We start from the raw sequence: 56,024 nt of genomic DNA, 5'->3' as shown, positions 1-56,024 counted from the left end.
CGCGGAGCCGGATGCCGCCTCCGGCGTACGCCACGGCGCGGGACGGTCGGATGCCTCGGCGCGCCCCGCCTCGGTGATCGAGTACGTCTTGCGGCCGCCCTCCTCCTGCACCTCGACCATGCCTTCGTCGGTCAGCAGCTGCAGGGTCGGATAGACCGAGCCGGGGCTCGGCTTCCAGGATCCGCCGCTGCGCTCCTCGATCTGCTGGATGATCTGGTAGCCGTGCATCGGGCTCTCGGCGAGGAGGGCGAGGATCGCCACGCGGACGTCGCCGCGGCCCATCCGCCCGCCGCTCTTGTGGGCGAACGTCGCGCCCACGCCTTGCTCGAAGTTCTGCTTCAGCTGCCCGAGGGCGTCGAACAGGTCGTTCATCCCCGCGCCGCCGAAGCCGCCGAATCCGCCTCTGCCGTCCCCGGATCCACCGGCTCCGAATCCGCCGAATCCCTGTCCACCGTACGAACCGCTCATGAGAACCTCCATCGATCGTGAACGATACTCAACGATATATCGCCGATATGTCGCCGACGCCGTGAGTTTCCCGAGAGTGCGACCTCGCGTCGCCCGTTCAGCGCCCGTGCGCCTCGAGGGTGCGCAGCCACAGCTCGCCGATCGTCGGGTACGCGGGGACGGCGTGCCACAGGCGCGCCAGCGGCACCTCGCCGACGATCGCGATCGTCGCGGCGTGGAGGAGCTCGGCCACGTCGGGACCGACGAGGGTCATCCCGACGACGACCTGGCGGCCCTCGTCGACGACCGTGCGGGAGGTCCCGGTGTAGCCCTCGGCGTGCGTCGCGGCGCCCGCGACGGCGCCGAGATCGACGTCGAGGACGCGCACGTCGATGCCTTCCGCGCGCGCCTGCGCCGCCGTCCGCCCGACGGCGGCGACCTGCGGCTCGGTGAAGACGACCTGCGGCACGGCCGTGTGGTCGGCGGTCGCGACATGCCGCCCCCACGGACCGTTCTGCACTCCGGAGCCGTCGGCGCGGGCGACGATCACATCGCCCGCGGCGCGTGCCTGGTATTTGCCCTGATGGGTGAGCAGGGCCCGGTGGTTGACGTCGCCGACCGCGTAGAGCCAGTCGGTGCCGCCGACGCGCATCGTGTCGTCCACGCGCACCCACTCGCCGGGAGCGAGCCCGACGGTCTCGAGGCCGAGGTCCGCGGTGCGGGGCACCCGGCCCGTCGCGACGAGGATCTCGTCCGCGACGACCTCGGATCCGTCGCCGAGGGCGAGCGTCACGCCGGCGTCGCCGCGGCGGACCGCGGTGACGTCGGTGCGCAGCCGCACCTCGACGCCCGCCTCCCGGAGACCGGCGGTGACGGCGTCGCCGGCGAGCGGGTCGAGCCCCCCGAGCAGGCCGGACCGCGCGATCACGGTGACGCGCGTGCCGAGCGAGGCGAACGCGGTCGCCATCTCGCACGCGACGACCCCGCCGCCGAGGATCGCCAACGACGCCGGCACATCGCGGACGCCCGTCGCCTCGCGGCTCGTCCACGGCGCGGCATCCGCGAGGCCGGGGATGTCGGGGAGGAGCGCGGCCGAACCCGTGCAGAGGGCGACCGCGTGACGGGCGCGCAGCACCCGTTCCGCCCCATCAGCGGCCTCGACCCGCACCGTCCGCTCGCCGTCGAGGCGGGCATGCCCGCGTACCAGGTCGATCCCCGCCTGACGGAGCCAGTCCACCTGGGAGTCGTCGCTCCACTCGTGCACCATCGCGTCGCGCGCCCGCAGAGTCGCCGCGACGTCGACGCCGCCGGTCACCGCGGCGGCGGCCCCGGGGACGGCGCGGGCGGCGCGCAGCGCGGCGACCGGACGCAGCAGCGTCTTCGAGGGCATGCACGCCCAGTACGAGCACTCCCCGCCGACCAGTTCGCTCTCGACGATCACCGCGGTCAGTCCGCCCTGCACGGCCCGGTCGGCGACGTTCTCGCCCACGGGGCCCGCACCGATCACGATGAGGTCGTACTCCGAGGCATCCGTGGGGGTATCCGGCGTGACATCCATGGGTGAACCTTTACCCGACTGTGACGTCGTATGCCAGCCCCCGAGACGATGTCGGAGGCATGTGGTTTGCTGGGAGACCCTTGATCTGGAGGATCCATGGCGATCGAATTCCGCTCCGTCACGAAGCGATTCGCCGACGGCACCGTCGCCGTGGACGACTTCAGCCTCGTGCTGCCCGCGCACCGGACCACGGTCTTCGTGGGGTCGTCCGGGTGCGGCAAGACGACTCTCCTCCGGATGATCAACCGGCTCATCGAGCCGACGAGCGGCGAGATCCTGATCGACGATGCGCCGATCCGCGACCGCGATCCGGTCCAGCTGCGCCGGGGCATCGGCTACGTGCTGCAGAACGCGGGGCTCCTCCCCCATTTCTCGGTGCTCGACAACGTCGCGACCGTGCCGGTGCTGCAGGGCACCCCGAAGCGGCAGGCGCGCGAGCGCGCGCTGGAGCTGCTCGACATCGTCGGGCTCGACCGCGCGCTGGCCGACCGCTACCCGCGTCAGCTGTCCGGCGGGCAGCAGCAGCGCGTCGGCGTCGCCCGCGGTCTCGCCGCCGACCCCAACATCCTGCTCATGGACGAGCCCTTCGGCGCGGTCGACCCGATCGTGCGCAGCGAGCTGCAGACCGAGACCCGCCGACTGCAGCGCGACCTCGAGAAGACGGTCGTGTTCGTCACCCACGACATCGACGAGGCGTTCCTGCTCGGCGACCAGGTCGTCATCCTCGAGAAGGGCGCGCACATCGCCCAGGTCGGCACGCCCGACGAGATCATCGAGAACCCGGCGAGCGAGTTCGTCGCCGAGTTCGTGGGGGTCGAGCGCGGCGCCCGCGCCCTCCGCCGCAAGCGCACCGAGCGGGGAGTCGTGCTCGTGGACGCGGCCGGGCGCACGCAGGGCGTGCTCGTCGAGGACGCGGCGGAGACGACCGCCCGGGATCTGTCGGGAGAGAGCCGGACGTGAACTGGGTCGTCGACAACCTCGACCTCATCGGCGAGCTCACGGTCGCGCATCTGCGCCAGAGCATCATCCCGATCGTGCTCGGATTCCTCATCGCGATCCCCGTCGGCTGGCTCGCGTGGCGGTACACGTCCTTGCGCGGACCCGTGCTGACGACGATCGGGCTGCTCTACACCGTGCCCTCCCTGGGCCTGTTCGCCCTTCTCGCCGCGCTCGGGGTCCCGTACCTGTCGGAGACGAACCTGATCGTGGCGCTGACCATCTACGGGGTCGCGATCATGACGCGCTCGGTCACCGACGGGCTCGACTCCGTCGACGCGGCGACCCGCAGCGCCGCGATCGCCGTCGGCTACGGACCGTGGCGCCGCTTCTGGACCGTCGACCTCCCCCTGTCGGGCCCCGTGCTGCTCGCCGGGCTCCGCGTCACGGCGACCTCGACGATCTCGCTCGCCACGGTCGGCATCCTGATCGGCGTGCAGAACCTCGGCTACCTGTTCACCAACGGCTTCCAGCGGCGCATCGTGCCCGAGATCCTCGCGGGCGTCGTCGCCGTCGTCGTCATCGCGCTCGTGATCTACCTCCTCCTGGTCGTCGCGGGGCGCGTCCTGATGCCGTGGATGCCGCGCCGCTCCCTGACCCGCCGCGAACGCGCCGCCGCGCGCGCCCGGCTCGCGGAGGGCGCCGCATGAACGTCTTCGCGGAGGCCCTCGCCTGGATCTTCTCCCCCGACCGGCTGGCCGGGTCGCTGCCGCTGTCGGCCGCGATCGGCCAGCACCTCGCCTTCACGTTCGGGTCGGTGGCGATCGCCGCGATCATCGCGATCCCGGTGGGGTGGCTCATCGGGCACACGGGGCGCGGCCGCGAGATCGCGGTCGCGCTGTCGGGCGCGGCACGCGCGCTGCCGTCGCTGGGGCTCGTCGTGCTCCTCGTCCTCGTCCTCGGAGTGACCCTCAAGACCGAGGCGGCCGTCGTGTCGTTCGTGCTCCTGGCGATCCCCTCGATCCTCGCGGGCGCCTATGCCGGGTTCGAGGCGATCGATCGCACCGTGATCGACGCCGGTCGCGCCGTGGGGATGACGCCGTGGCAGATCCTCTGGAAGATCGAGGTGCCCCTCGGCCTGCCGCTGCTCATCGGCGGGCTGCGCTCGGCGACCCTGCAGGTGGTGGCGACGGTCACCATCGCCGCGTACGTCGGGCTCGGCGGTGTCGGATACTTCATCATCCAGGGCATCCAGATCCGCAGCTTCCCGCAGATCCTCGGATCGTCCCTCGTCGTGGTCGTCCTCGCCCTCCTGCTCGACGGCGTGTTCGCGCTCGTCCAGCGGCTCGTCGTCCCCCGGGGCGTCGCCGGGCGCGCCGCCCGTCGATCCGCCGTCCCGACCGCGCCCGCCGCGGCGTCCTGATCCCTCCCTCTTCCGCACCGCACAGCACCCTCAGAAAGGCACACCATGTCCCGCATCCGCACCCGCATCGCCGCCGCCCTCGGGGCCGCGACCGTCGCCGCCCTCGCCCTCGCCGGCTGCTCCTCCTCCGACCCGCTCACGGGCGGAGGCGGCGCATCGGAGACCCCGGCGTCGGGCACGATCGTCATCGGCTCGCAGGCCTACTACTCGAACGAGATCATCGCCGAGATCTACGCCCAGGCCCTCGAGGGCGCCGGCTTCACCGTGGACCGCCAGTTCACGATCGGCCAGCGCGACGCCTACATCCCGCAGCTGGAGAGCGGCGCGATCCAGCTGTTCCCCGAGTACACCGGCAACCTGCTGCAGTTCTTCGACAAGGACACGACGGCGACGACCTCGGACGACGTCTACGCCGCGCTCAAGAAGGCGCTGCCGGAGGGCCTCACGGTCCTCGACCAGTCCCCCGCGACCGACCAGGACTCGTACAACGTCACGGCGGCGTTCGCGAAGGAGCACAACCTGAAGAGCATCGCCGACCTGGCCGCCGTCCCGAACCTGACGCTGGGCGGTGCGCCCGAGCTCGAGGAGCGTCCCTACGGGCCGAAGGGCCTCAAGGACAAGTACGGCGTCGACGTGAGCTTCAAGGGCACCGCCGACACGACCGTCGACGAGCTCGTCGCGGGCGGCATCCAGATCGCGAACGTCTACAGCGCCGACCCGCGCATCCAGACGGACGACCTGGTGACCCTCACCGACCCGAAGGGGCTGTTCCTGGCATCCCACGTCGTCCCGGTCGTCAGCACGTCCGTCTCGGGTGAGATCGCCGACGTCATCAACAAGGTGAGCGCGGCCCTGACGCCGGAGGGTCTCGTCGCCCTCAACGTGCAGTCCACGGTCGACCAGAAGTCCTCGAAGGACATCGCCGCGCAGTGGCTGAAGGAGAACAACCTCAGCTGACGCACGGGAGAGGGCCCCGGCATCCTCGCGGACGCCGGGGCCCTTTCGCGTTCCCCCGGGCCCGTCGCCCCGCGCGCGGTCGCGCCCCCGCCCCCGCCCGGGGTTCCGCCCCGGGTTCCGCCCGGGTTCCCCGTCGGGTTCCGCGTCGGGTTCCGCCCCGGGTTCCGCGTCGGGTTCCGCCCCGGGTTCGGCCCCGCGACACCTGCCGAGTGTCCACCACACGCGGTCGCCACACCCCCGCGCGCCGCGCGTCGTGGACACTCGCCCCCCGGACTGGCCGCCCGCGCCCCCGTCCCGCGCCCCGCCCCGCGCGCGTGGTCGCCCTCTCGCCCCGGGTTCGGCCCCGCGACATCCGCCGAGTGTCCACCACACGCGGTCACCGCACCCCCGCGCGCCGCGCGTTGTGGACACTCGGCAGGTGGGGACGGGGGCGCGGGGCGAGGCGCGGGGGGCGGGGGGCTAGAAGGCGTGGAGGTCGGCGCGCAGGCCGGCGCCGGTGTACTCGCGGCGCAGGATGCCCCGACGACGGAGCACGGGCACGAGCTCGTCGAGCGTGCGGTGGACCGTCACGGGGTGCAGATCCCCCCACAGCAGGACGCCGTCGTTGCCCCACTCGCCGAGCTCCTCGACGAGGTCGGCGAACTCTTCCGCCGTCCCGACGAACCCGGAGCGATCCGAGATGCGACCGAGCCGAGCGAGGGCCGTCAGGTGGGCGCGCAGCGGCGTGGCCGAGACGTCGCGGTCGCCGGTGAGACGTCGCAGCGACCCCTGCGACACATGCTCGCCGAACAGCGCGGCCGGCAGCGGCGCATCCAGCTCGAGCGCGGTGAGGTCGGTCTCGAGATCGCTCGACTGACGCTGCGCGATCGTGCGGAGCACCTCGTCGGTCGGCGACGCGGATGCCGCCACGAGACGGTCCGCCTCCTCCGGCGACGAGACGATCACCGGCTGGATCGCGAACATGATGCGGATGTCCGACGGCGCGCGACCGCGATCGACGGCGGCTGCGTGGATGCGGGCCCGGTACTCGCGCACGCTCTTCTCGTTCAGCGGAGCGAGGGCGAGCTGGATGTCGGAGTTCGCCCCGGCGAACGCCAGGCCGCGGCCCGAACCCCCGGGCGAGGCGACGACGGGCGCGCCCCGCTCGAAGGGGATCGCATTGAGGGGACCGTCGAACGCGTAGTGCTCGCCCCGGTGACGCACCGCGTCCAGACGCGTGCCGTCGGCGTACACGCCGGATGCCGGATCCCGCACGAGCGCGCCGTCACCCCACGAGCCCCACAGCTCGCGCAGGGACCCGAGCCATTCCTCGGCCCGGTCGTAGGCGGCGTCGTGCCCGAGCGGCGGCGCGGCGGAGAAGTGCCGGGCGCTGCCCGTGTCGGTGACGACGTTGAGCCCCAGCCGGTCGCCGCTCAGGTGCTGCAGTGTCGCGAACTGCCGCGCCGCCGTGTACGGCAGGTACGCGGCGGGATTGACCGTCGGGATCACCCCGAGGTGACTCGTCGCCTGGAACAGGTACGGCGCCAACAGCAGGGGGTCGTGCTTGGGCCCGCCGAACGCGTGACGCACGCGGAGGTCGATCGTCTCGGACGAGCCGAGCGACGGGGCATCCTCGATCAGGACGAAGTCGAACCCCGCGCGCTCGAGTTCGCGGGCGGACTGCTGGTACAGGTCGGGACGCGTCCAGTCGTAGTCCCAGTCGAGATACGGATGCCCCCACCCGTGCGGGCCGAACCCGCGCGCGAGGAACCAGCCGAAGTGCTGCGGACGCGCCGAGCCCGCGCTCACGCGACCACCGCGACGTCGACGGATGCCGCCACCGCGAGTGCGCGAGCGAGGTCGTCGATAAGGTCGTCGGCGTCCTCGATGCCGATCGAGACGCGGAGGGTGCCGTCGAAGACGCCGACCGCCGCGCGCTCCTCGGCGCTGAGCGTCGCGTGCGAGGTCGACGCCGGATGCAGGACCAGGGAGCGCACGTCGCCGAGGTGCGTCATGTGGGTGAAGACGTCGAGCGCCTCGACGAGCCGCCGGGCGGCAGCGGCGCCGCCGCGGACCGTGAAGCTGAACACGGAGCCGTACCCGTCCGGCAGCTGCTGCGCCGCCAGCGCATGGTCACGGTGCGCGGGCAGGCCCGCGTAGTCGACGGCGGCGATCTCGGGACGGCCGTCCAGCCACTGCGCGACGGCGAGCGCGTTCGCGCTCTGCCGCTCGACCCGCAGGCTCAGCGTCTCGATGCCCTGTCCGATGAGGAAGGCGTTGAGCGGCGACGGCGTGGGCCCGAACCGAGGGGCGACGCTCTCGCGGGCGTACGCGATCCGCGCGTCGCCGCCCACCCGATCGGCGATGCTCGCCCCGACGCGACCGGGGGCCACGAGGTGCGGGAAGATTGCTCCGGAGCGCGCGGCGTCGAAGCGGCCGCTGTCGACGATCGCGCCCCCGAGGACGCTGCCGTGGCCGGCGAGGAACTTGCTCGCGGAATGGACGACGACGTCGGCGCCGTGCTCGAGGGGACGCACGAGGTAGGGCGTGGCGAACGTGTTGTCGACGATCAGCGGGATGCCGTGGCGGTGGGCGACCTCGGAGATCGCCGCGATGTCGATGAGGCGATTCGCGGCGTTGGAGATCGACTCGGCGAACAGCGCGCGGGTCTCCGGGCGGATCGCCGCCTCCCAGGCATCCGGATCGTCGATGTCGTCGACGAAGCTCGACGCGATCCCGAGTCGCGTCAGGTTGTCGCGGAACAGCCCGCGCGTGCCTTCGTAGATGTGCGTGGACGACACGATGTGCTGGCCGGCCTCGAGGAGGGCGAGGATCGCGACGGTCGTCGCCGCCTGGCCGCTCGCGAGGAGCAGCGCCTGGGATCCGCCCTCGAGCGCGGCGAGGGTATGCTCGACGCTCTCGACCGTGGGGTTGCCGATGCGCGTGTACGCGTAGCCCTGGCCCTCGCCGAAATGGGCGGCCGCGCTCTCGTACTCGTCGAACTCGAACCCCGCGGTCAGGTAGATGGGCGTCGCTCGCGCGGTGGGCGCCGCCCCCGGCGCGCGCTCGTGCACCTGCCGTGTCGTGAATCCGCGCCTGGCCATCGTCCGTCCCTCCCGCGAGCGCGCCGTCCCGCGCGTCACCGGACCCATCGTCGCGGTGGGCGCCCGATCGGCGCCAATCACGTGTCGCCGTGTGACGGGCGCGCTCAGCGGGCGCGGACGACGGGCACGCCGAGCCACTCGCCGAGGTCGTCGATCTCGGCATCCACCATCTCGCGCTCTTCGGGGTCGAGGTCGACCAGCTCGTGCACGGCGGTGACGACGAGGTTCTCCTTCTTCTTGTCGAGCTCGGCGTCGAGCAGGCCCACGAAGCGGTCGCCGACGAGGATCGGATGCGCGAAGTAGCCGTACCGGCGCTGCGCCTTCGGCTTGAACTGCTCGAGGACGAACGTGAAGTCGAACAGCTCGCTCAGGCGCGGACGGTCGAAGATCATCCCGTCGTAGGGGTTGAGGACGGCGACACGGCCGCCCGGATCGTCGTCCAGGGCGGCGAGCGCCGCGGGATCGACGCGCCAGGTCCACGCCGACCCTTCGACGCGCGCGGGCTCCCCCGCCGCACCGACGGGGGTCCAGGGCGATCGATGGCGGGCGATCCCCGCCGCCTGGAGGCGACGCTCGTCGAGGATCGCGCCGGCCTCGTCGTGGTCGAGCACGGGAACGCCGGCGTATGCGCGCTCTCCGAGCTCCCACACCCGCTGACGGCCCTGGCGCGCGACGATCGCCGCCTCGCCGGTGATCGCCAGCAGATCGAGCATCCGAGGCACCTGGTTCGACCCGTACCAGCCGCTCTCGTCGCCGTGGGCGACCTGGCTGGTGTCGGGGATCTGCGCGGCGAGCATCGGCCCCTCCGCGCGCAGGCGGGCCAGGACATCCCGCCGGAACGCGGCGTTGGCCTCCAGCCAGCCCGCCGCCCGGGCGCGGAAGACATAGCCGCGCATCCGGGCCAGCGTCGCCGGGAGCAGGGACGCCGCGCGGAAGTGCCCGTCGAACTCGAAGAGCTGCCGGTCGTCCTCGACCGCCTTCGTCAGCTGACCCGGCTCGTACCCCCACCCGATGCGGGCCCACGGGACGGCCTGTTCGGCGGGGGCGATGGTGGCGGTGGGGTCGATCTTGATCGCGCCGAGCTGCTCGGCGACCTCGACGACATCGCCCGGGCGATCCGCGTCGAGCAGCTGTGCGCGGACCGCGATCCGGCGCGCCTGTTCGCGGGTGAGCTCGTGCATGCCCGCGACCCTACCCATCCCCACCCCCAGCGCGGTCCCACCGGCGCAGCGCACGCTCCGCCAGGAAGGTCAGCCAGCGAGACGGCTCCCCCGGCGGGACGTCGTGCTCCACCCAGGTGTCGCCGCCGAAGCGCGCCTCCTGGCGCCAGCGTCCGTCCGCCCCGCGGCGCGCCCGCAGCCGCTCCACGGCCTCGCGCGCGCGGTCGTCGGGCGGTGTCCCGTCGACCTCGGCGGCCTCGGTCAGGTGATCGACCGCCTTGAGCAGGGTGAACGGGGCCCGATACGGCCACACGACCAGGTCGGCCCACGCTCCCACCCGCTCGCCGGTCGAGGCGCGGTAGCGCAGGCGGCGCTCGAGCAGGTATTCCTCGCCGCGGTGACGCGCCTCGCGCACGGAGGCGTCGCCGGTCATCCGTTCGTAGGCGAGCAGCCCGCGCACCGCGTTGATCGTCGAGTGGAACGACGACCGCACCGATCCCTCCACCCACTCGCAGTTCCACCCTCCGTCGGCCAGCGCGTGGTCGGGGAACCACGCGGCGAGGTCGGTGACGTCGGCGCCGAGCCAGGCACCGTTGGCGAGCGTCATCGCGTTGATGCAGACGTCGACCTCGCCGCCCCAGTACGGCAGGTCGTCGTACTCCCAGCGGGAGTGGGCACCGAGCAGGTCGGCGGTCCCGGCGAGGGCCCCCGCCTCGAGGCCGCCCTCGCGCAGCATCGTGAGAGTCCAGGTGGTCGCCGTGTACGGCTGCTCACCCGGAGCCGGGTGGTGTGTCATCCCCGCGGGGAAGAAGGCACCCCCGGCCCATTGGCCGTCGGCGTCCTGGTGCGACAGGAGTGCGGCGCCGTGGCCCTCGGTGGCGATCCGACCACGCGTGGCCCGCCACACACGCGCCGGCTCGCCCGCCAGATCCCGCTCGACCTGCCATCGCAGCATCGGGTCGGAATCGCGCAGCCACGCGAGGACGGCGTCGTCGGTCATCGCCCCGGGCCGGGCCCCACCGCCCCGACGCCGGCCGGATCGCGCACCGGCAGCAGGTCGCTGTCGACGGCGCGTCGGTCGTCGAACACGACGCAGTCTCCGCGGTAGTGCGCCTGGCCGGCCTCGGCGAACCAGCCGAGGATGCCCCCATCGAGCTGCCAGGCGTCGATGCCCTCGTCACGGAGGACGAGCGCCGCCTTCTCGCAGCGGATGCCGCCGGTGCAGTAGCTCACGACGGTCTTGCCGACCAGGGCGTCGCGGTGTCGCGCCGCGGCATCCGGGAATTGGGTGAACCTGTCGATGCCCCAGTCGACGGCGTTCTCGAATCCGCCCTCGTCGATCTCGAAGGCGTTGCGCGTGTCCAGGAGCACGACCTCGCGGCCCGCGTCGTCGTGTCCCTGGTCGAGCCAGCGCCGGAGCGTGGCGGGGTCGACCGCCGGTGCCCGGCCCCGGCCCGGAGCGATCGCGGGACGATCCATCCGGATGATCTCGGCTTTCAGCTTGACGAGCATCTTGCCGAACGGCTGCGTCGCCGACCAGGTCTCGCGGGTGCGCAGCGCGGCGAATCGGGGGTCGGCACGGAGGGCGTCGACGAAGCCGCGGACCGCGTGCCCGTCACCGGCGAGGAACAGGTTGATGCCCTCCTCGGCGAGGATGACCGTTCCGCGCAGCCCCGCGTCGAGAGCGCGCCCGCGCAGCACCGGACGCAGCTGCGCGGCATCCGGCAGGTGCGTGAACAGGTACGCCGAGACGTTCAGGACGGAGAGAGGTCGGGCGTCGGACACCGCCCCAGCCTAGGCCGCGGCGCCGACAGCGGGCATCCTCACATGTCCGCGGGCGTCCACTCCGAGACCTCGTCGAGCTCGGCGACCTCGTCGGCGGTGAGATCGACCCGGCCGCCGTCCAGGAGCGCCTCGACCTGGTCCAGACGCGAGGCGGACGCGATGGGTGCTGCCACGGTCGGCTTCGCCCGCAGCCAGGCGAGGGCGGTCGCGGCGACCGAGACGTCGTGGGCCTCGCCGATCCGCTCGAGCACCTGGATGATCTGCAGGCCCTGCGGGGTGGCGTACGAGGCCGCCGCCTCCGCCCGCGGGCTGTCGTGCCCCGCGACGTCCGTCGAGCGATACTTGCCCGTCAGGAACCCCTTCGCGAGCGCGAAGTACGGCACCAGCGAGAGACCGAACTCCTCGGCGACGGGGACGATGTCGTCCTCGGTCTCCCGGTGGACGAGGTTGTAGTGCGGCTGGATCGCCACCGGCTCGGCGACCCCGAGGTCACGGGCGATCCGCACCCACTCACGGATGCGGTCGGCGGAGTAGTTCGAGACGGCCGTGTAGCGCACGAGGCCGTCCGCGACGAGGCGGCCGAAGGCGGCGACGGTCTCTTCGAGGGGCGTCTCGGCATCGTCGAAGTGCGCGTAGTACAGATCGATTCGGTCGACGCCGAGCCGATGCAGGGATGCCTCGGCCGCGGCGCGCACGTTCGCGGCGGACAGCCCCCTGTACTGCGGGTGCTGGCTCACCTTGGTGGCGACGGTGACGCCCTCGGGCTTGCGGCTGGCCAACCACTCCCCGATGATCGTCTCGCTCTCGCCGCCGGTGTGCCCCGGCGCCCACGCGCTGTAGGAGTCGGCCGTGTCGATGAAGTCGCCGCCGCCGGCGCGGAACGCGTCGAGGACCGCGAAGGACGTGTCGCGGTCGGCCGTCCAGCCGAACACGTTGCCGCCGAGGGCCAGGGGGAAGACGTCGAGATCACTGCTGCCGATGCGGGTCATACTGCGATCCAACCACCCCACCCCGCCCCTTGTTCCGCGCGCCTCCCGCCGCCCGCGCCCGCCGCGCCCGCGAGAAACCACATCGCGCTCGAGAAACCACGCCCCTGAGTGTTTCTCGCGACGGTGGTGGTTTCTCGGCGGCGAGGGAGGGGCGCAGCGGCGTGGGGGACGCGTAGGGTGGCGGGGTGAGTATCGGGAACGGCCCCCGACGTGCGGGCCAGAGGGAGGTCGTCGGCGGATCCTTCGCCGACGAGAGGTGATCGCGCCCCGGCGCCGTGAGCCGCGTCATCGACGCGCCCGGCGCCGATCGTCGTCCCCGACTTTCCCCCGCGGATGCGCCGTGGCCCGATGCCGGGCCACGTCCTGACCCTCGGCCGCCGCGCGCGGCCGGCGACGGCGCAGCATCCGCCTCTCTCCTCATGAAAGGCCTGCCCATGCTTCCCCTCACCGAGGCGCAGATCCGTGCGTCCCTCATCAACGTCACCCAGTCCGAACGCCGCAACCTGACGCTCCCCGCCGACCCCGCCGACGTCACGTGGGAGGCGATCGACTTCTACGGCGTACGGGATCGCAAGCTCGCCCTCGTCGGCTACGTCGTCGCGGAGCTCGACGGCGTCGCGACCGGCCTCCTGCTGCGTCAGGCGGAGTCGCGGCCCCGCGGGCGCGCGCAGTGCTCCTGGTGCGCGGACATCCACCTCCCCAACGACGTGCTGCTGTTCACGGCGAAGCGCGTCGGCGATGCGGGGCGGCGGGGTGACACCGTCGGGACGCTGGTGTGCGACCGCTTCCAGTGCAACCTCAACGCGCGCAAGCGTCCGCCGGTGGCCTACGCCGGGTTCGATGCGGATGCGGCGCGGGATGCCCGTGTCGCGGCCATGCGCGAGAACGTCACCGCCTTCGTCCGCGCCGTCCGCGACGGCCGCTGACGCGCCCGTCCGCGCCTCGAGACCCCGTCGGCCCGTCGAGACCCCGTCCGCGCGTCGAGACCCCGGGCGACACCCGCGGTCTCGACGCCGCGACGCGGTCTCGACGGCAGGGGGCGCGACGCGGCGGGCGGGGGCGACGCGGCGGGCGACCCGGATGCATGCGGCGGAATGGATCGGGGAGGCGTAGCGTTGGCACCACCATGGAACGCTTCGGAACCCTCTCCTTCGGCCACTACGGGCCTCTCGGCGGCGGACGCGAGCTGACGGCCGGCGACATGCTCCACCAGGCGATCGATCTCGCCCAGGGGATGGATGACCTCGGCGCGAACGGCTTCTACGTCCGCGTTCACCACTTCGCGCGGCAGCAGGCCTCCCCCATGCCGCTGCTCGCGGCGGTCGCGGCGAAGACCGACCGCATCGAGATGGGCACCGGCGTCATCGACATGCGCTACGAGAACCCGCTCTACCTCGCCGAGGAGGCGGCCGCCGTCGACCTCATCTCGGACGGGCGACTCGCCCTGGGCGTGAGCCGGGGGTCACCCGAGACGGTCGTCCGCGGCTACGAGGCCTTCGGCTACACCGGCGCCCAGGACCCGCGCGGCGCCGACCTCGCCCGCGAGCACATGGAGGCCTTCCTCCGCGCGATCGACGGTGAGGGCATCGCCGAGCGCGACGCGAACTCCCCGTTCGGCGGCGGATCGGGCCTGCAGCGGATCGAGCCGCACTCCCCCGGCCTGCGCTCCCGCGTCTGGTGGGGCGCAGGATCGCGCGACACCGCGGAATGGGCCGGACGCATGGGCCTCAACCTCATGTCCTCGACGCTCGTGACCGAGGCGGACGGCCGCCCGTTCGACATCCTCCAGGCCGAGCAGATCGACCGGTTCCGCGCGGCGTGGGACGAGGCCGGCCACCCGGGCACCCCGCGCGTCTCGGTGAGCCGCTCGGTCTTCCCCATCACGACCGCCGAGGACGAGCTGTACTTCGGCCACTCGAACGAGGGCGACGGCATCGGCTACATCGACGGCTTCCGCTCGACGTTCGGCAAGACCTACGCCGCCGCGCCGGACGTCCTCGTCGAGCAGCTGAAGCAGGATGCCGCGGTGATGTCGGCGGACACCCTGATGCTCACCATCCCGAGCCAGCTCGGCGTGGCGTTCAACCTCCACGTGGTCGAGTCCTTCGCACAGCATGTGGCCCCCGCCCTCGGCTGGAAGAGCACGCTCGCCTGAGCCGGCGCGGACTCGCCGCCCCGGCGCTCACCCCGGGGCGGTGAGTCCCAGGACCGGCGCGATCGCGGCGAACCCCTGCGAGAGGCCCACCTTCAGGGCATCCCCGGTGTGCCCCGCGCCCGGCACGTCGTAGCGGACGACGTTCATGCCGACAGCGCGTGCGGCGGCCGCGAGCTCGTCGGCGTGGCCGATGTAGGCGGCGTCCTCGGCGCCCGCGGTGAACACGGCCGTCATCCCGCGGTACGTCCCGGGAGCCGCCGCCGCGAGGATGTTGACGGGCTTGGATGCCTCGAACGCGGCCGCGTCGCCGCCGTACACGGTCTTGGTGATCTTCTCCACCTGCTCGGAACCGCCGTACGGCTCACCGGAGACGTCGAGGATGTTCTTCCACAGCTGTGGGTCCAGCGCGCCGAACGTGATGGCGCACCCTCCGCCGTTGGAGTACCCCGCGATCGTCCAGTACGCCGGGTCCTGGATGACGTGCAGGTTCTGCGTCGCCCAGGCGACGACGTCCACCGTGATGTAGGTACGTGCCTTGCCGTAGGCGCTCGAGTCGGCGCAGGCGGTGTCGTTGACGTCCTTGCCGAGCTGGTCGGCGACGACCACGATCGGCGCAAGCCCCCGATGCTGGGCGGCGAAGGCATCCATGACGTCGCTGATCACGGTGGCGTCGGGGCCTCCCGGATGGCCCATCATCATGATCACCAACGGCAGGGCGGGGGCGTCCTTCACGAGCGCCGCGGGGGGCAGGTAGATGCCCGCGGGCCGCGCGGGGAAGCCGGAGACGGTGGCCGGGATGGCCTGACTGCCGCGCTCGCCCACCGCGGGCATCCCCGCCGGCGGCGTCCACGACTGATACAGCGGCGTCGCCGGGGCACCCGTGGCGCCCGAGCCCCGATCGGGCAGGTCGATCGTCGAGAACGGCACACCGAACAGGCTCCCGAGGGTGGGGTTGAGCCCGAATCGCATGTTCACCCCGACGACTCCGGCGACGGCGAAGACGACGACGCCGATCAGGGCGACCACCCGCCGCCACGTGCGGGCGCCCACGAGCCCGCCGAGGGCGAGGCCGATGGCCGCGAACGCCGCGGCGCTCCAGTGCCAGACGAAGGGCGGGACGACGTCGCCGAAGACCTTCGTGGCGTTCACCACGCGGTACGCCGCGTAGCCGATGAGGGCACCGGCGAGCGCCGCGCCGAGAGCCCACAGCAGCGGCCGCAGCCGCCAACGGCGCACCACGAGCACCGCGAGCAGGGCCGCTGCGAGCGCGAACACCACGACCGGCACCGGGCCGTCCGTGATCGGCAGCCGCCACAGATCCATGGGCCCGACTATAGGGCGCGCTCTCCGTGATCCCGCTGATAGAGCGGCGGAGCGGCCCCATTCCCCCGGGCCGGAAGAAAGCCGCGACCCGCGGGGGTGGCGGCGAGCGCCAATCCCGTGAATAATATGTGGCATGACCACAGGTCGCCCCGCGGGGTACAGCGCCATTTCCAACTACTCACGTGTCGAGATCCTGCATCTCGTACAGGAGCGCCCCGAGCGCACCGTCGCGGAGCTCGTCGATGCCACCTCGCTGCATCCGAACACCGTGCGCGAGCACCTGCAGCGGCTCATGGACGACGGCTACGTCGTCTCGGTGACGGAGCACCGCACCACTCGCGGCCGCCCCCGCGTGCTCTACAGCGCCACCGACGGGGTCACCGCGTTCAGCTCCGTGCAGCGCAACAAGGCGCGCGCCGCCGCAGAGCGGGGCGATCTCATGCGGCGGGTGCTGCCCGGCGAGACCCCCGAGCTCGGCACCGCCGCGCTCCACCAGATCGACGCGCTCGTGGAGGACCTCGTGGACGCGGGGTTCGACCCGTACGTCGACGAGAAGGAGCTGACCGTCGAGCTGACCCCGTGCGCACAGGCATCCGCGCAGGCCGATCACCGCGAGGTGCTGTGCAGCGTGCACCTCGGCATCATGCAGAGCGTGCTGAGCTCGGCCGGCGGCCCGCTCGCCGTCGACGAGATGCGCCCCTCCTGCGACCCCCGGGAGTGCGTCGTCCAGCTCATGCTCGCCACGCAATCGGCCTGATCCGAGACCGCTCGAGGGCCCGCGCGAGCCTCGCGCTTTATTCACGGCCCGCTGCGGAAACGCCTGAGAAGGCGCTGTGTACCTTCAGTCATGAGGAAGACGGGCCCGGTCGGGCCATCGAGAGAGGACCACGATGGACTTCCTAGACCCCCTGCTGCTCGCGCGCTGGCAATTCGGCCTGACGACGCTGTACCACTTCATCTTCGTCCCCCTGACCCTGGGGATGTCCCTGTTCGTCGCGATCTTCCAGACGATGTGGTTCCGGACCGCGAACGTGAAGTGGCTGCACCTGACGCGCTTCTTCGGCAAGATCTTCCTGATCAACTTCGCGATGGGCATCGTCACCGGCATCGTGCAGGAGTTCCAGTTCGGCATGAACTGGTCGAGCTACAGCCGCTTCGTCGGTGACGTCTTCGGGGCGCCGCTCGCCTTCGAGGGCCTGATGGCCTTCTTCTTCGAGGCGACTTTCATCGGGCTCTGGATCTTCGGCTGGAACAAGCTGCCGCGCGGCATCCACCTCGCGACGATCTGGATGACCGTCATCGGCACCTGGCTGTCGGCCTACTTCATCCTCGCCGCCAACGCGTTCATGCAGAACCCCCGGGGCTACCAGATGTCCACCGAGGGCCACCGGGCGGAGATGGCCGACTTCGGCGCCGTCCTCACCAATCCCGTCGCGCTGACCCAGTTCCCGCACACGATCTCGTCGGCGCTCATGTTTGCGGCCGGGGTCATGATCGCGGCCTCCGCGTGGCACCTGGCCCGGGGGCAGAACCTCGAGACGATGCGCACCTCGCTGCGGTTCGGCCTGTGGGCCATGATCGTCGGTTTCGCGGCGACGGCCCTGTCAGGCGATCAGCTGGGCCTCGTCATGGTCCAGACGCAGCCGATGAAGATGGCCGCCGCCGAGGCGATGTTCAACTCCGCGTGCGGGGCGGATGCCTCGTTCTCGATCTTCTCGATCGGCACGCCGGACGGGACCGGTGAGATCTGGTCGCTGCGCGTCCCCTACGCGCTGGCCTTCCTGTCGACGCACGACTTCAACGGCTGCGTCGAGGGCATCAACGACCTCAACCACCTCTACACGACGCAGATGTTCCCGCAGTTCGCCGACCAGGTGGACGGCAACTTCGCGCCGATCCTGTGGGTCACCTACTGGGCCTTCCGCTGGATGATGGGCTTCGGCATCCTCGCCACCGCGATCGCGGTCGTGGGCCTCTGGGTCACGCGCAAGAACGCCAAGCGTCCCGTCGCGGGCTGGATGTGGAGGATCGCGATCTGGCAGGCGCCGCTCGCCCTCTTCGGCATCCTCGTCGGCTGGATCTTCACTGAGATGGGCCGCCAGCCCTGGATCGTGTTCGGGCTCATGCTCACCCAGGACGGCGTCTCGCCGAACGTGCCCGGCTGGACGGTGCTGGTCTCCCTCATCGCCTTCACGCTGATCTACGCGATCCTCGCGGTCGTGGAGTTCGGGCTGATCGTCAAGACGGTCAAGGAGGGCCCCGCGCCCCTGCCGAAGCCCGGCGACCCCGACCCGAACGAACTGTCCGTCGAAGACACCCCGTCGACGGTCTACTAGGAGCTGACAGACATGGATCTCGCCTACCTCTGGTTCTTCATCGTCGGAGTGCTGTTCGTCGGCTACTTCGTCCTCGACGGGTTCGACTTCGGTGTCGGTATGTCCCTGCCCTTCCTCGGCAAGGACGAGGTCTCGCGGCGGCAGGTCATCAACACGATCGGCCCCGTCTGGGACCTCAACGAGACCTGGGTCATCGTCGCGGGGGCCTGCCTGTTCGCGGCCTTCCCGGAGTGGTACGCGACGCTCTTCAGCGGGTTCTACCTGCCGCTGCTGATCATCCTGCTCGCCCTCATCGTCCGCGGCGTCTCGTTCGAGTACCGCCACCAGCGCGACGACCTGCGGTGGAAGCGCCGCTTCGACGGGATGATCACGATCGGATCGTTCCTGCCCGCGCTCCTCTGGGGCGTCGCGGTCGGCAACATCGTGCAGGGCGTCCCGATCGACGCGGACAAGAACTTCACCGGCACGCTGTTCACGCTGCTGAACCCCTACGGCCTCTGGGTCGGCATCACGACGATGCTCCTGTTCTGGCTGCACGGCGTGCACTTCATCGGGCTGAAGACCGACGGTCAGGTCCACCACGACGCGCAGGCTCTCGGCAAGAAGCTGGCGATCCCGACGGTCGTGTTCGCCGCCGGCACCGTGGTCTGGACGATCTTCCTCGCCGCGGGGCGTGATGCTCCGCTCCTGTGGGCGGTCGTCGCGTGCGGCATCATCGCCGCCGTCGCGCTCCTGGCATCCGTCGCCGCGAACTGGATCGATCGCGACGGGTGGGCGTTCGCCGCCGGCGCCGCGACGATCGTGTTCGCGGTGCTGACCCTCTGGCTCGCGCTCTTCCCGTACGTCATGCCGTCCTCGACCGACGATGCGTACAGCCTCACGATCGCGAACGCGTCGAGCACGCAGATGACCCTCGAGATCATGAGCTGGGCCGCGCTGATCTTCCTCCCGCTGGTGCTCGCCTACCAGGGCTGGACCTACTGGGTGTTCCGCAAGCGCGTCATGCGCACGACGATCGAGAAGGCCGAGCTCGCCGGAGCCCACTGACCCCGCCCCGCGTCGACGAGAAACCACATCCGCGACGAGAAACCACCCCTGCAGGGGTTTCTCGCCTCGGATGTGGTTTCTCGCGTGCGCGGGGCGCGGGGCGCGGGCGCGGGAGGGTCAGCCGCCGATCGCGTTCATGCCGCGCGCGGGCTGCAGGAACGACGGGTCGTCGATCGCATGGCCGGGGAGCTTGCCGGCGACGCAGGCGCGCAGCACCGCGTCGATCCGCGCGTCGACGACCGGGGCCGATCCGGATGTCTCGTCGCCGGCGACCGGTGCGTCGCCGCCCCGCAACGCCGGGACGAGGTCGTACTCCCCCGTCGAGAACAGGCAGTTGCGCAGCTGGCCGTCGGCGGTCAGCCGCAGCCGGTCGCACTGCCCGCAGAACGGGGCGGTGACGGAGGCGATGACACCCACCGTGTCGGGCCCGCCGTCGAGGGTCCATTTCTCGGCGGGCGCACCGCCGCGCCCCGGAACGGGGGCGAGCGCCCAGCGCTCCGACAGTGCGGCGAGGATCTCGGCGCGCGTCACCATCGCGGCGCGATCCCACGTGTGGCCGGCATCGAGCGGCATCTGCTCGATGAACCGCAGCTGCGCCCCGTGGCCCCGCGCGAACTCGACGAGCTCCACGAGTTCGTCGTCGTTGACACCGCGCATCGCGACGGTGTTGAGCTTCACCGGACGAAGGCCGGAGGCGGCGGCAGCGGCGATCCCGGCGAGGACGTCGTCGAGTCGGTCACGGCGCGTGAGCTCTCGGAACCGGTCACGGCGGAGCGTGTCGATCGAGATGTTGAGCCGGCGCAGCCCCGCCTCGCGCAGCGGCTCGACGAGCTCGGCGAGACGGATGCCGTTCGTCGTCATCGCGAGGTCGATCGGCGACCCGTCGGGTGCGCGGACCGCGGCGAGGCGTCGCACGACCTCGACGATGTCGGTGCGCAGCAGCGGTTCGCCGCCGGTGAGCCGGAACGTCGTGATCCCCGAGGCCGCGGCGACGCGGGCCACCCGCTCGATCTCGTCGACCGTCAGGATGCTCGACCGCGCGAGCCACTCGTTGCCCTGCTCGGGCATGCAGTACGTGCAGCGCAGCGAGCAGCGGTCGGTCAGTGAGATGCGGAGGTCGCGGTGCACGCGCCCGAAGCGATCGACGAGCGGATCGCCGGGGCGTCCGGACGGCGTCGCCCGGGCGGCGCCCGCAGGGCGGGGCCGCGCGAGGGTGACAGAGACCGCGACCATTGTCCGAGGCTACCCCCGCACACCCCGCGACGCGGCTGCGGAGGAACCGATCTGGAAGGATGGAGGGATGCCGGAAGTCGAGTCGTCGCCCCCGCGCACGCGCATGCGGCCGGTCGACCCCCGGCTCCTGCGCTACGCGACCGCCTCCCGGGCATTCTTCGTCGCGATCGCCGCGATCGGCCTCGCCCAGACCCTCGTCATCGCGGCGTTCGCGTGGCTGCTGACGCGAGCGATCACGGGGACGATCGACGGGATGCCCGCGGGCGAGCTCGCCGGGGTGCTCGGCGGCCTCGGAGGCGTCGTCGCCGCCCGGGCGGTGCTGCTGTGGCTGCGCGAGGTCGTGTGCGCCCGCGCCGCCGCCCGTGTCGAAGCGCAGCTGCGCGCCCAGCTCGTCGCCGCGGTCGCCGACCTCGGGCCCGGGTGGCTCGCCACGCGCAACACCGCACGGCTCGCGGTCGTGGCGGGGCGCGGCCTCGAGGCCCTCGACGCCTACTTCTCCCGCTACCTGCCGCAGCTCGTGCTGACGATGATCGCGACGCCGATCCTGGTCGCGATCATGTGGTGGCAGGACTGGATCTCCGGACTCACCGTCATCCTGACGATCCCGTTGATCCCCGTCTTCATGATCCTCATCGGCCTGGCCACCAGATCGGTGCAGAACGCCCAGTGGAAGACGCTCGGCCGGCTCGCCGCGCGGTTCGCGGACACCGTCCGCGGGCTCTCCACCCTCAAGGTGTTCGGCCGGCAGTACCGTGCGGTCTCCTCCATCGAACGGGTGACGGCCTCCTACCGCCGCGAGACGATGCGCGTGCTCCGCGTCTCCTTCCTCTCCGGGTTCGCTCTCGAGCTGCTGGCATCCATCTCGGTGGCGATCATCGCCGTGTCGATCGGCTTCCGGCTGATCGACGGCTCGCTCGCGCACGCGGTGGGCCTGTTCGTCCTCCTTCTGGCCCCCGAGGCGTACCTGCCGCTGCGTCAGGTGGGTGTGCAGTTCCACGCCGCCGCGGAAGGCGTGGCGGCCACCGAGGACGTCTTCGCCGTGCTGGATGCCGCAGCGGCGGCGCCCCGCACGGCATCCGCACCGACCGATGCCCCCGCAGCACCCGCGGGCCCGGGCCGGGTGGACGTGCGCGGACTGCGCGTCCGCCGCGGGGAGCGCCTGCTCCCCGGCGTGACCTTCGCCGCCGAGCCCGGCACCGTGACGCTCATCGAGGGACCGAGCGGCAGCGGCAAGACCAGCGTCCTCGCCGCGCTGCGCGGAGCGGCGGACTTCGACGGCGAGGCCCAGGTGGACGGACGCGATGTGCGGGGGCTCGCGCCGAGCACCTGGCTCGCGTGGGCCGGCCAGCAGCCCGGCCTCATCGCGGGCACGATAGCCGAGAACGTCCGACTCGGCGCGGACGACCGCACGCCCGAGGACGCGATCCGCTCGTCCGTGCGCCGCGCGCTCGACCTCGCGGGTGCCACGGACCTGGATCCGGAGCAGGAGCTGGGTGTGCAGGGAGCGGGCCTCTCCGGCGGTCAGGCGCAGCGCGTCGCCGTCGCCCGCGCGTTCTCCCGCCATCTCGACCGCCGGGCGTCCGTGATCGCCCTGGATGAGCCGTCCGCCGCGCTCGACCCCGACACGGAGGCCGAGCTGTGGCGCTCGGTGCGGGCCCTGGCCGACGCCGGAGCGACCGTCCTGCTCGTGTCGCACCGGCCCACGGCGCGCGCCATCGCCGACCGGGTCGTCACCCTCGACGGCGCGGAGGTGACCGCATGAGCACGGCCTCTTCCCCCAGGACCGCGGCCCCCACGGCCGGGTCCCGCACGACCGACCCCGGCGCGACGGATCGCACCGCCGCGACCGCCGGAGAGATCCTCCGCCGCGCGATGCCGCCGCTGCGGCGTTTCTGGCCGGGCGCCGCGAGTGGCTTCCTGTCCGAGGCATCCGCCGTCGCCCTCCTCGCCTGCAGCGCCTGGCTGATCGTCTTCGCGAGCGAGCAGCCGCCCGTCCTCTTCCTCGGGGCTGCCGTCGTCGGGGTGCGCGCCTTCGCGCTCAGCCGGGCGACCTTCCGCTACACGGAGCGTCTCGCGAGCCACGACGCGACCCTCCGGCAACTCGCGACGACCCGGACCGACCTCCTGCGGCGCGTGATCCCCCTCGCCCCCGACGGGCTGGCGCGCACCCGCCGCGGTTCGGTGCTCGGCGCTCTCGTCGACGACGTCGACGAGCTGCAGAACCTCCCGCTGCGAGTGGTCCTGCCGCTCGTGTCCTCCGCGTGCGTGGCGCTGGGCGCCGTGGTCCTCGTGGCGACGATCTGGTGGCCGGCGGCGCTCGCCCTGCTCGGATGTCTCGCCGTCGCCGCTCTCGTCGCGACGTTCTGGGGGTGGGCGTCGGGATCGCGCGCCGAGCGCTCGATTGCGCCGCTGCGCGCCCACCTCGCGGACGCCGTCCTCGATCACCTCGGCAGCCTCGACGTCCTCGTCGCGTACGGCGCGGAGGACGCGGGCCGAGAGCGCATCCGCCGGGCGGACGCCGCCCTGCGTCGGGCCGTCGTCCGTCGCGCCGGGGCGCAGGCGGGGACCACCGCCCTCGTCTCACTGCTGGCCGGGGCGGCCTCGGTTCTCGCCGTCCTCGTGGCGGGCCCGGCGCTCGGCGACGGGGCGATCACGGCGCCGGCGTTCGCGGTCACCGTGCTCGTGCCGATGGCGGTGTTCGAGGTGTTCACGGCCGTCCCCCTCGCCGCATCGGCCTGGCGTCAGGTGCGCGCGGCCTCCGAGCGCATCGCGGCATCGGTGCCGTCGACCGTGCCGCCCGAGCTGCCGACGGAGGACGTCGAGCCGTCGGACGGCGACGCGCCGCTCGGTGCCGGCCTGCGCCTGCGCGGCGTGTCCGCCCGTTGGCCGGGAGCCGACGTCGCCTCGCTCTCCGACCTCGACCTCGACGTGGAACCGGGTGAGCGCCTCCTCGTCGTGGGCGCCAGCGGCGCCGGGAAGACGACCCTCGCCCACGTCCTGGCGCGCTTCCTCGAGCCGACGGCGGGCGAGTATTCCGTCGGGGGCATACCCGTCGACCGCCTGCCCGCGGATGCCGTGCGACGCACCGTCGGGCTGTGCGAGCAGCAGCCGATGCTCTTCGACGAGGACATCCGGCAGAATCTGCTGTTCGCCCGCGATACGGCCACCGATGAGGAGCTCGTGGCGGTCCTCGAGCGCGTCGGTCTGGGCGCATGGCTGCGCGAGCGCGGAGGCCTGGATGCCCGCGTGGGCGAGCGCGGAGCGCTCGTGTCGGGTGGGCAGGCGCAGCGGATCGCGCTCGCGCGGGGCATCCTGCGCGCCTTCCCCGTGCTGGTCCTCGACGAGCCGACCGCGGGCGTGGACCCCGCCGCATCGGATGCGCTGCTCGCCGATCTTCTGGGGGCCGTCGGCGACGACCAGGCGGTCGTCCTGATCTCGCACGTCGCCGTTCCCGCGGGGCTCGTCGACCGCACGGTGCGCCTCGCGGCCGGACGCCTGGCGTCCTGACCCGCGTCGAGCATCTCCCCGCCGACGTCAGCCGGGGTCGGCCTGGATGCGGACGGCCCGGGGGTCGACGGCGAGGGTGAGCTCGTCCCCGGCTCGCGGCAGATGCTCGGCGAGCGCCGTCACCGGGACGTCGACCGAGACGATCGGATCGGCCGTCTGCACGCGCGCTCCCGCGACGGTGGCGTCCACACGCACGACGCGCGCGCGCCAGACGGCCAGGCGGCCGGACGCGGACGCCGCCGCATCCGCGACGAGGTGCACGGCCTCGGCGGGCACGAAGGCGACCGCGTCCGTGTCGGGGAGCTCCGCGGCGGGGAGCGCGAGCCCCGCCGCCCGCCACACGCCCGCCCGGACGGTGCCCGGCACGCGGGCCACCCCGGCCAGGCCCGCGGCGAACGGGGTGGCCGGCAGGGTCAGCACGTCGCGCGGCGGCCCGTCCTGCACGACGCGCCCCTCCTCCAGCAGGAGGAGCCGATCGGCGAGCACGAGGGCGTCGACGACGGCGTGGGTGACGAACACCGTCGTGGTCCCCGTGGCGGCGAGCTGGTCGGCCAGGACGCCCCGGATCTCCGTCGCCGTGGCCGGATCGAGCGCGCCGAACGGCTCGTCGAGCAGCAGGAGGCGCGGAGCGGTCGCGAGCGCACGGGCGAGGGCGACGCGCTGGCGCTGGCCGCCCGACAGCGCGTCGGGCCGCCGTGCGCGGTGCGCTCCGAGCCCGACACGATCGAGCCACGCGTCGGCCGCCGCGCGCAGCGCCGCGGACGACGCACGACGCCGCGCCCGCAGCCCGAAGACGACGTTCTCACGCGCCGACAGGTGCGGGAAGAGGTGCGGGTCCTGGCCGAGCAGGACGACGCCGCGGTGCTTCGGCGGTACCTGCGTCGTCGGGCTCGAGACGTCGCGGCCGTCGACGCGCACGTGGCCCTCGCGGCTGCGGAGCAGCCCCGCCACGACCGCGAGGAGCGTCGACTTGCCCGCGCCGCTCGGGCCCATGACGGCGACCGCGTCGCCGGGCCCGGCGGCCACGCGGGCATCCAGTTCGAAGCCGCCCCGCCGGACGACGCCGTGCACGTCCAGACGCGCTCCGCCGCCGGGGCGTTCCGACCCGAGGCCCGCGGTGCTCACCGGACGACCCCCGCCGCCGGGCGCCACGCGCGCACCAGCAGCAGCACGACCACCGCCGTCACGAGCAGCAGGAGCGACAGCGACACCGCGGTGCCCTGCGAGACGCCGGCACCGTTGAAGGCGGTGTAGATCGCGAGGGGCATCGTCTGGGTCACTCCGGGCGCGTTCCCGGCGAACAGCGCGGTCGCGCCGAACTCGCCCACGGCCCGCGCGAAGCACAGCACGACTCCGGCCACGAGGCCCGGGGCCGCCAACGGCAGGGTGACCCGCCAGAGGATCCGCCACCGCCCCGCGCCCAGCGCGGCCGCCGCCTGCTCGTAGCCGATGCCCGTCGCTCGCAGCGCCCCCTCCAGCGCGAGCACGAGGAAAGGCAGCGCCACGAAGGACTGCGCGATCACGACGGCGGGCGTGGTGAACGGCAGCCGGATCCCGACGCCCTCGAGCAGCCCCCCGAGCCACCCGCTCCGCCCGAGGAGGAACAGCAGGGCGACGCCGCCGACCATCGGCGGAAGGACGAGAGGAACGGTGACCACGGCCCGCAGCACCGCAGCGAGTCGGTCGCCCGACCGGGCGATCACGAGGGCCAGCGGCACCCCCAGCACGATGCAGACGACCGTGGCCACGGCGCCGGTCAGCAGCGACAGACCGAGAGCCGACACCGCCTCGGGCGACGTGACGTCGGCGACGAGCGTCGACCACTCGACCCTCCCCACCAGGGCCGTCAACGGCACCACGAGAAGGGCCAGACCCAGCACCGCCGGCACGAGCAGCACCTGCGGGAGGAACCCCCGTCGCTGCGCCGTCGCGGCGCTCACGGCGTGGGCGTCCCGAATCCGAGACCGTCGAGCACCGAGCGCCCCGCATCCGACAGCACGAACCGCACGAACGCCGCCGCGGCGTCGGGGTTCGACGACCCCGTCAGCGCCGCGATCGGGTACCGGTTGACGACCTCGTCCGCGCCCGCCGTCGCGATCGTCTCGACATCCCCCGAGGTCTTCGCGTCCGTGACGTACACGAGGCCCGCGTCGGCCTCGCCCGCGGCCACCTTCGTCAGGACGGCGGTCACGTTCTGCTCGTAGCTGCGGGCCGACACCTCGACACCCGCGTTCGCCAGCAGCGTCGTGGATGCCGCGCCGCACGGCACCTCCGCGGCGCACAGCACGACGTCGACATCCGGTTTCGAGAGGTCGGCGAGGCCCGTCACCCCGCCCGGGTTCCCGGTGGGGACGACGAGGGTCAGGGTGTTCGTCGCGAACAGCGACGGGGACGCGGCGAGCGCGGCGTCCACGACCTTCTGCATGTTCTTCTCGTCGGCCGACGCGAACACGTCGACCGGGGCGCCCTCGATGATCTGCGTCGCGAGGGTGGACGAGCCGTCGTAGGCGATGGGTCGGACGTCCACGCCCGGATTTTCCGCCTCGAAGCGCACGGAGAGCTCGTCGAACGCCTTCTTCAGCGAGGCGGCGGCGGAGATGGTGAGGGTTCCCGTGAGCGACGACGCCGAGGGCGACGGCGCGTCGGACGAGGCCGCCGGGGCGCCGGTTCCCGCGCACCCCGCGAGGAGTGCGGCGACAGCGGCCGCGGCGAGAAGGGTGAGGGGGCGACGACGCATGGGGATCAGTCCTTCGGGATCTCGACGATGACGGTGGTGGCCTTCACGACGGCGACGGCGAGCGACCCGGGCTCGAGCCCGAGCTCGCGGACGGCCTCGGCGGACATGAGCGAGACGACGCGGTGCGGCCCCGCCTGGATGTCGACCTGGGCCATGACGCCGTCGAGCTGCACGCGCGTCACGAGGCCGGTGAACCGGTTGCGCGCGCTGGAGAGCCGGTCGGTCGGGTCGCCCGGCGTGTGGGCGAGCTCGACCGCCTTCGCCGCGAGCGCCGTGCCAGGGATCTCGGCGGGCACGGCGCCGCTGGTCGGAAGGGCGCCCTGATCGACCCAGCGCCGGACGGTGTCGTCGCTGACGCCCAGCAGGCGTGCGGCTTCGGAGATGCGATACGCGGCCATGCGACGAACCTACCCGCATCCGCGGATCGATGACGGCCAAAACTCCGCCCGTGCGGTCCCCACGAACGGGAGTCTCCCGCCGGCCTCCCCGGGGTTAGCCTGATCGCATGCCGCTGCCCCCTCTCGTCGCGCCCGTCGACGCGCTCTCCGCCGCCGAACAGGCCCGCACCCGCCGCCACACGGCGCTGCGCGGCTTCGGCGAGCTCGCCCAGCGTCGCCTCGCCGGCGCTCACGTCGCCGTCGTCGGTGCCGGCGGCCTGGGCTCACCGGCCATCCTGGCTCTCTGCGCCGCGGGCGTGGGCACGGTGACGGTCATCGACGACGACGACGTCGACGTCACGAACCTCCAGCGCCAGGTGCTGCACCGGCTCTCCGACGTCGGAGCACCGAAGGTCGACTCCGCCGTCCGCGTCGCCGCCGAGCTGAGCCCCGAGACGCGCGTCGTGCCGCTGCGGGAGCGACTGGACGCGGCGAACGCCGACCGTCTGCTCGCGGGGGCGGACCTCGTGATCGACGGCTCGGACACGTTCGCCACCCGGACGGTCGTCGCGGCCGCGTGCGAACGGCGCGGCATCCCGCTCGTGTGGGGCGTCGTGCAGGAGTTCCATGCCCAGGTGACCGTGTTCTGGTCGGCCCCGCCGGAGGGCCGGGAGGCCGTCGTCCTCGCCGACCTGCACCCGCCCGAGAGCGTCGGCGACGCACCGAGCTGTGCCGACGTGGGAGTGCTCGGTGCGCTCACGCTGCAGGTGGGCTCGCTCCTCGCCGCCGAGGCGATCAAGCTCATCGCGGGGGTCGGCGAGCCCCTGCTCGGGCGCGTGCTCGTGGTCGATGCCCTGCAGGGCCGCGTCACCGAGGTCGAGCTGCACCCGGCCGCCGAGCGCGGGCTCGCCGGTTCCCCGCCACCGCACACGGACGACATGGCGTCCCCCGCCCCGTCGTCGGCCCTGGGCGGGGGTGCCCCCGCCATCTCGCACGTCACCGCGGCCGAGATGCTCGCCGCGAAGGACGAGGAGGATGCCGTCCTGCTCGACGTGCGCGAACCGTGGGAGACGCAGACGGGCATCGTCGCCGACTCGGTGCTCATCCCGCTGGGCGACTTCCTCGCCGACCCCGGGCAGCTCGACGCCGACGGCCCGGTCGTCGTCATCTGCGCCCACGGCATGCGCGCGCAGCAGGCCGCCGAGGTGCTGCACGCGCGCGGGGTGGACGCCCGCGTGCTGGTGGGCGGGCTGGCGGCGTGGACGTGACGGAGCCGGGCTCCTCCGGCCCGGCGGCGACCGCGGAGGCGCCACGACGCGACGCACACGGCGGATCCACCGGGCACATCGCGCACGCGCTCGTCACGGTCGAGGAGCACCTCGCGACGATCCTCGACGCGGTCACCCCCGTCCCGACTCGGCTCCTCCCCCTCGCCGAGGCGTTCGGCGCGACCCTCGCGGCACCGGCGCGCGCACGGGTCGACCTGCCCCCGTTCGACAACTCCGCCATGGACGGGTTCGCCGTCCATCACCGCGACGTCGCCGCGGCGAGCGCCGCCGCCCCCGCCCGGCTGCGGGTCGTCGCCGACCTCCCCGCGGGGACGTCCGACGATCCCGCCTTCGCCGCGGGCGAGGCGGTGCGCATCATGACGGGCTCGCCGCTGCCGTCCGCGGCGGACGCGATCGTGCCGTTCGAAGACACCGTGGGCGGGCTCGCCGACTCGCTCGGCGAGATCGCCGTGACCTGCGCACCCCACGCTGTCGGGGCGCACGTGCGCCGGCGCGGAGAGGACACGCGCCGGGGCGATGTCGTCCTGGCATCCGGCACCCTGCTGGGGCCGCTCCAGGTCGGGGCCCTCGCGGCCGTCGGCATCACCGAGGTCGAGGTCGCGCGACCGCCACGGGTGGTGATCGTCTCCACCGGCAGCGAGCTGGTGCCTGTCGAGCGGCTCGCGGGCGACGGAGCTGGTGGCGAGGTCACGGGGAGCGCCGAGGCCGCGAACCGGGACCCGCACGACCTGCAGCTCGCACACGGCCGGATCCCCGAGTCCAACGGCATCCTGCTCGCGGGCCTCGTCACCGCCGCGGGCGCACGCGTCGTGGGCCGCGAGATCGTCGACGACGAGGGGTCCGCGCTGCGCGACCTGCTCACCCGGGTGACCGTCGGACCCGACGCCGCGGATGTCGTCGTGTTCACCGGCGGCGTGAGCGCGGGTGCCTACGAGGTCGTCCGGCAGACGGTCGCGCAGATGACCTTCCGGAAGGTCGCCATGCAGCCCGGCAAGCCGCAGGGGTTCGGAGTCGCCGGACGCACGCTGCTCTTCGGACTCCCCGGCAACCCCGTCAGCGCCGCCGTCTCGTTCGAGGTGTTCGTCCGCCCCGCCCTCCTCGCGCTGCAGGGCCGCGCGACCTCGGGTCGTCCCGTGGTGCGCCTGCCCGCCGCCTCCGCGTGGCGCACCCCGCCCGGACGCCGCCAGTACCTGCCGGTGACGATCGACCGCACCGACCCGGCCGCCTGGCGCGCCGTCCCCGCCTCGAGCGGAGGGTCGCACCTCGCGGGGCGGCTCGGCGGCGCCGAGGGGTACGCCGTCGTCCCGGCCGACGTCGACGCCGTCGCGGCGGGCGACCCCGTCGATGTGATCCTGATCGACTGAACGCTCCGCCCACCGGAGCATCGAAGACCCGAAAGACCCGAGGATGCCATGACGTTCACCCACCTGGACTCCGCCGGCCACGCCCGCATGGTCGATGTGACCGAGAAGCAGCCGACCGTGCGCGCCGCGACGGCGCGCGGATTCGTCCGCTGCGCGCCGCACGTCGTCGACGCACTCCGCGACGGCTCGACCCCGAAGGGAGACGTGCTCGCTGTCGCGCGCATCAGCGGCATCCAGGCAGCGAAACGCACCCCCGAACTGCTCCCGCTCGCCCACGTCATCGGTGTGCACGGCGCGGTCGTCGACGTCGAGATCGTCGAGGACGGCATCGAGATCGAGGCCACCGTTCGCACGGCCGACCGCACGGGAGTCGAGATGGAGGCGCTCACGGCGGTCGCCGTGGCCGCCCTCGCCGTCGTCGACATGGTGAAGGGGATGGACAAGTCGACCGCCATCGAGAACGTGCGCCTCGTGCGCAAGACCGGCGGCAAGAGCGGCGACTGGACCCGTCCGGAATGACCGCGCGCGCCGGCACGGCCGCGATCCTCCTCGCCGGGGGTCGCGCGTCGCGCCTGGGCGGCATCGACAAGCCGATGCTCGAGGTCGACGGACGCGCCCTGCTGCAGCGCGCCGTCGACGCCGTGTCGGGATGCGCACCGGTGCTCGTCGTCGGGCCCGCCCGCGCGGAGCTCGACGGGACCGTGACGTGGGTGCGCGAGCATCCTCCCTTCGCCGGCCCCGCGGCCGCGATCGTCGCCGCCCTCGCCGCGGCGGGATCCCCCGACGCCGCCTGGACGTTCGTGCTCGCCGCCGACCTCGTCGATCCGGCGTCCGCCGTCGCCCGCCTGGCCGCCGCACGCGCGGCGATGCCCGATCCGGGAGCGGGCCTCTGCCTCGCGGACGCCGAAGGGCGCCCGCAGTGGCTCACCGGCCTCTACCGCACCACCGCGCTGCGTCGGGCCGCGGAAGGTCTCGCCGACCACGGCGTCGACGCGCCGGCGCGCGCGCTCCTCTCGGCGCTGCATCCGGCGGTGGTACCGGCGAGCGCACGGGAGATCAGGGACATCGACACCTGGGACGACGCGCTCCGCGCCGGGGCGGTCCTGCCCGCCGCCACCATCACCTCCGCTCCGACCCCGAAGGAGACCTCATGAGCGACCGCACCCTTCCCCCCGAGGCCCTCGACGCCTGGGCCGCCGCGCTGCGCGAGCGCTTCGGTCTCGCCGAAGACGACCTGCCGATCGGACTCGTGCTCGACCTCGCGCGCGACGTCGCGAACGGCGTCGCACGCCCCGCCGCGCCCTTCAGCGCCTTCGCGGCGGGTCTCGTCGCCGGTCGGGCGGGCGGCTCCCCCGACGACGTGCGCGCGGCCGTCGCCGCGGTCGTCGCCCTCGCCGCCGACTGGGACGGGGAGGCGCGCTGATGGCCCGTGTGCGCTACTTCGCGGCGGCGGAGGAGTTCGCCGGTCGCGCGGAGGAGCACCGCGCCGAGACGACCCTCGGCGCACTGCGCGTGGCGCTGACCGAGGCGCATCCGACCCTCCTCGACCTCCTGCCGCGCTGCGCCGTGCTCGTCGACGGCCGTCGCGCGGGCGACGACGAGGTGCTCGGCGAGACCACCCTCGTCGACGTGCTCCCGCCGTTCGCCGGCGGCTGACCCGGCGTCGCGCGGGGCCGGCGCGAGCGGGATGTCAGCCGCCGATGCCCTTCCACGTCGCGTCGCCGTCGTCGGTCCACTGCTTCTTCCACACCGGCAGGGCGCGCTTGATCTCCTCGATCAGCGCCCGGCACACCCGGAAGGCGTCATCACGGTGCGCCGTCCCGACGGCGATGACGACGGCGGCCTCGCCGACCTCGAGCCGACCGACGCGGTGGCTGACCGCGACGACGGCGCGCAGGTCGCCGATCGCCGAGGTGACGATGTCGTGCAGCGTCGCGGCGGCATCGGGGTGCGCGGAGTACTCCAGCGCCACGACGGGCGTCCGCGCCTCCGGGTCCTGAGCGCGCACCGTGCCGACGAAGCTGGTGACCGCACCGACCCACGGCTCCTCGACCGCGGCGAGATGCGCGGCGATGTCGAGCGGGGTGTCGCTGATGCGGGCGATGCGGATGCTCATGCGTGGTCTCCTCCGTCGAGCTGCGCCAGGGCGTGCCGCGCGATCGACACGATCACGGGCATCCCGGATGCCACGGCGCGCGGAGATCCGGGAAGGTTGACGATGAGGGCGGCCCCGGCCGTTCCCGCCACCCCGCGGGAGAGCATCGCGGCCGGGGTGTCGGCGAGGCCTCGGCGACGCAGTTCCTCGGCGACACCGGGGAGAGCGCGATCGAGGACGCGCGCCGTGCCCTCGGGCGTCTCGTCGCGCGCGGCGAGACCCGTGCCGCCCGTGGTGACGATGAGGCGGGCGCCGGCGCGGAGAGCCGCGCGGAGCGCCTGCTCCACGGCGTCCGCACCGTCGGGGACGACGACCGGCTCGGGGCAGTGGAACCCTGCCTCGCGCAGAGCGCGCACGGCCACGGGGCCGCTCGCGTCCTCCCGCCGTCCCGCCGCGGAGCGGTCGGACACGGTGATCACGAGGGCGGAGCTGCTCACTCCGCCACCCTAACGCGGGGCACGCGGGGACGTGCGGCGGTCACGACCTCCCGGTCAGAGGGGCATCCCGAACGCGACGGCGTCGGGGGGCGAGGGGAGACGCACGAAGCCCAGCCGGGCGTAGAAGGCGATCGCTCCCGCATTGCGGGCACCGGTGGCCAGGTGCAACCCGGACACGCCGCGGCGCCGCAGCTCCGCGACGAGGGTCTCGATGAGCCTCCGCCCCCACCCCTGCCCCTGCGCCTCGGGCAGGAGATCGATGTGCAGGTGCGCCGGATAGAGCTCCCCGAACGGCTCCGCGCCCGCCCGGCGGCCGTACGCGTACGCGAGGACACCGTCCTGGCGCGTCGTCCCCTCACCCGGGTTCGGCCACCGCGACGCGTACCCCGGCCACCACCGGGTCGCGAACCACTCCTCGAACGCCCTCGTGTCGTCGGTTCCCACGACGTATCCGATCACCCGGCCGTCGTCCGCCTCGACGACGAACGCGAGGTCGGGATGGCGCGCGACGTAGGGCAGCACGAAGACGGCGGCCCAGATCTCGTCGTCGTCGAGGATGCCCGTCGCGTCGCCGCCGGAGTCCGCCGTCCTCCGGCAGATCTCGGCGAGGGCGGGTTCATCGCCGGGGCGGAAGGGTCGGATGCTCGGCATCCGGCGAGTCTAGGCCGGTGTCGGCCTCCGCCGCCGCCGTGATCCGGTTCGCCATGCCGCGGAAGATGAATCCGTGGAAGGGGAGCACCGCCAGCCAGTAGAGCCGGCCGGCCAGCCCCGACGGGAAGAACACCGCCCGCTGGCGGTACCGCGCGCCGCCGCCGTCGGCGGGCTCGCAGGCGAGGTCGAGCCACGCCAGGCCCGGCACCTTCATCTCCGCGCGCAAGCGCAGGAGGCGCCCGGGCTCGACCTTCTCGACCCGCCAGAAGTCGATCGCATCCCCCACGGCGACGCGGGCGCGGTTGCGCCGCCCCCGCGCGAGGCCGACACCGCCGACGAAGCGGTCCATCCAGCCGCGCACCGCCCACAGCAGCGGGGCCGAGTACCAGCCGTTCTCGCCGCCGATGCCCTCGATCACGGCCCAGAGCCGCTCGGGCGACGCGGGCGTCTGCGCCGTGCGGACGTCCGTGAAGACGGTGCGCCCGGCCCATTCCGGGTCGGAGGGGAGAGGGTCGGACGGGACGCCGCTGACCTCGGCGTCCTGCCAGCTGGTCTCGACGGAGTCGGCCTCCACCCGCCCCAGCGCGAGCGCCACCGCCCGACGGTAAGGGGTCAGGCCGCCCTCGGGCGGCGGGATCAGGGCGTCCACGTCGTGGTCGTCCATCACGCACTCGTTCTGCAGCGAGGCGATGAGCGGCCGCGCGATCGACCGGGGCACCGGTGTGACGACGTTCACCCAGTGCGAGGCGAGGCCCGGGGTGAGGACGGGAAGCGGCGCGATCGGACGCTGCGGCAGACCCGCCTCGACGGCGTAGCCGTTCATCATCTGCCCGTAGCGCAGCACGTCCGGTCCGCCGATGTCGAGGGTGCGGTTGACCTCCGGGGCGACCCGCGCGGCCCCGAGCAGGTAGTGCAGCACGTCGCGCACGGCGATCGGCTGGATGAGATTGCGCACCCAGCGCGGCGCGGGCATGTAGGGCAGCACCTCGGTCAGGTGGCGGATCATCTCGAACGAGGCCGACCCCGATCCGATGACGACCCCCGCCTGCAGCACGACGGTCGGCACCCCGCTCGCGAGCAGCACCTCGCCCACCTCGACGCGCGAGCGCAAGTGAGGGCTGAGAGGCACTCCGTCGGGATGCAGACCCCCGAGGTAGACGATGCGGCGGACGGATGCCGTCGCCGCGGCCGACGCGACGGCGCGGGCCGCCTCGAGGTCGGCCGCCTCGAAGCCGCGGCCCTGTCCCATCGAGTGGATGAGGTAGTACAGCACGTCCGCGTCCGCACAGGCCTCGGCGAGCGCCGCGGCATCCGTCGCCGAGCCCGGCACGACCTCGACGCGGTCGCCCCAGTCGAAGGCGGCCAGGCGCCCCGGGTCCCGCACGAGGACGCGCACGCGGTAGCCCGCCGCGATCAGCCGGGGAACGAGCCGCCCGCCGATGTAGCCGGTCGCGCCCAGCACGAGCGCGAGAGGCGGCTTCCCCTCGGCGCCGGGCTGCGCGCGCAGCGCCTCCTCCTCGCCCGTCGGGGTGGACAGACGGGTCTCCGCATGCTCCATGCCGGTCACGCTACGCAGCCGCTGTGCTCCGGGCATCCCCTTGCGCGGGCGACGGTCTTCACGTAGGTCGTCGTACGGCACGCGTGCGGGCGGGGTCGCACCGTCGCTTCAGAGGATCCGCACGGGCTTGTGCGTGCGGACGCTCGCGTCCAGCGCGCCGTCCATGACGTCGATCAGATCCCGACCGTCGGCCGTGACGAAGTAGTCGCCGAGCGAGGTGATGGTCTCGGACACGTCCGTCCCCCACGGCGGAAGGGCCCCCGGGGCGTCCGCATCCCACACCACGTCATCCGGAGGGCAGTGCCGGAGCTCCCCTCGGACGGTCACCAGCTCGTCGCGAGCCGCAGCGGCGTCCTCCGGCGACAGTTCCCCGTCACGGTAGAACGCGGCGAGCACCGGGAAGCGCGAGCCGCGGCGGCCCTGCTCGGTCCGGACGCAGACGGTGTCGAAGAACGAGCCCAGGAAGTCGGGGCGCCCGATCGGATACGCGATCGGGCCCACGCGCAGACTCACACTCATTCTTCGAGTGTAGAAGTCCCCCGTTCGCGAGCCATCGGCCACGCCACCGACGCGTGAGGGCTCAGCGGCGCCGGCCGGTGCCGAACATGCCGCGGATGACGGAGGTCAAGATCGTCTGGGTGGACTTGGCGTTCAGCACCTGCTCAATCGGCGACGGATCGGGCTTGCGGGATGTGCGCGAACGCGTGGCGCCGGTCGCCTTCATCAGACGGTCGTACTCCTTCTGGCGCTCCTTCTCGGCGCGCTGGCGCTCCTTCTCCGCCGCGGCATCGGCCTTGGCCGCGGCGGCCTGCTGCGCGGCGAGCTCTTTCTCGGCGGCGGCCCGCGTCTTGGCGGACTGCTCCGCGGCATCCCGCTCCGCCGCGGCGTTCATCTTCGCGGTGAGGATCTCGCGCGCCGACTCGGGGTCGATCGCGGTGCCGTACTTCGCCAGCAGCGGCGAGGCGTGCACGGCGCGCTCGATGTCGGGATCGGGGGTCGGCGACATGAGCCCCTGCGGAGCGCGCAGCCGCGTCCAGGCGACGGGGGTCGGCGCGCCCTTCTCGCTCATGACGGTCACGATCGCCTCGCCGGTGCCGAGCTCCTGGAGGACGCGTTCGAGGTCGTATCCGCTCTTCGGGTAGGTGCCGACCGTGGCCCGCAGCGCCTTCGCATCGTCGGGCGTGAAGGCGCGCAGCGCGTGCTGGACGCGCGATCCGAGCTGGGCGAGGACGTCGCCCGGCACGTCCTTGGGGGTCTGCGTGACGAAGAAGACGCCGACCCCCTTCGAGCGGATGAGCCGGACGGTCTGCGTGATCGAGGCCAGGAAGTCCTTCGACGCGTCGCGGAACAGCAGGTGCGCCTCGTCGAAGAAGAACACGAGCTTCGGCTTGTCGAGGTCGCCGACCTCGGGGAGGATCTCGTACAGCTCGGCGAGCAGGTACATCAGGAACGTCGAGAACAGGGCCGGCTTGTCGGCGACCCCGGGCACCTCGAGCAGCGAGATGACGCCGCGGCCGTCGGGGGCGGTGCGCAGGAAGTCGCGCACGTCGAATTCGGGCTCCCCGAAGAACACGTCGGCGCCGTCGTCGGCGAACGTGATGAGCTGACGCAGGATGACGCCCGCCGTCGCCGCCGACAGCCCGCCGAAGTCCTTCAGCTCGGGCTTGCCCTCGTCGCTCGTCAGCCAGCTCAGCACGGCGCGCAGGTCCGACAGGTCGACGAGGGCGAGACCGTTGGCATCCGCGTAGTGGAAGACGAGGCCGAGGCTCGACTCCTGGGTCGCGTTCAGCCCCAGCACCTTGCTCAGCAGCAGCGGTCCGAACCCGGACACCGTCGCACGCACGGGGACGCCCTTGCCGATCCCGCCGAGGGCGAAGTACTCCGTGACGGATGCCTGCGGCGTCCACTCCTGGCCGATCGCGGCCGTGCGCGCGAGCAGCTTGTCGCTCGGGACACCCGGCGTCGCGACGCCGGAGAGGTCGCCCTTCATGTCGGCGGCGAAGACGGGGACGCCCTTGGCGGCGAGCTGCTCGGCGAGGCCCTGCAGCGTGCGGGTCTTGCCCGTGCCGGTCGCACCCGCGACGAGGCCGTGCCTGTTCATCATCCCGAGCGGGATGCGGATCTGCGCCTCCGGCACGGGGTCGGTGTTCACGAGCGCACCCAGGTCGAGGGTGGCGTCGGCGAACGTGTAGCCCGCGGTGATCGCGGCGACCTGGTCGGCGTCGAGGGGCCCGCGCGCGGGGGTGGGCTCGGGCGCCGCCGCGGCTTCCTGCGGAGATCCGCCCTCCTGCGGAGATCCCGGCCCCGATCCTCCGCTCGAAGGCACGATCTCCGCGGATGCGCCGGGCTCGGGGGCGCCGGGCTCGGGGGCGCCGGGCTCGGGGGCGCCGGGCTCGGGGGCGCCGGGGGCGCCGGCCGCGCGCGCGGCCTCGGCTCGGGCGAGCGCGACCTTGGCCTGGGCGAGTTTCAGCGCCGCCTCCGCGGCCTCGGCCTCGGCGTGCAGGCGGGCGAGCTCGGCGTCATCGGCGGCGGTCATGCCGTCAGCCTAGCGAGCGAGGCGCATCCGCTCTCGGTCGATGCGTACGGTCAGGGCACCGGCGACGATGAGCGCCACCCCCGCGCCGATCACCGCGCCGCCGACCGTGTCGCTGAACCAGTGCGCGTGCACCTGCGTTCGGCTGAACGCCATCACGAACACCCACGCCGCGCCGACGACGGCGACCCAGACGCGCGGAAAGAGGACGACGGCGATCACGGCGATCGTCGCCGCGTTCGCGGTGTGACCGGACGGGAACGATCCGTGGTCGGACACGACGATCATGTCCTCCGGGCGCGCCCGGCCGAAGATCGCCTTGAGCACCTGCACCCCCGCCGCGCTCGCGGCCGAGGCCACGAGGACGAACAGGGCACCCCACGGGCGGCGCAGGGCGAGCATCAGCGCGGCGCCGCCCAGCGGCACCACGAAGGTGGCGAACCAGCCGCCGCCGAGGAAGTTCAGGACGAGGGCGGCGGGATCCAGCGGCGCGAACACCGACACGAAGGAGTTCCACCAGTCGTCGACGTCGATGTCGACCTCGACGGTCACGAGGATGCCGAGGAGCACGGCCACGACGCCGAGCGCGAGCCCGATCGCCACCCGCTGGAGCGCGGTCGTGGTCAGGTCGTCGTCGATGGGGGCATCCATCGCCCCATTGTGGGGGGCCGCTCGCGCGGGCATCCCGTCCCACACCGTCGACGGCGGGATCCGCCGACCCGGGCGCGATGCCCGCGTCAGGGCGCGAGCCGCTCCACGGTGCGCGGACGGACGACGAGCCACAGCGCGAGGCATCCGATCACGGCGCATCCCGCCATCACCGACGCCATGGACGTCGCGGTGATGCCCGCGTCGCGGGCCACCCACCCGACGACGGGCGAGATCAGGCCGGCGACGCCGAAGTTGCACGCGCCCAGGACGGATGCCGCGGTGCCCGCGGCGGATCCGTGCCGATCGAGGGCCAGCACCTGCACGCACGGGAAGGTGAACCCGCACGCCGTGATGAACAGGAACAGGGGCACCATCGTCCCCCACAGGCCGAGGCCGAGCTGGTCGGCGACGACGATGGCGACCGCGGCGGCGAGCAGGACCGCCGTCGAGACGGCGAGCACCCACTGGGGTCCGAAGCGCGCGGCCAGGCGCGAGGCGACCTGCACGCCTCCGACGATGCCGAGCGAGTTGACCGCGAAGAGGAGGCCGTACTGCTGCGCGTCGAAGCCGTACCCCTCCTGGAACAGGAACGAGGACGCGGACAGGTACGAGAACAGTCCGCTGAAGCTCATGCCTCCGATGATGAGGACGCCGATGAAGACCCGGTCGGTGAACACGCTGCGGTAGCGGCGCAGGACCGCGGCGGTCCCCCGCCCGCTCCGCCGCGCCTTCGGCAGCGTCTCGGGGACGAGCAGCACCGCGGACACCAGCATCACGAGCCCGTAGACGGCGAGGACGACGAAGATCCCGCGCCACGGCATCACCGCCAGCAGCGCCGACCCGATCAGCGGGGCGGCGACGGGGGCGACTCCCGACACCAGCGCGAGGCGGCTCAGCATCACGACGAGGCGGCGCCCGCCGAACAGATCGCGGACGATCGCCATGGCCACGACGCCGCCGGCGGCGGCCCCGACGCCCATGAACACGCGCGCGATGCTCAGCAGGATGAGGTCGGGAGCGAGGGCGGCCGCGACGCTCGCGAGCACGTGCAGGGCGGTCACGGCCAGCAGGGGGATGCGGCGGCCGACCTGGTCGCTCAGCGGGCCCACGATCAGCTGGCCGAGGGCGAAGCCGATCATGGTCCCGGTGAGGGTGAGCTGGATGGCCGCGGCGGAGGTGTCGAAATCGGCCTGCAGCACCGGGAACGCCGGGAGATACAGGTCGATCGTGAACGGACCGAGCGCGGTCAGCGCGCCGAGCAGGATGATGTACACGACCCGTCGCGAGGCGGGGATCGCGTCTCCCGGGTGCAGCATGATCGGCGCGGTCGCCGGGTTCGACCCGAGAGTGCGGATCGCCCCCGTCGCGGAGTGCGCGGAGGCGGAGGTCGTCGCGGTCGGATGGGGTGATGTGTCTCGCACGGGTTCCCGTCGGTCGGGCAGGTGGGAAGGGCGCCCGGGGCGGGCAGAGAGGCTCGAAACGATTCGACGCCCCGTCGAGTCTACGCCCGTCCCGCCGGGTCGGGCCGGAGCCGAGGCGGGGCCCGGGCCGGACCCGAGTGAGATCCGGGCCGGACTCGGGCCCTCACGCGAGGCGAGGGCGAGCGCGAGCGCGAGGGCGAGGGCGGCGGCACCCAGCCGCCACCCACATTCCGGCGAATAGAATCGAGGTGCCCGCGACCGCCGCGGCATCCGAGCCGAGATCACACCCATGACCCCGACCTCTCCTTCGAATCCGACCGGCCCCCGACCGAACGGCGCACGGCGCAGCGGGAATCCCGCGACCCAGGCCAAGATCGATCTGACGGTCAAACAGCAGCGCGAGCAGCAGAAGCGCGAGAAGCTCGCCGAGTACCAGCGGCAGACGGCCCGCCGTCGGCGGAGCCGGCTGACCTGGTGGGTCGTCGGGAGCGCGGCGGCACTCGCCGTGGTCGGCGTCGTCGTGGCATCCCTCGTGTTCGCCCCTCCGGGAGCGCCGACGTACAGCGCCGGGAGCGCGGGCGCGAAGATCGACGGCGTCCAGACCTTCTCCAACGAGACCCGCCACGTCGAGGGCACGGTCGACTACCCCCAGACCCCTCCCGCCGGTGGACCGCACAACCAGTTCTGGCTGAACTGCGGGATCTACGGCGAGCCTCAGCAGAACGAGCTCGCCGTCCACTCGCTCGAGCACGGCGCCGTGTGGGTGACCTACGACGCGGCCCAGGTCTCGGGCGCAGCGCTCGACACGCTGAAGGGGCACTTGCCCTCCAGCTACGCCCTGCTCACGCCGTACGAGGGGCTGCCGAGTCCCATCGTGGTCAGCGCGTGGAACGCGCAGCTGCAGGTGCAGGACGCGGATGACGCGCGCATCCCCGCCTTCTTCGAGGAGTACTGGCGCAGCCAGAACGCGCCCGAACCGGGCGCGGCGTGCACGGGGGCGATCGACGGCCCCGGAAAGCGGTCGTGACCGGCGCAGCGCCGACTCGTCCCGCACTGCCGCCGTGGTGGGCGGTGGTGCTCGTCGCGGTGGCCGTGGCCGCCCTGGCCTTCGCGATCGGGAGGTTCACGACCTTCGGCGGCGCCGCTGCGGCGATGCCCGCGACGGACTCCCCCGAGGCGGGGTTCGCCCGGGACATGCAGGTCCACCACGCGCAGGCCGTGGACATGGCGATGGACATCTATCGCCGCACCGACGACGAGGGCGTGCGCGTCCTCGCCTATGACATCGCGACGACGCAGTCCGCCCAGAAAGGCGAGTTCTACGACTGGCTCGTGAAGTGGGGCCTGCCGCAGGCCGGCGGCCCGCTCATGGCGTGGATGGATGCCGCGGACACGTCGCACCGGCACGGCGCGGCGACCCCCGGCGTGCGGCCCTCGGATGCCGACCTCGCGCAGCAGATGGGCATGGCGACCCCTGCCGAACTGGCCGACCTGCGCGCACAGGGCGGCCGGGAGGCGGACTGCACCTTCCTGGGGCTGATGATCCGCCACCACGAGGGCGCTCTGCCCATGGCGCAGGCCCTCCTTCAGCTCGGCCACGACCCTCGTGCCCTGACCGTCGCGCAGGGCGTCATCGACACCCAGTCCGCCGAGATCGACCTCATGACATCCCTGCGCACGACCCTCGCCTGCACCCCCTGACCCCCCCCTGCGCCCTCTGACCTCCTGCCCGCACGGCGCCTCTCTGCATGTTCGGGGTCGCCAAGTGTCGCGGCGCCCCCGGATTCGTGTCGCAAACGGTCGCCATGGATGTCCCACAGCGACAGGATGCGCCATGTTTCCCGCGGGGTGGGTGGGCGGGCGCGGGGCGGGTCAGGCGGGCGGGAACACGATCTCGCCCGCCAGGATCGTCGTCGCGGTGCGGGTGCGGGCGATGTCGGCGGCGTCCCCGGCGAACGGATCCCGATCGGCGACCGCGAGATCGGCGGCGGCGCCCGCGCGCAGCCGACCGGCGGATCCGTCACCGATGAGCTCGTGCGATCCGCTCGTGTAGGCGGCGAGCGCCACCTCGAGGGGCAGCTCCTCGTCGACGCCGAGCGGCGTCTCGTCGGGGTGTCCCGCCTCGCGCCGGGTGACGGCGACGCCGATCGCCGCCCACGGGTCGGGCTCCGAGACCGGCCAGTCGGATCCCATGGCCAGCTGTGCACCCGCACGCCGGAGCGAGCCGAACGGGAACTGCCACGCGCTGCGCTCGGGGCCGAGGAGGGGCTCGGTCACGGTGCGCATCACCTCGGAGCGACAGGCCCACACCGCCTGGGCGTTGACGGTCGTGCCGGTCGCGGCGAACCGCGGCACGTCGTCGGGGTCCACGACCTGCAGGTGGGCGATGTGGTTGCGGACGCCGCGCGTCGGGGATCCCGCAGCGGCGAACGCGTCGAGCGCCTGCGCCACCGCGCCGTCGCCGATCGCGTGGACGTGCACCGCGATGCCCGCGGCGTTGCAGCCGGCCACGACGGCCCGGACCACGTCGTCGGGGAAGTAGCGCAGCCCCGTCGATCCGTCCGGGTATCCCGCCCGGAGGGCCGCCGTCTTCGACTCGACGATCCCGTCGAGCATGAGCTTGGCGGTCCGCGTCGGGAAGCCGGACGCGGCCGCCCGGCGCTCGCGGTCGACCACGCCGGCGACGAAGTCGGCGACGCCGGCGACGGTGAGGTCCCGCGGCACCCAGATCGCACCGGTCGGCCGCCCCCGGAGCCCCGCGGCCAGGGCCGCGTGGTACGCCGGCGTGAAGTCCGGGATGCTGCCGAACGAGGCGAGAGCCGCCTCCTGCCATGCCGTGATGCCGAGCGACAGGAGGTGCTCGGCGGCGGAGCGGATGCCGGGGGCGAGCGCCTCCGGGGTGGGCTGCGGCGCGATCCGCCCGACGAGGTCGACCGCCCCCTCGCGGAGGGTCCCCTGCGGGGCGCCGTCGGCATCCCGCACGATGCGACCGTCGGGCGGGTCCGGTGTCGTCCGATCGATCCCGGCGAGGGCGAACGCCCGGGAGTTGGCCCACCCGCCGTGCCGGTCGCTGTCGAGCAGGAGCACGGGCCGGTCGGGGACGACCGCGTCGAGCGCCTGCCGCGACGGCGTCCCGCCCGGGAACCACTCCGCCCGCCAGCCACCCCCGCGCACCCACGCGTCGGGGTCGTGCAGCGCCGCGGCGTGCTCACGCACCCGGTCGAGGCAGGCCGCCTCCGACCCCGCGTCGTCGAGGCTGCAGTCCAGCCCCTCGAGCGCCACGAGGCCGAGGTGCACGTGCGCATCGGCGAACGACGGGGAGATCAGCCCGCCGCCGGCGTCGATCTCCGCGGCGTCCGGCAGCGCGGCGCGCACGTCGGCGCGCGAGCCGACGGCCACGATCCGCCCTCCGCGGATGCCGACCGCGTCCGCGTCCGTCACGGCCGCCCCGTCGAAGACGCGACCTCCCGACACCACAAGCTCGTCCGTCGACATCCCTGTCCTCACCTCGGGTTCAGCCCGCGCGGCGCACGGGACGGAAGAAGCGTCCGGCCGGCGGCGCCCACACCGCGACGAGCACGAGCGCGTACACGACGACCTGGGCGATCGACCAGCCGTCCCAGTCGTGGTCGATCGCCAGACTCGCCAGCTGCAGGCCGATCAACGCGACGGCGAGCACGCTGACGAACAGGCGCGACAGTCCGCTCCCCCGGCCGAGCCCGGCGGCGGAGGCGACCGACAGCAGCCCGAAGAGGATGATCCCCACCCCGACCAGCGAGACCGTCATCACCATCGACGACGGCACGTCGTAGCGACTGAGGAGGAACAGCACACCGAACATCGCGTTGGCGAGGCCGCCGAGGTAGATGAGGGCGACGGCGATCGTCACCGGCACGGGCCGCGACACCTCGCGGGTGTGAGCGACCGTGCGCGGCGCGGCATCGGCCAGGGCGCGGGCGACGTAGCGACGCTGCACGGCGCGGACGACCTCGATCAGCAGGATCGCCACGACGCACGCCGCGGTGACGACGAGCGCGGTCAGCTCGCCCGGATCCACCAGGAGGAAGAAGGAGCGCGACAGCGCCACCGAGAAGATGACCACCAGGGCCACGAACATGCCGCCGACGACGGCCCCCTTGTAGCGATTGAGCGGCCGGCTGAGCACCGCGAGGATCCAGATCCCGACGACCGCGAGGATGATCGTCGCCCCGGTGCGCAGTTCGTCGACGTCCGTGCCGGCACCGCGGACGATGAGTGTGTACGCGGTCAGCGTGAGGGCGACGATCACACCGGTGGGGATCGCGAAGCTCAGCGAGCGGCGCAGGAATCCCGGGATGTAGCGCTGCGCGTTCGGCATGAGTGCGAGGAAGAACGCGGGGATCCCGATCGTCAGCCCGTCGGTGATCGACAGCTGCCGGGGCAGGAACGGGAACTCCAGCACGAGCACGCCGAACAGGACAGCCAGCAGGGTCGCGTAGACGGTCTTGGTGAGGAAGAGCATCGAGACCCGCTCGATGTTGGCGATCACCTGCCGCCCCTCGGCGACCACGTCCGGCAGGTGCGAGAACCGGCCGTCCAGCAGCACCAGGCGGGCCACGGCCTTGGTCGCGGCCGCCCCCGAGTTCATCGCGATGCCGATGTCCGCCGTCTTGATCGCGAGCGCGTCGTTCACGCCGTCGCCGGTCATCGCCACCGTGTGGCCGCTCGACTGCAGCGCCACCACCATCCGCTTCTTCTGATCCGGGGTGACCCGTCCGAACACGGTGTGCTCCTCGAGGATGCGGGCCAGCGCCGCGTCGTCGTCGGGCAGCTCCCGGGCGTCGAAGCCCTCCGCCGCATCCACCCCGACCTCGCGCGCGATCGCCGCGACCGTGCGCGGGTTGTCCCCGGAGATGATCCGGATGCCCACGCCCTGCGCCCGGAAGTACTCGAGCGTCTGGGCGGCGTCGCCGCGCACCTTCTCGCGGAACGTCAGCACGGCGACGGCGGCGAGATCCTCGGGCAGCCGCTCCTGCTCCGCGTCGTCGGCGGTCAGCACGCGCGGGCTGTAGGCGAGCACGAGCGTGCGACGCCCCGTCGAGGCCCTCGCGACCACCGCGTCGCCGAGCGGGTCGGTGACATCGGTCGCGGCCGGACCGAAGACCATCTCGGGCGCCCCGAGCACCCAGGTGCCCGCGGGGTCCCCGTCGGAGGCGAACGAGGCGGCGCTCCACTTGCGCGCCGAGGAGAACGCGATCGTCTCCTGCGCGACGCGCGGGCGCTCCGCCGCGTCGGCGGCGAACGGCACGCGCAGCGTGCGGGCCGTGGCGTTGGCGTCGGGTGCGGCGCCGTACCATCCGAGCGTGCGGCGCCATCCGGCGACCCCGTCGAGCACGAAGGCGTCATCGTAGGCGATCTCGCCCTCGGTGAGGGTCCCCGTCTTGTCGAGGCAGATCACGTCGACCCGCGCGAGTCCTTCGACGGCGGGCAGCTCGTTCACGAGCACCTGCCGGGCGGCCAGTCGCGCGGCGCCCACCGCGAACGTGATCGAGGTCATCAGGACGAGCCCGAGCGGGATCATCGCGGTCAGCGAGGCGATCGTGTTCACGACCGCCTGCACCCAGGTTCCCGCCTCCCACGCGGAGCGCCAGCCGCCGGCGACCTGCATCTGCGCGTTGAGGACGAGCAGGCCGATCGGCCCGATCCCCCAGCCCACCCACGTCAGCACGCGGTTGATCGAGTCGCGCAGCTCCGACCCGACGAGCGAGAACCGCTTCGCCTCGTCGGCGAAGGTGTTCGCGTAGGACTCCGCGCCGACGCGGATCACCTGCGCATCACCCTCGCCGCCCACCACGATCGAGCCCGACAGGGCCTCGTCGCCGGGGTGCTTGTCGACGGCGTCCGACTCGCCGGTGAGCATCGACTCGTCGATCTGCAGCCCACGGGATCCGACGATGCGCGCGTCGGCGGGCACCTGATCGCCCGCCCGCAGCACGAGGATGTCGTCGCGCACGACGTCGGTCTGGGCGATCTCCTGCTCGGTCCCCTCCCGCCGCACCCGGGCGCTGGCCGCGTTCAGCAGGGCCAGTTTGTCCAGTGCGGCCTTCGCACGGAACTCCTGCACCGACCCGATGACGGCATTGGTGACCGCCGCGAAGCCGAACAGGGCGTCCTGCCAGCGCCCGAGCGCGAAGAGGACGCCGAAGCACGCGAAGACGATCCCGTTGAAGAGGGTGAAGACGTTGGCGCGGATGATGCTCGCGGCGCTGCGGCTGGTCTCCGCCCGATAGGCGTTGGACCGCCCGTCGCCGATCCTCTCGGCGACCTCGTCGGCGCCGAGCCCCTGCGCGGGGTCGACGTCGACGAGGGGGGCGGGGGCGGGCTCGGCCGACGTCGTCATGAGATCACGATAGAGCGAGAGGGGCCCGAGCGGCGGCGTGCGCGCTCGGGCCCCTCCCACGGAATGCCCGGGGCCGGGCGGATCAGCCCTTCGTGGCCCCGGCGAGCAGGCCTCGGACGAAGAAGCGCTGCAGGGCGAAGAACACCACGAGCGGAACGACGATCGAGATGAACGTCCCCGCCGCCTGCAGGAACCACTGGTCGCCCCAGGTGCCCGACAGCGAGTTCAGAGACTGGGTGATCGGCAGCGACGACGACGGCGCGAAGATCGTCGCGACGAGCAGGTCGTTCCACACCCAGATGAACTCCAGCACCGCGAACGAGGCGAGAGCCGGCGCGGCGAGCGGGAGGATCATCCGGAAGAAGATCTGCCCGTGACCGGCGCCGTCCACGCGCGCGGCCTCGATGACCTCGCTCGGGATCTCCGCGATGAAGTTGTGCAGCAGGAACACCGCGAGCGGCAGGGCGAAGATCACGTGAGCGATCCACACCGTCGCGAAGCTGTGATCGAGGCCGCGCAGGTCCAGCGCGGGGAAGATCGTCACGTCTCCGACCGACAGTCCGCGCGAGAACAGGCTCAGCAGCGGCACGAGGGCCATCTGCAGTGGGACGATCTGCAGGGCGAACACCGCGATGAATGCGAGGTTGCGCCCCTTGAAGTCGATCCACGCGAACGCGTAGGCGAGCAGCGACGCGATGGCGAGCGCGAAGAAGACGACGGGGATCGTGATCGCCAGCGAGTTCAGGAAGGACTGGCCGAGAGTGAGCGCCGTCCCGCCCGCGGTGAGCGCCTTCTGGTAGTTCTCCAGGGTGAAGGAGGGGTCGACGAAGACCGTCCACCACCCCGTGCTCTGCACGTCGGAGCCCGGCCGCAGCGAGGTCACGAACAGACCCAGGGTCGGGATCGTCCAGAAGATCGCGATGATGAGGGCGGCGATCGTCGCCCCCTTCGAGGTCAGGCGCTTGCGCGCCATCGCCTCGTGCTTGCGCGTGTCGCGCGAGACCTGGCGAGCCGTCCGGGTGTCCGTGATCGGCTCGATGATGTCGACGCCCGTGCTCATCGGATCTCCCTCTGCTTGCGGATCTGGATGATGTTGAAGACGATCAGCGGCGTGACGAAGATGAACAGCACGACCGCCAGCGCCGCCGCGTGGCCGTAGCTCTGGAACCGCTGCTGCTGGTTGACCATCTCGAAGGCGAGCACCGAGGTGTTGGCCCGGCCGCCCGTCATGACCGCGACGATGTCGTAGATCTTCAGCGACGCGATCGCGATGGTCGTCACGACGACGACGAGCGACGAGCGGATGCCCGGGACGGTGACGTTGCGGAACCTCTCCCAGGCGTTCGCGCCGTCCAGCTCCGCGGCCTCCATCTGCTCGGCGGGGACCGCCTTGATGGCGGCCGAGAGGATGACCATCGCGAGGCCGGTCTGGCTCCAGATGAACACCACCATCAGCAGCAGGCTGTTGATGAGCGGCGTGACGCTCAGCCAGGCGACCGGGTCCCCGCCGAACGCGGTGATGATGGCGTTCAGGATGCCCAGCTGATCGCCCTGGCGGTAGTCGTACACGAACTTCCAGATGATGCCGGCGCCGACGAACGAGATCGCGAAGGGCATGAAGATGAGCACCTTCAGGAAGCGCTCCCCCGCCGCCCGGTCGATGAACACGGCGTAGGCGAGCCCGACGATCGTCGCGATGGTCGGGCAGATGAGCACCCAGATCACCGTGTTGATGACCGACCACGTGCCCTCCGGCTGGGTGAAGACCCAGACGTAGTTCTCGAAGCCGACGAAGGCGTCCCCGGTCTTGTCGTAGAACGACTGGACGAAGGTGGCGATGAACGGGTAGACGAGCCCGATCAGCAGCAGGACGGTCGCGGGCGCCGCGAACAGCACCAGCTGGAACAGGTATCCCGCGCCCTGCCGCGACCGGTAGTCGAGCAGGAACAGCGCCGCACCGGCGACGATGGCGATGCCGATCACGAAGATGAACGCGTTCTGGTAGGGCCGCAGCAGCATGAGCGCGATGACCGGGACCGCGAAGCAGGCGACCAGCCGCAGCCAGAAGTACCCTCGCCCGGCCCGCGGCGCGTACTCGATGAGCAGGAGCAGGACGCCGACGACCGCGCCGAACACGAGCAGCACGATCGGGATCTGCACGAGCGGGCCCATGACGCCGAGCCACTGGAAGAAGGCGGTGAGGGAGACGCCCGGGATGACGATCTTCGCCGGGTCGTCGACGGGCGCGCTCATCAGCAGGAGCACGAGGAGCGCCAGGATCACGACGAGCGCCCCGACGGCGATCAGGGTCGTGGTGCGCGAGGAGAAGGCGCGGCGCGGCGACGGCGGAGGCAGCGGCGCGCCCGTCCTCGGTCGCGCGGGCGCGGTGGTGGTGTCGGTCATCGATGGCCTCCGTGTGCTTCGGTGGACGCGGAACGAGTGTGTGAGGGCGCGGGCGCCGCGGGCGGGATGCCGACGATCCGGCATCCCGCCCGCGGTCTCACGCGGTGGTGATCAGTTGTTGTAGCCGGCCTGGATGTCGCTGAGGACCGTGGCCTGGTCCTTGCCGTCGATCCAGTCGACCATGCCCTTCCAGAACGAGCCGGAGCCGACCGTCGCGGGCATGAGGTCCGACGCGTCGAAACGCACCGTGGTGTTCGGGTCCTGCAGGAGCTTCATCGCCTCGACGAGGAACTCACTGGAGGCCTTCGACGGGTCCGCCTTCAGGTTCGCCGAGATCGCGCCGCCCTCGCTGACGCGCGCATTGGCGAACTCGGGCGAGGACATGAACTCGAGCACCTTCTGGGTCGCCTCGCTGTCCGAGAAGCCCGCGACGAACTCGCCGCCGACCTCGATCGTGGCGGAGCCCTCCTTGTAGCCCGGCAGGACGAACGCGTACACGTCACCGTCGGGGGCGACCTTCGGGGTCTCTCCCGACGCCGTCTTGACGGTGAGGAAGTTGGCCGTCAGGAACGAGGCCTGGTGCGTCAGCGGGCAGGACCCGTCGGCGACCTTGGCCGCGACGTCGCCGAAGGCGGTGCTGTTGATGCTCTTGACGTCTCCGAACCCGGCGTTGACGTACGCGGGGTTCAGCAGGATGTCGCCCACCGCCGTGAAGGCGTCCGCGATCTGCGGGTCGGTGAACTTGACGTCGCCGTCGACCCACTGGTCGTAGACCTCGGCGCCGGACTGGCGCAGGACGAGGTCCTCGATCCAGTCGGTGCCTGGCCAGCCCGACGCGCCGCCGGACTCGAAGCCGGCGCACCACGGTGCCGCGCCCGTCTTCTCCTGGATGGTCTTGGTGAGCGTGAGCAGCTCGTCCCAGGTCTTCGGCGCCTCGACGCCCCACTCCTTGAACTTGGCCGGCGAGTACCAGACGTAGCCCTTGATGTTCGCGAGCATCGGCGCCGAGTAGAACGTGCCGTCGAACGTCCCGTACTTCTTCCAGTCCGGCGTCCAGTTCGCGTCGACGTTGTCCTCGACGGCCTTCGGGGCGGGCTTCACGTCGCCCGTGCCCACGAGGGTCTTCAGAAGGCCCGGCTGCGGCACGATCGCGACGTCGGGGGCGTCGCCACCGGTGACCTTGGTGACGATGTTCGCCTCGAAGCTCTTGTCGCCCGTGTACTGGACGGTGACCCCGCTGTCCTTGCTCCAGTCGTCGAAGACCTTCTGCAGCGCGTCCGCCTCGGAACCGGTGATACCTCCCGCGACGCGGACGGTCCCCCCGGCGCCGCCGCTCGCGTCGCCGCCGCCCGTGTTGCCGCTGCCGCCGCCTTCGGCGCAACCGGCCAGTGCCAGTCCCGCCACGCCCATGATGGCCAGAGGCGCGATCCAGCGCCGCCGTGACATCCCCATGTGATTCCTCCTCATTGAGTGCTCCGGATGATCCTGATGCACACCGCTCCCCGTAGGGAACCGGTTCCAGGACAAAGTACTGGACCACTCCGCGGCACACAAGGACCGAAAGATCACAACCGGGTAACGCCCTGATTCAGCGTGATCACGCGGCGTGCTACTCTCGACAACCGGTTCCATAAATCTTCCGGTCCCCCCGGAAACACACGGCTCGAGGAGGAGCGCCGATGGCAGGAATCGCGGACGTCGCGGCCCGGGCCGGCGTATCCAAGGCCACGGCGAGCCGCGCTCTGAGCGGCGTCGGCTACGTGTCGGAGGCGACCAAAGGCCGCGTGCGCCGGGCCGCAGAGGAGCTCGGCTACGTCCCTTCCGCCGGCGCGGTGGGACTCGCCACCGGTCGCACCCAGAACATCGGCGTGGTCATGCCCTACGTCAACCGGTGGTTCTTCGCGGAGGTCCTCGAGGGCATCCAGCAGGCGCTCCTGGAACGCGGCCTCGACCTCACCCTGTACGACGCCAAGCCGGGTACGACGGGACGAGCCCGCATCTTCAACGACTTCCTCGCGCGCAAGCGCTTCGACGGGCTCATCGCCGTGGGGCTGGAGCCGGTCGACCGCGAACTCGAGCTCCTCACCCGCATCGATCGCCCCATCGTCAGCGTCGTGGGATCGAGCGAGCTCACGAGCGTGGTCGCCGTGGACGACGACTACGCGGCGTGCCGCGCCACCGAGCACCTCATCGCGCTGGGGCATCGCGACATCGTCTTCGTGGGCGGCGCACCCCGGTCGCACTGGGCGCACGTCGATCAGCAGCGCCTCGCCGGGTACCAGCGCGCGATGCACGACGCGGGACTGTCGGAGTACGTCCGGCACGCGCACTCCGAGGTGTCGCTGCCCGGAGGGTACGGCGCCGCCGCCGATCTTCTGGGTGACACCCGCAACCGGCCGACGGCGATCGTCGGCGTATGCGACGAGGTCGCGATCGGAGCGATGATCGCGGCGCGTCGGCTCGCGATGCAGGTGCCGGGTGATCTCAGCGTGGTGGGGATCGACGACCACGAGTTCGCGGAGATGTTCGCCCTGACGACGCTCCAGCAGATCCCCCGCGAGCAGGGCCGCAGCGCCGTCGAGGTGCTCCTCGCAGAGATCGCCGATCCCGAGCGCGAGCGCACCGAGCTGCGGATGCCCGCGCGCCTCATCGTGCGCAGCTCCACCGCACCCGTGCGCTCCCCCGCCTGACGCGTCACCCCTCCGGGAGCATGGCGAAGGCCCCCGGGACGTGTCCCAGGGGCCTTCGCGCGGTTCTCCGAAGAGAGGCGATTACTTCAGGGTGACCGAAGCTCCGGCCTCCTCGAGAGCGGCCTTCGCCTTCTCGGCGGTCTCCTTGTTCGCGCCCTCGAGCACGGCCTTGGGAGCACCGTCGACGACGGCCTTGGCCTCGCCGAGGCCGAGCGAGGTGAGCTCGCGGACGACCTTGATGACCTGGATCTTCTTGTCGCCGGCGGCCTCGAGGATGACGTCGAACGCGTCCTTCTCCTCGGCCTCCTCGGCGGGGGCACCACCGGCGGGAGCGCCGGCAGCGGCGACCGCGACGGGCGCGGCGGCGGTGACGTCGAAGGTCTCCTCGAACGCCTTCACGAACTCGGACAGCTCGATGAGCGTGAGCTCCTTGAACGCGTCGAGCAGCTCCTCAGTGCTGAGCTTTGCCATGATTATCTCCTTGATTGGGGTTTGCTACGCCGGGGCCCGATGTCAGGCCGCGGACTCCTGCTTCTCGCGCAGCGCGTCGACCGTGCGGACGGCCTTCGACGGGAGCGCGGTGAAGACGAATGCCGCCTTGGTCAGCGAGGCCTTCATCGCACCGGCGAGCTTCGCCAGCAGGACTTCACGGCTCTCGAGATCGGCGAGCTTGTTCACCTCGTCGGCGGTCAGGGCGGCACCGTCGAAGTACCCGCCCTTGATCACCAGCAGAGGGTGTGCCTTGGCGAAGGCACGCAGGCCCTTCGCGACGGCGACCGGGTCACCGTGCACGAAAGCGATGGCAGACGGGCCCTTGAGCTCGTCGTCCAGCCCCTCGACCCCGGCGTTGCTCGCCGCGATCTTGGTCAGCGTGTTCTTCACCACGGCGTACTCCGCGTCCTGACGGATGCTGTTGCGGAGCTCCTTGAGCTCGGCAACCGTCAGCCCGCGGTACTCGGTCAGCAGAACGGCGGTCGAGCTCTCGAAGTTCTTCGTGAGCTCGGCGACCGATGCTTCCTTCTGCGCCATGGCCACTCCTTGTGTGTACGAGACGCTCCGCAGTGGCGGGGCGCCGGCCGGAGAAAATCGGTCCACCCACCCGGAAAACAAAGAAGCTCCGGCGCAAGCGCACGGAGCTCGAAACCCGGGGGTTCGTGTCGTACACCTGCGCGGGCCCCTGCGTTCGCAGAGCTTCGGTCGGAATGCGCTCACGCGCACGACGACGACCAGCGGTCTTCGGCTTCCCCCAGCCTACGTCACGGTCGAGCCACCGGCAAATCCGCCACCGGAACGCGTGCCACCGCGCGCGTTCCGCCGTCGGTGTGCAGACGGAGCTCGCCGCCCGCGGCGGTCAGCGCCTGACGCACCAGTCGCAGCCCGACGTGGCCAGGCCCGGCCGCCTCCGCGTGGGCGATGCCCACGCCGTCGTCGCTCACGCTCAGTTCCACCGCGTCGGCGTCGCGCGTCAGCTCGACGCGCACGCGAGCGGCACCCGCGTGCCGGACGGCGTTGCGCAGAAGCTCGCCCGCGGTGGCGAGGACGAGGCGGGCGAGCGGATCGGGCATCTCCCCCGGGTCGCCGACCCGGACCTCGACGACGATGTCGGCGGTCCGCGCGCGTTCTGCCGCGCGGGCGATCGCGGTCGGGAGCGTGCGTGCCGTGACGACCTCGTCGACGGTGTCGTCGAGGATCTGCCGCAGCGCCTGCGCGTCCTCGTCCAGGACGTCGCTCATCCGCCGAAGGAGGACGCGCGCGGACTCCTCGCCGACGGATCCGAGGATCGTCGCGATCCCCATCCGCACACCGGCGATGTCCTGCACGATCCCGTCGTGCAGTCGACGGGCCAGGACCATCCGCTCCTCGTGGCGTGAATCGACGGCGTACGCCATCGCGAGACGGCGCTCGTCATCGAGCCGGCGCACGCGCCGCACCAGCGAGAGCGACAGCGGGACGAGGACCGCGATCAAGGCGGCGACGCTGCCGACCACGACGGGAACGTGCATGAGCGCGGCCGAGCCGACCAGCTCGGCGCCCGGGACGACGACGTACACCTCCATCCGCATCGGCACGCCCCGCACATCTGCGAACCCGATGAACGCCTCCCGCAGGCGCTCGCGATCGACGGCCTCGAACCGGTGCTCGGCGTCGTCGGGCACCTCCTGGACGACGATCTCGCCCGCGTCGAGACGCGCCGCCAGGGCGGGGTCGAATCCGCGGACGTCGCCGACGACCCGATGCTCGTCGGAGTGCACGACGCGCACCCTGTCACCCTCGACCCGCCAGAGCTTGACCCGGTCCACCGCACCGACGTCGAGATAGCCGGCGATCACGTCGTCCACGGCCCGCGCCGCCGCCGCGGCATCGCCGAGATCCAGGGCGGAGAGCGTATCGCCCATCGACGCGGCGACCCGTGCGGCGACGGTCTCGGCGGTCTGCTGGGCCTGGGCGCGCGCGAGGATCCACTCGGCGACGAGCATCGCACCCATCACCCCCAGGACGAGCGCGATGGTCGCACCGAGGTGGACGCGCAGGATCGCCCGCGTCTCGCGCAGCGTGTCGCGCCCGCGCGGGAGCCCTGTCCCCGTGGACGTCACGACAGCGAGCGCGGCTCGAGCAGACCGATCGCGAGGGCTCGCGTGATGGCATCCAGCTGCGACGGCACGCCCAGCTTGGCGCGGATCGATTTCACGTGGTCGCGCACGGTGTGCACGGACAGCGACAGGGTGGCCGCGATGCCGGACACGCCCGCCCCTCCCGCCAGCAGCCGGAGGACTTCGCGTTCGCGTGCGGTGAGGGCGATCGTGCCGTCGTCGCGCATCCCCTCCGCGACGACCGGATGCCGCCGGTCGGCGGTCCGCACGGCGCGCAGCAGATCGTCGAGCCGCCCGTCCTTGGCGAGGAAGGCGACCGCACCGGCGGCGAGCGCCTCCCGCGCGAGGTCCGGTCGCGGGTGCGCCGTGAGCACGACGATGCGAGCCCGCTCCGAGACCTCGCGGAACGCACGGATCGCCGCCACCCCGTCGCCGTCGGGCAGGTGCACGTCGAGCACGACGACGTCCGGGTCCTCCGCGGCGGCCCGGCTCACACCGTCGGAGATCGAGGTCGCCCGTCCGGCGCAGGCGAGATCGGCGGTCGCGTCGAGCGCGAGCGAGAACAGGTCGGAGAACACCCGGTGGTCATCGACGACGAGCACGCGACACCGGCGGGTGGTCGTCGAGGTCGCGGGCGTCACGATCCCCCATCTTAGGGAGTCGGAGCGAGGTTCGGTAAGGCTAGCCTCAGTTCGTGCCCGACGCCGTGCACGCCCCACAGCACTCCACCGACCCCAGGGATCCTCCATGCGCCGTCGTCCTCTCCTGCCCGCTCTCGCCCTCCTCGGCGCCGCGGCCGTCGCCCTCTCCGCCTGCTCCTCCTCCCGCACCGAACCGGCGTCGGCGACCCCGGACGCCGACGCGGAACGCACGCTCGTCGTATACTCGGGCCGCGACGCCGAGCTCATCGATCCGCTAATCGAGACGTTCGAGAAGGACAGCGGCATCGCGGTGCGCGTTCGCTACGCGGGCACCACCGAGCTGGCCGCCCAGCTGCTCGAGGAGGGCGAGCGCACCCCCGCGCAGGTCTTCCTCTCCCAGGACGCCGGCGCGCTGGGCGCCGTCTCGGCGGCTGGACTGTTCGCGCCGCTGCCCGGCGAGATCACCTCCGCCGTGGCCGAGGACTACACCTCGGCGGACGGTTCGTGGGTGGGCGTCACGGGCCGCGCGCGCGTCATCGCGTACGACAGCCAGAAGCACGAGGCGGCGGCGGTGCCCGGCGACGTGCGCACGCTCACCCAGCCGGAGTGGGCGGGCAAGGTCGGCATCGTCCCGACCAACGCCTCCTTCCAGGCTTTCGTCACCGCGCTGCGGGTCGCCGAGGGCGAGGATGCCGCGCGGGCATGGCTGGAGGGCATGAAGGCGAACGGCGCACAGATCTACGCGCGCAACGGAGAGCTGCTCGAGGCCGTCAACGCGGGCGCCGTCGAGCTCGGCCTGATCAACCACTACTACTGGGCACGGTCCGAGCAGGACCCCACGACGCTGCGCGCCCAGCTGCGATTCGGCGACCCGGGTTCGGTGTCGGCGCTGGTGAACGTCACCGGCGCGGGCGTCCTCGCGGGGTCCGCGGACTCCCCCGAGGCGCGCGAGTTCGTCTCCTTCCTGGTGTCGCCGAAGGCCCAGACGTACTTCGTCGAGGAGACGTACGAGTACCCGCTTATCGCCGGGATCGACGGGCCGGCGAACCTCCCCGCGCTGGAGGAGCTGGGCGGTCCGGACCTCGACCTGTCGCAGCTGGCGTCGCTCCAGGACACGGTCGCGCTGCTGAGCTCGGTGGGTCTGCTCTGAGCACCACCATCGCGCTCGACGCGTCGCGTCGACGGCGAGGCCGCGGGCGGGGACGGGAGTCCCTGCCCGCGGCCCTCGTCTGGCCTGCGGCGCTCGTCGCGGTCGCCGCCGCGGCGCCCCTCGTCCAGTTGGTCGTCCGCGCGACCGCTCCGGGAGCGGACGCGTTCGCCGGGGCGGTGCTGCGTCCCCGCACCGGCGAGCTCCTGCGCGACACCGTCCTCCTCGCGCTCGCGACGAGCGTCGCGGCCCTGTGCCTGGGCGTGGCGCTCGCGATCGCCGCCGTGCGGGTGCGGCTGCCCCTGCGGCCGCTGTGGTGGACGGCGCTGTGTCTGCCGTTGGCGATGCCGAGCTACGTCGCCGCCTTCGCCTGGATGGCGACCTGGCCGACCGTCCACGGCTTCTGGCCCCTCGTCGCCGTGCTCACCCTCTGCACGGTGCCCTACGTCACCCTCCCCACGATGGCCGCCCTCGCCGCGGCCGATCACTCCCTCGCCGACGTGGCCCGCACTCTCGGCAACGGGCGCCTCCGCGCCTTCGTGCGCGGCACGCTGCCGCAGATCCTCCCCGCCGCCGCCGGAGGAACGCTGCTGGTGGCCCTGTACGCGCTCTCCGACTACGGCGCCCCGGCCGTCCTGCGGGTGGAGACGCTCACCACGGGCGTCTACGCGCAGTTCAGCAGCGGCTTCGTCCGGACGCTCGCCGCGTCCACCGCGCTCGTGCTCGCCGCTCTCGCCGTCCTGTGCGTCGCGGGGGAACGGATCGTCCGCCCCCGCGCCCGTCCCGCGTGGCCGGGCTCCCCGGCGCCCCCGCGCACCCTGTCCGCGCGGGCGACCGCCGCGGTGACGGTGCTGCTGGCGACGGTGACGCTCGTGAGCGTCGGCCTGCCCGTTCTCGCGCTCGTGCTGCGGATGCTGCGCAGCGACCGCTACGGGTCGGCGCCGGCCGACCTGGGCGCGGCCCTGGCGACCACCCTCCTGGTCTCCGCGGGCGCGGCGACCCTCACGGTGCTCGCCGCGCTCCCCGTGAGTCTCCTCGCCGCGCGGCACCGCGGACGTCTG

The 56,024-nt window shown here is 72.6% G+C and carries 53 protein-coding genes (2 of these 53 running past the window's edge); 22 read left to right on the top strand and 31 right to left on the bottom strand.

Translation table 11 applies throughout. The features are described from left to right. Both WFI00_RS06475 and WFI00_RS06470 read right to left on the bottom strand, forming a co-directional pair. Positions 1–468: the 5' portion of a PadR family transcriptional regulator gene (locus WFI00_RS06475; protein WP_336631512.1), read on the bottom strand. Its footprint begins 180 nt before the window's first position; the window shows 468 of its 648 coding nt (coding positions 1–468); its start codon is at positions 466–468; its stop codon lies beyond the left edge, outside the window. A 97-nt stretch (positions 469–565) separates the two neighbouring features. Continuing rightward, positions 566–2,005, bottom strand: coding sequence for a dihydrolipoyl dehydrogenase family protein (locus WFI00_RS06470; protein ID WP_336631511.1), 1,440 nt, complete (start codon positions 2,003–2,005; stop codon positions 566–568). A gap of 96 nt (positions 2,006–2,101) precedes the next feature. Between WFI00_RS06470 and WFI00_RS06465 the strand changes: the two genes are divergently transcribed. Genes WFI00_RS06465 through WFI00_RS06450 form a run of 4 tightly spaced genes read left to right on the top strand, consistent with a single transcriptional unit; the run spans position 2,102 to position 5,321 of the window. Then, on the top strand, positions 2,102–2,965 hold the full coding sequence (locus WFI00_RS06465; protein WP_336631510.1) for an ABC transporter ATP-binding protein: 864 nt from the start codon (positions 2,102–2,104) through the stop codon (positions 2,963–2,965). Further along, positions 2,962–3,651 (top strand): ABC transporter permease, encoded by a 690-nt coding sequence (locus WFI00_RS06460; protein WP_336631509.1) that lies wholly within the window; start codon positions 2,962–2,964, stop codon positions 3,649–3,651. Before WFI00_RS06465 ends, WFI00_RS06460 begins: the two co-directional genes overlap by 4 nt. Next, positions 3,648–4,364 carry an ABC transporter permease gene (locus WFI00_RS06455; protein ID WP_336631508.1) on the top strand — a complete coding sequence of 239 codons (717 nt, stop codon included), beginning with the start codon at positions 3,648–3,650 and terminating at the stop codon, positions 4,362–4,364. Before WFI00_RS06460 ends, WFI00_RS06455 begins: the two co-directional genes overlap by 4 nt. Before the next feature lie 45 nt (positions 4,365–4,409). Further along, positions 4,410–5,321 carry an ABC transporter substrate-binding protein gene (locus WFI00_RS06450; protein WP_336631507.1) on the top strand — a complete coding sequence of 304 codons (912 nt, stop codon included), beginning with the start codon at positions 4,410–4,412 and terminating at the stop codon, positions 5,319–5,321. A 459-nt stretch (positions 5,322–5,780) separates the two neighbouring features. Here the strand turns inward: WFI00_RS06450 and WFI00_RS06445 are convergent, their stop codons facing one another. From WFI00_RS06445 to WFI00_RS06420, 6 genes are all read right to left on the bottom strand, one after another. After that, a complete protein-coding gene (locus WFI00_RS06445; RefSeq protein ID WP_336631506.1) occupies positions 5,781–7,109 on the bottom strand; it encodes an LLM class flavin-dependent oxidoreductase in 1,329 nt (442 codons plus the stop codon). Next, a complete protein-coding gene (locus WFI00_RS06440) occupies positions 7,106–8,404 on the bottom strand; it encodes an O-acetylhomoserine aminocarboxypropyltransferase/cysteine synthase family protein (protein WP_336631505.1) in 1,299 nt (432 codons plus the stop codon). The genes WFI00_RS06445 and WFI00_RS06440 overlap by 4 nt, the downstream gene beginning before the upstream one ends. A gap of 104 nt (positions 8,405–8,508) precedes the next feature. Then, the gene (locus WFI00_RS06435) at positions 8,509–9,585 is read right to left on the bottom strand and encodes a DNA glycosylase AlkZ-like family protein (protein WP_336631504.1); all 1,077 of its coding nucleotides are present in this window, start codon (positions 9,583–9,585) and stop codon (positions 8,509–8,511) included. 10 nt (positions 9,586–9,595) lie between these two features. After that, complete coding sequence (locus WFI00_RS06430) at positions 9,596–10,564, bottom strand: squalene cyclase (protein WP_336631503.1); 969 nt, start codon at positions 10,562–10,564, stop codon at positions 9,596–9,598. Further along, entirely contained in the window at positions 10,561–11,349 is a 789-nt protein-coding gene (locus WFI00_RS06425) for a sulfurtransferase (protein ID WP_336631502.1), read from the bottom strand. The genes WFI00_RS06430 and WFI00_RS06425 overlap by 4 nt, the downstream gene beginning before the upstream one ends. Before the next feature lie 38 nt (positions 11,350–11,387). Beyond that, on the bottom strand, positions 11,388–12,338 hold the full coding sequence (locus WFI00_RS06420) for an aldo/keto reductase (protein ID WP_336631501.1): 951 nt from the start codon (positions 12,336–12,338) through the stop codon (positions 11,388–11,390). 419 nt (positions 12,339–12,757) lie between these two features. Here WFI00_RS06420 and WFI00_RS06415 point away from each other — a divergent pair, with 419 nt between their 5' ends. Then, positions 12,758–13,264 (top strand): FBP domain-containing protein, encoded by a 507-nt coding sequence (locus tag WFI00_RS06415; protein ID WP_336631500.1) that lies wholly within the window; start codon positions 12,758–12,760, stop codon positions 13,262–13,264. Between the two features lie 200 nt (positions 13,265–13,464). Beyond that, positions 13,465–14,493, top strand: coding sequence for an LLM class flavin-dependent oxidoreductase (locus tag WFI00_RS06410; protein ID WP_336631499.1), 1,029 nt, complete (start codon positions 13,465–13,467; stop codon positions 14,491–14,493). Between the two features lie 27 nt (positions 14,494–14,520). Here WFI00_RS06410 and WFI00_RS06405 read toward each other — a convergent pair whose 3' ends face one another. Further along, positions 14,521–15,816 (bottom strand): alpha/beta hydrolase, encoded by a 1,296-nt coding sequence (locus WFI00_RS06405; RefSeq protein ID WP_336631498.1) that lies wholly within the window; start codon positions 15,814–15,816, stop codon positions 14,521–14,523. Between the two features lie 133 nt (positions 15,817–15,949). Here WFI00_RS06405 and WFI00_RS06400 point away from each other — a divergent pair, with 133 nt between their 5' ends. From WFI00_RS06400 to cydB, 3 genes are all read left to right on the top strand, one after another. After that, entirely contained in the window at positions 15,950–16,573 is a 624-nt protein-coding gene (locus WFI00_RS06400) for a helix-turn-helix transcriptional regulator (protein WP_336631497.1), read from the top strand. 133 nt (positions 16,574–16,706) lie between these two features. After that, complete coding sequence (locus tag WFI00_RS06395) at positions 16,707–18,152, top strand: cytochrome ubiquinol oxidase subunit I (RefSeq protein ID WP_336631496.1); 1,446 nt, start codon at positions 16,707–16,709, stop codon at positions 18,150–18,152. 12 nt (positions 18,153–18,164) lie between these two features. Further along, positions 18,165–19,199 (top strand): cytochrome d ubiquinol oxidase subunit II, encoded by a 1,035-nt coding sequence (gene cydB / locus WFI00_RS06390; protein WP_336631495.1) that lies wholly within the window; start codon positions 18,165–18,167, stop codon positions 19,197–19,199. Between the two features lie 117 nt (positions 19,200–19,316). On the opposite strand, the gene moaA is transcribed toward cydB, so the two are convergent. After that, positions 19,317–20,432, bottom strand: coding sequence for a GTP 3',8-cyclase MoaA (gene moaA / locus WFI00_RS06385; protein ID WP_336631494.1), 1,116 nt, complete (start codon positions 20,430–20,432; stop codon positions 19,317–19,319). Between the two features lie 67 nt (positions 20,433–20,499). On the opposite strand from moaA, the gene cydD reads away from it, so the two are divergent. Continuing rightward, positions 20,500–22,194: a thiol reductant ABC exporter subunit CydD gene (gene cydD, locus WFI00_RS06380; RefSeq protein ID WP_336631493.1), complete on the top strand. Its 1,695-nt coding sequence runs from the start codon at positions 20,500–20,502 to the stop codon at positions 22,192–22,194. A 110-nt stretch (positions 22,195–22,304) separates the two neighbouring features. Beyond that, on the top strand, positions 22,305–23,939 hold the full coding sequence (gene cydC / locus WFI00_RS06375) for a thiol reductant ABC exporter subunit CydC (RefSeq protein ID WP_442928307.1): 1,635 nt from the start codon (positions 22,305–22,307) through the stop codon (positions 23,937–23,939). 27 nt (positions 23,940–23,966) lie between these two features. Here cydC and WFI00_RS06370 read toward each other — a convergent pair whose 3' ends face one another. The 4 genes from WFI00_RS06370 to WFI00_RS06355 are packed head-to-tail and all read right to left on the bottom strand — an operon-like array spanning position 23,967 to position 27,074. Next, positions 23,967–25,064: a sulfate/molybdate ABC transporter ATP-binding protein gene (locus WFI00_RS06370; protein ID WP_336631491.1), complete on the bottom strand. Its 1,098-nt coding sequence runs from the start codon at positions 25,062–25,064 to the stop codon at positions 23,967–23,969. Continuing rightward, complete coding sequence (locus tag WFI00_RS06365) at positions 25,061–25,879, bottom strand: ABC transporter permease (protein ID WP_336631490.1); 819 nt, start codon at positions 25,877–25,879, stop codon at positions 25,061–25,063. Before WFI00_RS06365 ends, WFI00_RS06370 begins: the two co-directional genes overlap by 4 nt. Then, on the bottom strand, positions 25,876–26,676 hold the full coding sequence (gene modA / locus WFI00_RS06360; RefSeq protein ID WP_336631489.1) for a molybdate ABC transporter substrate-binding protein: 801 nt from the start codon (positions 26,674–26,676) through the stop codon (positions 25,876–25,878). Before modA ends, WFI00_RS06365 begins: the two co-directional genes overlap by 4 nt. 5 nt (positions 26,677–26,681) lie before the next feature. After that, positions 26,682–27,074, bottom strand: a complete 393-nt coding sequence (locus WFI00_RS06355; protein ID WP_336631488.1) for a TOBE domain-containing protein — start codon at positions 27,072–27,074, stop codon at positions 26,682–26,684. Between the two features lie 107 nt (positions 27,075–27,181). Here WFI00_RS06355 and WFI00_RS06350 point away from each other — a divergent pair, with 107 nt between their 5' ends. From WFI00_RS06350 to WFI00_RS06325, 6 genes are all read left to right on the top strand, one after another. After that, positions 27,182–28,321, top strand: coding sequence for a ThiF family adenylyltransferase (locus tag WFI00_RS06350; RefSeq protein WP_336631487.1), 1,140 nt, complete (start codon positions 27,182–27,184; stop codon positions 28,319–28,321). Positions 28,322–28,398: 77 nt separating this feature from the next. Beyond that, positions 28,399–29,706, top strand: a complete 1,308-nt coding sequence (locus tag WFI00_RS06345) for a molybdopterin molybdotransferase MoeA (protein ID WP_336631616.1) — start codon at positions 28,399–28,401, stop codon at positions 29,704–29,706. 48 nt (positions 29,707–29,754) lie between these two features. Continuing rightward, positions 29,755–30,225 carry a cyclic pyranopterin monophosphate synthase MoaC gene (moaC, locus tag WFI00_RS06340; RefSeq protein ID WP_336631486.1) on the top strand — a complete coding sequence of 157 codons (471 nt, stop codon included), beginning with the start codon at positions 29,755–29,757 and terminating at the stop codon, positions 30,223–30,225. Next, entirely contained in the window at positions 30,222–30,860 is a 639-nt protein-coding gene (gene mobA, locus WFI00_RS06335; protein WP_336631485.1) for a molybdenum cofactor guanylyltransferase, read from the top strand. Before moaC ends, mobA begins: the two co-directional genes overlap by 4 nt. After that, complete coding sequence (locus WFI00_RS06330) at positions 30,857–31,129, top strand: DUF6457 domain-containing protein (protein ID WP_336631484.1); 273 nt, start codon at positions 30,857–30,859, stop codon at positions 31,127–31,129. Before mobA ends, WFI00_RS06330 begins: the two co-directional genes overlap by 4 nt. After that, positions 31,129–31,362 (top strand): MoaD/ThiS family protein, encoded by a 234-nt coding sequence (locus tag WFI00_RS06325; protein WP_336631483.1) that lies wholly within the window; start codon positions 31,129–31,131, stop codon positions 31,360–31,362. The genes WFI00_RS06330 and WFI00_RS06325 overlap by 1 nt, the downstream gene beginning before the upstream one ends. Positions 31,363–31,396: 34 nt before the next feature. Here WFI00_RS06325 and WFI00_RS06320 read toward each other — a convergent pair whose 3' ends face one another. From WFI00_RS06320 to WFI00_RS06285, 8 genes are all read right to left on the bottom strand, one after another. After that, on the bottom strand, positions 31,397–31,822 hold the full coding sequence (locus WFI00_RS06320; protein WP_336631482.1) for a molybdenum cofactor biosynthesis protein MoaE: 426 nt from the start codon (positions 31,820–31,822) through the stop codon (positions 31,397–31,399). After that, entirely contained in the window at positions 31,819–32,298 is a 480-nt protein-coding gene (locus tag WFI00_RS06315; protein ID WP_336631481.1) for a MogA/MoaB family molybdenum cofactor biosynthesis protein, read from the bottom strand. The genes WFI00_RS06320 and WFI00_RS06315 overlap by 4 nt, the downstream gene beginning before the upstream one ends. Before the next feature lie 54 nt (positions 32,299–32,352). Further along, entirely contained in the window at positions 32,353–32,949 is a 597-nt protein-coding gene (locus tag WFI00_RS06310; RefSeq protein ID WP_336631480.1) for a GNAT family N-acetyltransferase, read from the bottom strand. Further along, complete coding sequence (locus WFI00_RS06305; RefSeq protein WP_442928304.1) at positions 32,915–34,507, bottom strand: SDR family oxidoreductase; 1,593 nt, start codon at positions 34,505–34,507, stop codon at positions 32,915–32,917. The genes WFI00_RS06310 and WFI00_RS06305 overlap by 35 nt, the downstream gene beginning before the upstream one ends. A 108-nt stretch (positions 34,508–34,615) precedes the next feature. Then, positions 34,616–35,026 (bottom strand): Imm70 family immunity protein, encoded by a 411-nt coding sequence (locus WFI00_RS06300; protein ID WP_336631478.1) that lies wholly within the window; start codon positions 35,024–35,026, stop codon positions 34,616–34,618. Between the two features lie 61 nt (positions 35,027–35,087). Then, complete coding sequence (locus WFI00_RS06295; protein ID WP_336631477.1) at positions 35,088–37,043, bottom strand: helicase HerA-like domain-containing protein; 1,956 nt, start codon at positions 37,041–37,043, stop codon at positions 35,088–35,090. Between the two features lie 9 nt (positions 37,044–37,052). Continuing rightward, positions 37,053–37,691, bottom strand: coding sequence for a phosphatase PAP2 family protein (locus WFI00_RS06290; protein ID WP_336631476.1), 639 nt, complete (start codon positions 37,689–37,691; stop codon positions 37,053–37,055). A gap of 86 nt (positions 37,692–37,777) precedes the next feature. Then, positions 37,778–39,112, bottom strand: a complete 1,335-nt coding sequence (locus WFI00_RS06285) for a multidrug effflux MFS transporter (RefSeq protein WP_442928303.1) — start codon at positions 39,110–39,112, stop codon at positions 37,778–37,780. A gap of 289 nt (positions 39,113–39,401) precedes the next feature. On the opposite strand from WFI00_RS06285, the gene WFI00_RS06280 reads away from it, so the two are divergent. Together WFI00_RS06280 and WFI00_RS06275 are read left to right on the top strand one after the other, a co-directional pair. Then, a complete protein-coding gene (locus tag WFI00_RS06280; protein WP_336631475.1) occupies positions 39,402–40,139 on the top strand; it encodes a DUF3105 domain-containing protein in 738 nt (245 codons plus the stop codon). Beyond that, the gene (locus tag WFI00_RS06275; RefSeq protein ID WP_336631474.1) at positions 40,136–40,813 is read left to right on the top strand and encodes a DUF305 domain-containing protein; all 678 of its coding nucleotides are present in this window, start codon (positions 40,136–40,138) and stop codon (positions 40,811–40,813) included. Before WFI00_RS06280 ends, WFI00_RS06275 begins: the two co-directional genes overlap by 4 nt. A 171-nt stretch (positions 40,814–40,984) precedes the next feature. On the opposite strand, the gene WFI00_RS06270 is transcribed toward WFI00_RS06275, so the two are convergent. From WFI00_RS06270 to WFI00_RS06250, 5 genes are all read right to left on the bottom strand, one after another. Then, positions 40,985–42,607, bottom strand: coding sequence for an amidohydrolase (locus WFI00_RS06270; protein WP_336631473.1), 1,623 nt, complete (start codon positions 42,605–42,607; stop codon positions 40,985–40,987). A 19-nt stretch (positions 42,608–42,626) separates the two neighbouring features. Next, positions 42,627–45,491, bottom strand: coding sequence for an HAD-IC family P-type ATPase (locus tag WFI00_RS06265; protein WP_336631472.1), 2,865 nt, complete (start codon positions 45,489–45,491; stop codon positions 42,627–42,629). 82 nt (positions 45,492–45,573) lie between these two features. After that, the gene (locus tag WFI00_RS06260) at positions 45,574–46,551 is read right to left on the bottom strand and encodes a carbohydrate ABC transporter permease (RefSeq protein WP_336631471.1); all 978 of its coding nucleotides are present in this window, start codon (positions 46,549–46,551) and stop codon (positions 45,574–45,576) included. Next, positions 46,548–47,894, bottom strand: coding sequence for a carbohydrate ABC transporter permease (locus WFI00_RS06255; protein WP_336631470.1), 1,347 nt, complete (start codon positions 47,892–47,894; stop codon positions 46,548–46,550). Before WFI00_RS06255 ends, WFI00_RS06260 begins: the two co-directional genes overlap by 4 nt. A gap of 111 nt (positions 47,895–48,005) precedes the next feature. Continuing rightward, a complete protein-coding gene (locus WFI00_RS06250; protein WP_336631469.1) occupies positions 48,006–49,346 on the bottom strand; it encodes an ABC transporter substrate-binding protein in 1,341 nt (446 codons plus the stop codon). Positions 49,347–49,573: 227 nt separating this feature from the next. Between WFI00_RS06250 and WFI00_RS06245 the strand changes: the two genes are divergently transcribed. Next, positions 49,574–50,584 (top strand): LacI family DNA-binding transcriptional regulator, encoded by a 1,011-nt coding sequence (locus WFI00_RS06245; protein ID WP_336631468.1) that lies wholly within the window; start codon positions 49,574–49,576, stop codon positions 50,582–50,584. An 81-nt stretch (positions 50,585–50,665) separates the two neighbouring features. Here WFI00_RS06245 and rplL read toward each other — a convergent pair whose 3' ends face one another. From rplL to WFI00_RS06225, 4 genes are all read right to left on the bottom strand, one after another. Further along, positions 50,666–51,055, bottom strand: coding sequence for a 50S ribosomal protein L7/L12 (gene rplL, locus WFI00_RS06240; RefSeq protein WP_195692147.1), 390 nt, complete (start codon positions 51,053–51,055; stop codon positions 50,666–50,668). A gap of 42 nt (positions 51,056–51,097) precedes the next feature. Continuing rightward, positions 51,098–51,613, bottom strand: coding sequence for a 50S ribosomal protein L10 (gene rplJ, locus WFI00_RS06235; RefSeq protein WP_336631467.1), 516 nt, complete (start codon positions 51,611–51,613; stop codon positions 51,098–51,100). Between the two features lie 227 nt (positions 51,614–51,840). Beyond that, entirely contained in the window at positions 51,841–53,178 is a 1,338-nt protein-coding gene (locus WFI00_RS06230; protein WP_336631466.1) for a sensor histidine kinase, read from the bottom strand. Further along, the gene (locus WFI00_RS06225; protein ID WP_336631465.1) at positions 53,175–53,816 is read right to left on the bottom strand and encodes a response regulator transcription factor; all 642 of its coding nucleotides are present in this window, start codon (positions 53,814–53,816) and stop codon (positions 53,175–53,177) included. The genes WFI00_RS06230 and WFI00_RS06225 overlap by 4 nt, the downstream gene beginning before the upstream one ends. Positions 53,817–53,922: 106 nt before the next feature. Here WFI00_RS06225 and WFI00_RS06220 point away from each other — a divergent pair, with 106 nt between their 5' ends. Continuing rightward, a complete protein-coding gene (locus WFI00_RS06220) occupies positions 53,923–54,966 on the top strand; it encodes an iron ABC transporter substrate-binding protein (protein ID WP_336631464.1) in 1,044 nt (347 codons plus the stop codon). Positions 54,967–55,094: 128 nt separating this feature from the next. After that, positions 55,095–56,024, top strand: partial view of an ABC transporter permease gene (locus WFI00_RS06215; RefSeq protein WP_336631463.1) — the 5' portion only. Its footprint extends 540 nt past the window's final position; the window shows 930 of its 1,470 coding nt (coding positions 1–930); the start codon lies at positions 55,095–55,097; the stop codon falls past the right edge of the window.

The sequence above is a fragment of the Microbacterium sp. MMO-56 genome (assembly GCF_037146215.1).
Lineage (GTDB): Bacteria > Actinomycetota > Actinomycetes > Actinomycetales > Microbacteriaceae > Microbacterium.
This window is presented reverse-complemented; position numbering and strand designations above follow the sequence as displayed.

Excerpts from the sequence above, each read along its gene's own strand:
- WFI00_RS06465 (WP_336631510.1), top strand. The coding sequence starts at position 2,102 with ATGGCGATCGAATTCCGCTCCGTCACGAAGCGATTCGCCGACGGCACC.
- WFI00_RS06270 (WP_336631473.1), bottom strand. The coding sequence starts at position 42,607 with ATGTCGACGGACGAGCTTGTGGTGTCGGGAGGTCGCGTCTTCGACGGG.
- WFI00_RS06470 (WP_336631511.1), bottom strand. The coding sequence starts at position 2,005 with ATGGATGTCACGCCGGATACCCCCACGGATGCCTCGGAGTACGACCTC.
- WFI00_RS06350 (WP_336631487.1), top strand. The coding sequence starts at position 27,182 with ATGCCGCTGCCCCCTCTCGTCGCGCCCGTCGACGCGCTCTCCGCCGCC.
- WFI00_RS06325 (WP_336631483.1), top strand. The coding sequence starts at position 31,129 with ATGGCCCGTGTGCGCTACTTCGCGGCGGCGGAGGAGTTCGCCGGTCGC.
- rplJ (WP_336631467.1), bottom strand. The coding sequence starts at position 51,613 with ATGGCGCAGAAGGAAGCATCGGTCGCCGAGCTCACGAAGAACTTCGAG.
- WFI00_RS06400 (WP_336631497.1), top strand. The coding sequence starts at position 15,950 with ATGACCACAGGTCGCCCCGCGGGGTACAGCGCCATTTCCAACTACTCA.
- WFI00_RS06255 (WP_336631470.1), bottom strand. The coding sequence starts at position 47,894 with ATGACCGACACCACCACCGCGCCCGCGCGACCGAGGACGGGCGCGCCG.
- moaA (WP_336631494.1), bottom strand. The coding sequence starts at position 20,432 with ATGGTCGCGGTCTCTGTCACCCTCGCGCGGCCCCGCCCTGCGGGCGCC.
- WFI00_RS06250 (WP_336631469.1), bottom strand. The coding sequence starts at position 49,346 with ATGGGGATGTCACGGCGGCGCTGGATCGCGCCTCTGGCCATCATGGGC.
- WFI00_RS06300 (WP_336631478.1), bottom strand. The coding sequence starts at position 35,026 with ATGAGTGTGAGTCTGCGCGTGGGCCCGATCGCGTATCCGATCGGGCGC.
- WFI00_RS06295 (WP_336631477.1), bottom strand. The coding sequence starts at position 37,043 with ATGACCGCCGCCGATGACGCCGAGCTCGCCCGCCTGCACGCCGAGGCC.
- WFI00_RS06415 (WP_336631500.1), top strand. The coding sequence starts at position 12,758 with ATGAAAGGCCTGCCCATGCTTCCCCTCACCGAGGCGCAGATCCGTGCG.
- WFI00_RS06435 (WP_336631504.1), bottom strand. The coding sequence starts at position 9,585 with ATGCACGAGCTCACCCGCGAACAGGCGCGCCGGATCGCGGTCCGCGCA.
- rplL (WP_195692147.1), bottom strand. The coding sequence starts at position 51,055 with ATGGCAAAGCTCAGCACTGAGGAGCTGCTCGACGCGTTCAAGGAGCTC.
- WFI00_RS06290 (WP_336631476.1), bottom strand. The coding sequence starts at position 37,691 with ATGGATGCCCCCATCGACGACGACCTGACCACGACCGCGCTCCAGCGG.
- cydB (WP_336631495.1), top strand. The coding sequence starts at position 18,165 with ATGGATCTCGCCTACCTCTGGTTCTTCATCGTCGGAGTGCTGTTCGTC.
- WFI00_RS06420 (WP_336631501.1), bottom strand. The coding sequence starts at position 12,338 with ATGACCCGCATCGGCAGCAGTGATCTCGACGTCTTCCCCCTGGCCCTC.
- WFI00_RS06280 (WP_336631475.1), top strand. The coding sequence starts at position 39,402 with ATGACCCCGACCTCTCCTTCGAATCCGACCGGCCCCCGACCGAACGGC.
- WFI00_RS06450 (WP_336631507.1), top strand. The coding sequence starts at position 4,410 with ATGTCCCGCATCCGCACCCGCATCGCCGCCGCCCTCGGGGCCGCGACC.
- WFI00_RS06305 (WP_442928304.1), bottom strand. The coding sequence starts at position 34,507 with ATGGAGCATGCGGAGACCCGTCTGTCCACCCCGACGGGCGAGGAGGAG.
- WFI00_RS06395 (WP_336631496.1), top strand. The coding sequence starts at position 16,707 with ATGGACTTCCTAGACCCCCTGCTGCTCGCGCGCTGGCAATTCGGCCTG.
- WFI00_RS06220 (WP_336631464.1), top strand. The coding sequence starts at position 53,923 with ATGCGCCGTCGTCCTCTCCTGCCCGCTCTCGCCCTCCTCGGCGCCGCG.
- WFI00_RS06430 (WP_336631503.1), bottom strand. The coding sequence starts at position 10,564 with ATGACCGACGACGCCGTCCTCGCGTGGCTGCGCGATTCCGACCCGATG.
- cydD (WP_336631493.1), top strand. The coding sequence starts at position 20,500 with ATGCCGGAAGTCGAGTCGTCGCCCCCGCGCACGCGCATGCGGCCGGTC.
- mobA (WP_336631485.1), top strand. The coding sequence starts at position 30,222 with ATGACCGCGCGCGCCGGCACGGCCGCGATCCTCCTCGCCGGGGGTCGC.
- WFI00_RS06265 (WP_336631472.1), bottom strand. The coding sequence starts at position 45,491 with ATGACGACGTCGGCCGAGCCCGCCCCCGCCCCCCTCGTCGACGTCGAC.
- WFI00_RS06455 (WP_336631508.1), top strand. The coding sequence starts at position 3,648 with ATGAACGTCTTCGCGGAGGCCCTCGCCTGGATCTTCTCCCCCGACCGG.
- WFI00_RS06245 (WP_336631468.1), top strand. The coding sequence starts at position 49,574 with ATGGCAGGAATCGCGGACGTCGCGGCCCGGGCCGGCGTATCCAAGGCC.
- WFI00_RS06440 (WP_336631505.1), bottom strand. The coding sequence starts at position 8,404 with ATGGCCAGGCGCGGATTCACGACACGGCAGGTGCACGAGCGCGCGCCG.
- WFI00_RS06330 (WP_336631484.1), top strand. The coding sequence starts at position 30,857 with ATGAGCGACCGCACCCTTCCCCCCGAGGCCCTCGACGCCTGGGCCGCC.
- WFI00_RS06260 (WP_336631471.1), bottom strand. The coding sequence starts at position 46,551 with ATGAGCACGGGCGTCGACATCATCGAGCCGATCACGGACACCCGGACG.
- WFI00_RS06310 (WP_336631480.1), bottom strand. The coding sequence starts at position 32,949 with ATGCCGAGCATCCGACCCTTCCGCCCCGGCGATGAACCCGCCCTCGCC.
- modA (WP_336631489.1), bottom strand. The coding sequence starts at position 26,676 with ATGCGTCGTCGCCCCCTCACCCTTCTCGCCGCGGCCGCTGTCGCCGCA.
- cydC (WP_442928307.1), top strand. The coding sequence starts at position 22,305 with ATGCCGCCGCTGCGGCGTTTCTGGCCGGGCGCCGCGAGTGGCTTCCTG.
- WFI00_RS06405 (WP_336631498.1), bottom strand. The coding sequence starts at position 15,816 with ATGGATCTGTGGCGGCTGCCGATCACGGACGGCCCGGTGCCGGTCGTG.
- WFI00_RS06410 (WP_336631499.1), top strand. The coding sequence starts at position 13,465 with ATGGAACGCTTCGGAACCCTCTCCTTCGGCCACTACGGGCCTCTCGGC.
- WFI00_RS06320 (WP_336631482.1), bottom strand. The coding sequence starts at position 31,822 with ATGAGCATCCGCATCGCCCGCATCAGCGACACCCCGCTCGACATCGCC.
- WFI00_RS06355 (WP_336631488.1), bottom strand. The coding sequence starts at position 27,074 with ATGGCCGCGTATCGCATCTCCGAAGCCGCACGCCTGCTGGGCGTCAGC.
- moaC (WP_336631486.1), top strand. The coding sequence starts at position 29,755 with ATGACGTTCACCCACCTGGACTCCGCCGGCCACGCCCGCATGGTCGAT.